Here is a 57671-nt window from a genome sequence, read left to right on the forward strand (position 1 = left end):
GACGGCGTGCCGGAGCCGCTGCCCGGACAGGTCGCCGAACTCGTCAAGGAGTACAAGGCACTTGCCACCAGCTGGCTGCGCAAGCGCGGAGCCTGGCAGGTCGTGGACCGGGTGCAGGCCATCGACGACGTCTCCGCGCTCGCCGACAACTCCGGCTACTCGCCCTTCCTCACCCTCGAACAGAAGATCCAGCTCCTGGAGACCACCGACGCGGTCGCCCGGCTGAAGCTCGCCACCCAGCTGCTCCGCGACCACCTCGCCGAGCAGGACGTCGCCGAGACCATCGCCAAGGACGTCCAGGAGGGCGTCGACAAGCAGCAGCGCGAGTTCCTGCTGCGGCGTCAGCTCGAGGCCGTCCGCAAGGAACTGCGTGAACTGAACGGCGAGAAGGACGGTGAGGAGTCCGACGACTACCGGGCCCGCGTCGAGGCCGCCGACCTGCCGGAGGCGGTACGGGAGGCCGCGCTCAAGGAGGTCGACAAGCTGGAGCGGTCCAGCGATCAGTCGCCCGAGGGCGGGTGGATCCGGACCTGGCTCGACACCGTCCTGGAACTCCCTTGGAACGAGCGGACCGAGGACGCCTACGACATCCAGGGCGCCAAGAGCGTCCTCGACGCCGAGCACGCCGGGCTGGAGGACGTCAAGGAGCGCATCACCGAGTACCTCGCGGTGCGCAAGCGGCGGGCCGAGCGGGGCCTCGGTGTCGTCGGCGGGCGGCGCGGCGGTGCCGTGCTCGCGCTCGTCGGGCCGCCCGGCGTCGGCAAGACCAGCCTCGGCGAGTCCGTCGCGCACGCCATGGGGCGGAAGTTCGTCCGGGTCGCGCTCGGTGGTGTGCGCGACGAGGCCGAGATCCGCGGACACCGGCGCACGTACGTCGGCGCGCTCCCCGGCCGTATCGTCCGCGCCATCAAGGAGGCCGGGTCCATGAACCCGGTCGTCCTGCTCGACGAGATCGACAAGATGGGCTCCGACTTCCGGGGCGACCCGGCGGCCGCGCTGCTCGAAGTCCTCGACCCCGCGCAGAACCACACCTTCCGGGACCACTACCTGGAGGTCGAGCTGGACCTGAGCGACGTCGTCTTCCTCGCCACCGCCAACGTGCTGGAGGCGATCCCCGAGGCCCTGCTCGACCGGATGGAACTCGTCCGGCTCGACGGGTACACGGAGGACGAGAAGGTCGTCATCGCCCGGGACCACCTGCTGCCCCGGCAGCTGGAGCGCGCCGGGCTCGACGCCGACGAGGTCGTGCTCGACGAGAGCGCGCTGCGCAAGCTCGCCGGTGAGTACACGCGCGAGGCGGGCGTACGGAACCTGGAGCGGTCCGTTGCGCGGCTGCTGCGCAAGGTCGCGGCCCAGCACGAACTGGGCCGGCGGGAGCTGCCGTTCACCGTCACCGACGCGGATCTGCGCGGACTCATCGGCCGACCGCACCATGTGCCCGAGTCGGCCCAGGACCCGGCGGAGCGGCGTACGGCGGTGCCGGGTGTCGCGACCGGGCTCGCGGTCACCGGCGCGGGCGGCGACGTGCTCTACGTCGAGGCGTCGCTGGCCGACCCGGAGACGGGCGCGGCGGGACTGACCCTCACCGGCCAGCTGGGCGACGTGATGAAGGAGTCCGCGCAGATCGCGCTCTCCTTCCTGCGCTCGCACGGCGCGGAGCTGGAGCTGCCCGTCGCCGACCTCAAGGACCGGGGCGTGCACATCCACTTCCCGGCGGGCGCGGTCCCCAAGGACGGCCCCAGCGCCGGTGTCACCATGACGACGGCGCTCGCCTCGCTGCTGTCGGGGCGGCTGGTCCGTACGGACGTGGCGATGACGGGTGAGGTGTCGCTGACCGGGCGGGTGCTGCCGATCGGCGGGGTGAAGCAGAAGCTGCTCGCCGCGCATCGGGCCGGTGTCACCACCGTCGTCATCCCCAAGCGGAACGAGGCGGACCTCGACGACGTGCCCGCCGAGGTGCTGGAGAAGCTCGATGTGCACGCGGTGACCGATGTGCGCCAGGTGCTGGAGCTGGCGCTGGCTCCGGCGGAGGTCGGGGTGCCTGTGGCTGCGTGACCCTCCGGGCAGGGGTCGGGGGCGGGCGGGCGTTGTTTGGACGCGTGCGGCCCGCCCCCACCGGGCCCGCGGGCGGCCTGGACGCAGTCCGCCCCCACCTGCGAAATACTGACCCGCAGGTATCCGGAACCGGAAAGCGGGAGCGCTGACGTGCAGGACGAGGGCGGAAACGGCGACGGCGGCGAAAGCGGCGGCGGGGCCGACAGCGGTGCCGGTACCGGCATGCCGGCGGCCGGTATGGACCAGGCGTTCCTCGCGCTGGAGCGCGAGTTGACGGTCCTGCTGCGGCGCGCCCGTGCCAAGTCCGGCGAGATGGCCCGGGCCGTCCACCCCGATCTGGAGTCCGCCGCCTACGGCCTCCTCGCCCGCCTCGACGAGACCGGCCGGCTGCGCGCCACCGAACTCGCCGCCTACATCGGCGTCGGCAAGGCCACCATGTCCCGGCAGCTCCGCGCCCTGGAACACCTCGGCCTCATCGCCCGAGAACCCGACCCCGCCGACGGCCGCGCCTGGCTCGTCCACCTCACGGACGAGGGCCGGGCCCGCTTCCGGGCGGTCCGGGACGCCCGCCGGGTCGCCTACGTACGACAGCTCGCGGGCTGGGACCGGGACGAGGTGGCCCAACTCGCTCAGCTGCTGCACCAGCTGAACCGAGGCGGGGAGAACTGAGGGCAGAACGAAGCCGAGGCGGGGAGAACCGAGCGCCCGTGGGGTTCACCACTCCACGAACACCACGCTCGCGTCGTCGTGTCTCTTGGCGCGGCCCAGGAACTCCCGCTCCACGTCGGTGGCTTCCAGCTCCCGTACCCGCTGCACCAGCCCCCGCGCCCCCGTCTTGCGGACGAGGGTGAGGCAGTCCGCCCAGTCGCCCTCACGGAACGTCTCCACCCAGCGGCCCGCCCCGTCCGTCAACGCGGCCAGCGCGCGGACCTCCTCGCGGGGGACGGACCCCGTCACCGCCCGCGCGGCCACGGCCGGATCGGCGGCCGCCGTCCAGAATCCGCCCTCCTTGTTCCGCACGGTCGAGTCCGCGATCGCGGCCGACGCCAACGAGGCCCGGGGCAGCCGGGCGAGGCGGTCGTCCAGGACGGCCGTCACCGTGCCGTCCGACCGCTCGAACAGCAGGGCCGAGTCCGACAACACCAGGTACTCCACGGCCGCCTCCGACCAGCGGGCGACAACCACTGTGGCCTGTGGGGTTCGTGGGTGAGAAAGGTCACAGGTTTGGACGTGGGCTCGGGCGGTACGAGAAATGGCCTGTGAGAGCACGTCGGGCAACGGTGAATCCCGCTCCGAAACGGACAGTTCGGTCAGGGTGCCGCCGAGGCGGGAAGTGAACCATGCGACCGAATGTCGACAGCCGAAGTCGTCGGGCGGCGGAGTCACCCCGTCGAGGACGACGAGGGTGCCGCCCTGTCCCCCCGCGGGCAGGGCCACCGACGCGAAGTCCTCGTTGGGGCGAAGGGGATCGCCGGGTTCCGAGACGAGTTCCGTGCGCATTCGGCCAGTCTGCACGAGCCCGCCACAAGATCCGTGAAAGGCCGACAATGGTCGCCGTACGACCCGGACCCTCCAAGCGGGCCGCCGGGTTTGGCATGGAATGATCGTGAGCGGTGAAGCGCGGCGGCGAATACTGTCAAAGCGCGTCGCCGACGTCCAACCGGCCTGCCGCAGGGGGCGTCAGCGCGAGCCGAAGGAACTTGCCCGCCAACTCCCGGGGATGTTCACTCCTTCGGGTGGCGGGACTGATGATGCGGGACCACTGCCCACCGGCACTGGGAGGGTCGGGAGCCGTACCGGGGGGACGGCCAGATTTGACGAGTTGACGGATCGTCACCCGGGCTAATGGGTACACGAGTCAGGAATGCGAGCACCGGTGCAGAAGACGCGGCCTCGGCGCGCAGACAAGCAGGCAGCTTCGAAGGCCTCCGCGGCCTCCCCGAACCAGCAGGGGACGGCACAGGCAGAGGCCCCCGCCGTCGGCACCGGGCGGAAGGCGCACGTACGCAACCGGCTCATCGTCGCCGTGGCCGTCGTGGCCGCCGCCATAGCCGGCGCCGGAGCCCCCTCGATCCTCGCCGCCTCGGAACAACTGCACGACACCCAGAGCCTGGTCACGCTCGCCGAGCAGACCCAGGAGGCGCTCACCCTCGCGCACGCGCTCGCCGACGAGCGGGACGAGGTCACCGCGTACATCGCCGCCGGGCGCCCCAAGTCGGCCGCGCCCAGCAAGCAGCGCAGCGACCGCGTCGACACCCAGGCCGAGGAGCTGAGCGCCGACACCGACACCTCCGCCGCTCTGCGGGAGGACATCGAGTCCATCGCCGGCGTACGGGAAGCGGCGCTCTCCGGCAAGAGCACCGCCCTGGAGGCCCACACGGCGTACACCGCCGTCGTGACCGAACTCCACGCCCTCGCCGAGGAACTGGCCGCCGAACTGCCGCCGCGTGCCGGTGGCGGTGCCTACGCCCTCGCCGAACTCGACACCGCCGTCCAGCAGGCCGCCGCCGCACGGGGGCTGCTCGTCGCGGCGCTCAGCGTCCCGACGACCACCCGGACGGTCATCGACCCCGTCACCGGGCTGCCCACCACCACGACCGGCGCCTCGGCCGCCGACGCCAAGCAGCGCGACGCCCTCACCGCCGTCGCCCAGCAGGCCCGCGTCCGCTCCGACGCCGCCCTCGCCCACTTCCGCGAGACCGCGCCCGCCGCCGGCCGCTCCTCCTACGACGCCACGGTCACCGGCCCCGAGACCGACACCGCCGACAAGTACCTGGCGGGCCTCACCGACCAGCCCACGCTCTCCGACAGCGAGGCCGGCACCAGCGCCGAGAAGGTCGGCGCGGCCCTGTCCGCCCGTGTGGACCTGATGCGCGGCGCCGAGTCCTCCCTCTACGACCGGCGCACCAAGGACCTCGCCCAGCTGCGCGACGAGGACGTCACCGCGCTGGAGATCCGCGTCGCCGTCCTCGGCGCCCTGATGCTGCTGGCCGTCGGTGTCGCCACCGGCATGGCCCGCTCCCTCACCCGCCCGCTCGCGGTGCTGCGCATCGGCTCCGCCCGGGTCGCCGGCGACCCGGCGAACCAGGAACCGGTGAAGTTCACCGGTCGCAACGACGAGTTCGCGCAGGTCGTGCGCTCGGTCAACGCGCTCCACGCGCACGCCCTCGCCCTGCACGAGCGGCTCGCTCCCCTGGAGGGCGACCGCAAGCACCTCATCGGGCAGCGCCAGACCATGGCCGACGACCGCGACCGGCTGCGCGCCGAACTCGCCGAGGCGACGGCCCATCTGACGAAGGTCCAGCACAGCGTCCACGCCACCTTCGTCAACCTCGCGCTGCGCACCCTCGGCCTCGTCGAGCGCCAGCTCGCCGTCATCGAGTCGATGGAGGAGCGCGAGCAGGACCCGGACCGGCTCGCCACCCTCTTCAAGCTCGACCACTTCGCGACCGTCATGCGCCGCCACAGCGAGAACCTTCTCGTCCTGGCGGGCCACGAGCACGTCCAGCACCACGCGGGACCCGTCCCGCTCGTCGACGTCGTCCGTGCCGCGGTCAGCGAGATCGAGCGCTACGAACGTGTCCGCATCGCCGCGCTGCCGCCCGGCGCGCACGTCGCCGGGTTCGCCGCCGACGACCTCAGCCACCTCCTGGCCGAACTCCTGGAGAACGGCACGTCGTTCTCGCCGCCGGAGATGTCCGTCGAGGTCACCGGCTGGCTGATGGAGAACGGCGAGATCACCCTCTCCGTCCAGGACGGCGGCATCGGCGTCGCCCCCGACCGGCTCGCCCGGCTCAACTCCCGCCTCACCGACTTCGACCCCGAGGCGCCCTACGAGCAGGAGGACGGCGAAGGCCTAGGCCTCGGCCTGTATGTCGTGGCCCGCCTCGCCCACCGGCTCGGCACCCCCGTCCGGCTCCAGCCGCACGGCTCGGGCGGCACCGCCGCGGTCGTCGTCCTGCCCAAGGCGCTGCTGGCTCCCACGCCCGCCGTGCCCGTGGGTACCCCGGCCTCCGTCACGCCCGAGTTCACGCTGCCGGGCGCCGACGCCGAGGCCAACTCGAACGTCCTGCCCGGCCGATCCGTCGCCGTACGCGAGCCCGAGGGCGACGGCGACCCTCTCATCGAGGCGGCCGAGCGGGCACTTCAGGCGAGGGAGGCCGTGGGGACGGCCGCCGACGCCGCAGAGGCCGTCGGGAGCGTCGTACCGGAAGACGACGCACCCGAGGCCGCACCCGACCCCGACCCCGCCCCCGGGGGCGAGACCGGGGCCGGGACCGGACCCGCGTCCGGGGCCGAGTCCGTGTCCGAGACGACGATGGAGCTCTTCGCTCCGGTGGCCCCGGGGAAGGGCGCCGACAAGGAGAGCGACGAGACCCTCGCCGACCAGGACACCGACGCCGACACCGAGACCGACGCCGGCGCGGACACCGAGACCGACGCCGGCGCCGGCGCCGAAGGGGACGACCCGTACACGGGCGAACCCGACACCCATGAGCGTGCCGCCGACGAAGGGAACACGGCGCGCGCGACCGAGGTGTCACGGGCCGGGACGGAGGGACCGCGGGGGGAACCGACCCCGCGCCTCACCGACAAGGGCCTGCCCAAGCGCACGCCCAGGATCACCGCGCCGGCGCCCACGACCCCCCGGCCGCGGGTCGGCGGCGTGAACGCCGAGGAGCTGCGCCGGCGGCTCGGCGGGTTCCACCAGGGGGCCAGGGAGGGGCGGCGCGACGTCGAGGCCGAGATCGCCGAGCAGTCGGGTGAGACACGGATGCCCGTGCCCCATGAGTACCGGACAGAGGCAGTTGACACCACGGGGGGCACTTCCGAGGAGGAAAGCAGTTGACCGCGCCCATTACCTTCGGACTGAGCAGTGAAGCCCGCAACCTGCACTGGCTCCTGACCAACCTGGTGGAGGAGGTGCCGGGGCTGCTGTCGGTCGCGGTGGTCTCCTCCGACGGCCTGCTGCTGCTCTCCTCCGACCCCGGCAGGAACGCCGCGGCCCGCGAGGCCCGGGAAGAGCGGCCGCAGGGCCCCCGGGGCTCCGCCGCCGACCTGGCCACCATCGTCTCCGGCATCGGCAGCCTCACCATCGGCGCCGCCAAGCTGATGGAGTTCGGCGGGGTCAAGCAGACGATGGTCGCGATGGACGAGGGCAGCCTCTTCGTGATGTCGATCAGCGACGGCTCGCTGCTCGGGGTGCACGGCTCCCCGGACTGCGACATGAGCGTGGTGGCGTACCACATGGCGCTCTTCGTCGGCCGCGCCGGCCACGTCCTCACCCCGGAACTCCGCAGCGAGCTGCGCAAGTCCCTGGAGGCCGAGTCCCACAGGGAGACCGAGGCGGCCGGGAGCCGTCGATGAACGGCCCCAGGCAGAACAGGGCGCGGGCCCACGAACCCGGCCGGGCGAAGCGGCCGCCCGCGACCAAGGGCGCGACGGGCACCCGGAGCACCAGGGGTGCCAAGAAGCTCCCCGTGCGCGGCGGCGACCGCAAGCCCGCCCGTGTACGCCCCTACTCGCTCACCGGCGGCCGCACCCGCTTCGGCCACGTGCTGCACGTGGAGACCTTCGTCGCCGTACTCGAAGCCCCGGCGGAGCGGCCGCAGTTGGCGAATGGTTCACTCAACACCAAGGTGATGCCCGAGATGCGGGCCATCGTCGAACTCTGCCGCCGCATGCGGACGGTGGCGGAGATCGCCGCGCTGTTGAAGATGCCGCTCGGCGTGGTCCGCGTCCTCCTCAGCGATCTCGCGGACCAGGGAAAGATCCGTGTGTACGGAACAGGTCACGGACCGGGACAGCCGGACCGCGCTCTGCTGGAAAGGGTGCTGAGTGGACTCCGCCGTCTCTGACGCCGCCTCGGCCGGCGTCAACCCCGACGCCTCGGCCGGCGTCACCCCGGGCGTCGGCGACGACGCCCACCGCGTCCGGACGGACGCGGACGCTCCTCGTGTCGAGATAGACGCGGACGCTCCTCGTGTCGACGTGGACGCCGTGCGTGCCGAGCCCGGTGCGCACGGCGTCGGCGTCGACACCGGCACGGCCCCGCCCGGGGGTTACGCCCGGGCGGCCTCCCGCGGTCTCGACCGGCTCACGGAGCCGGGGGCCGACGTCGGCGACGACGCGGCCGGGCCCGCCGCGGAGCCCGAGGAGGAGCTGAAACCCTGGCAGGCCGATCTGAGCCGGGCCCCCATCGCCACGAAGATCGTGGTGGCGGGCGGCTTCGGTGTCGGCAAGACCACCTTCGTCGGCGCGGTCTCCGAGATCACCCCGCTGCGCACCGAGGCGCTGATGACCGCGGCCAGCGTCGGCACGGACGACCTCTCCGCGACGCCGGACAAGCTCACCACCACCGTGGCCATGGACTACGGCCGCATCACACTCGACGACGACCTCGTCCTCTACCTGTTCGGCACGCCCGGACAGGAGCGGTTCTGGTTCATGTGGGACGACATGGTGCGCGGTGCGATCGGCGCGGTCGTCCTCGCCGACACCCGCCGCCTCGGCGACTGCTTCCCCGCGCTCGACTACTTCGAGAGCTGCGGACTGCCGTACATCGTCGCGGTCAACGCGTTCGACGGCAGTGTGCGCTACGAGCCCGAGGACGTCCGGGAGGCACTGACCGTGCCCGACCATGTACCCGTGATGATCATGGACGCGCGCAAGCGGGCCTCCGCGATGGAGACCCTGCTGGCGCTCTGCGCCCACGCGATATCCCTCAGCCCCGAGTAGTCCCCGAGCGGGACGCCACGGGACGCCACGGACCGAACCAGGAGACCTGTCCGGATGCGGAAGATTCTCGTCGTCGGAGCCGGCCAGTCCGGGCTGCTACTGGCCCTCGGACTCCAGTCGCACGGGTACGAGGTCACACTGATGTCCAATCGCACCCCGGACGAGATACGCGCCGGCCGCATCATGTCCACCCAGTGCATGTTCGACTCGGCCCTGCGCCACGAGCGTGAGCTGGACCTCGACTTCTGGGATTTCCAGGCGCCGAGGATCGAGGGTGTCGGAGTCTCCGTCGCCGGCCCGGACGGACGGCGCGACGTCGACTGGGTCGGCCGGCTGCGGGGGTACGCGCAGGCCGTCGACCAGCGGGTGAAGATGGCCGGCTGGCTGGAGACGTTCTCCCGGCGCGGCGGTCAACTGGTCGTCCACGGCGCGGCGGTCTCCGACCTGGACTACTTCTCCCGGATGTACGACCTCGTGCTCGTCACCGCGGGCAAGGGCGAACTGGTACGGATGTTCCGCCGCGACGCCGCCCGCTCGCCCTACACCGAACCCCAGCGCGCGCTCGCCGCGGTGTACGTGCACGGGCTGGGTCCGCGCCCCGAGCACCCGGAGTTCGACGCGGCCCGCTGCAACCTGGTGCCCGGCGTCGGTGAACTCATCGTCCAGCCGGTCCTCACCACCTCCGGGCGCGCCGACGCCCTCTTCTGGCTGGGGCTGCCCGGCGGGCCGGTCGACGCCTTCGAGAGCGTCCGGGACGCGGAGGGGCAGCTCACGCTGACCCTGGAGCTGATGAAGCGCTACACGCCCTGGGAGTACGCGCGGACCACGGGCGTCGAGGTGACGGACCCGGGGGCGGCGCTGACCGGCCGCTACACCCCGGTGGTACGGCACCCCGTGGGGCAGCTCCCGAGCGGCGGGCTGGTGCTGGGCGCCGGGGACGTCGTCGTGGCCAACGACCCGCTCACCGGGCAGGGGGCGAACTCGGCGACCAAGTGCGCGGCCGTGTACCTCTCGGCGATCCTCGACCACGGGGACGGCGAGTTCGACGAGGTCTGGATGCGGCGGACGTTCGAGCGGTTCTGGCAGATCGCGGGGCCGGTCACCAAGTGGACCAACACGATGCTGGCTCCGCCGGCCGAGCATGTGCGGGAGCTGGTCGAGGCGGCGGAGGGGCTGCCGGTGGTGGCGGATCGATTCGCCAACGGGTTCGACGATCCGGCGGATTTCGAGGGGTACTTCTACGAGGCGGAGAAGACGCGGGCGTATCTCTCCGAGGTGACCGGGGGCTAGGGAGCCGTGGGCGGATGGGCGCCGTGGGGGCTCTGCTCGGCTGCCGGGGGCGGGTGGTGCGTGGTTGCTCGCGCAGTTCCCCGCACCCCTACGGGGACGGGGGTTTCGGGAGGTCGGGGGCGGGGGTGTTCTCCGACTTCTTGAGGTCGGCGAGCTGGGCCGGGGTCAGGGAAGCGAGGAGTTCCGCGATCTCGGCCAGGCGGTCGGACGCGGTGTCGTGTTGCCTTCTGTGCTGTTCGGCGAGGGTGAGCTGGCGGTCCAGGGCCACGCGGGCCCTGCGGGCGAGGGCGTCGGTGTCCTGTTCGCTGCCGACCAGACGCTCGATCGTCTCCGCCCGCTCCTGCGCCACTTGTCCGATCACATGGCCCTGCTCCAGCGCCCGGTGCGGGTCCCGGCTCATCAGCAGCCGTACATAGGGGGAGAGCCCGGTACTGCTGCTCTGGTACTGCTGCCGGGCCAGCCGGCCCGCCGCACCCCGGCTGTCGTGCAGGGAGAGCCGGGCCACCGCGAGCCGGTGGTCGAGCCTCGCCACCTCGGCCCGCTGCTTCCTCAGCTCCTGACCGGTCCTGCCGTAAGCCTCGGCGGCCTTCTCGGCCTCGCGGTGGAGCCGTTGGAGGTCGGTGAGGAGCTCGGCGACCGAGCGGTCCTCGGCGGAGGGGGGCTCGGCGGCGGTGTCGGTGGAGGTGTCGGCGGGTGTGGCCAGGGCGGGTGCGGGGGCCGTGGTGAGGAGGGCGCCGGCCGTGAGGGCCGTGACCGTCGCCGCACGGACCAGGCGCAGCAGGCTTGCTGACACGTCATCACCTCCGGTGCTCAGGTGGGCCGTCCACCTCGCACCGGCAGGATCGAGGGAGGGGGAGGCGGGCGCGCGCCGGGTGGACCGTTCGGTGCCCGGGTGTCACTCGTCGGTGGGGCGCGGCCGCGCGGGCGGCGTGGCGGATTGCCCGTCCGGGGTGTCGGGGGCGCCGGCGCCCGCCCGGGTGTCCGGCTTGGACCAGGGCCACTTCAGGCGACGGCTGGGGTCCGCGTCCGGTGCGTACTCGTACCTCCACAGCTGGTGCAGGACGCCGCTGCGGCCGGCGTCGACCCGGCGGTAGACGTGGACCGTAGGCGGGCCGCCGGCGGTGTCGGGCACCGGGATCCGGTACGTCTTCGGGGGGTGTCCGGTGATGCCGAGCAGCACGGGCAGGACGCGCCCGTCGAGGGGGCCGCCCACGAAAGGGGTGTCTTGGCTCTTCACCGGACCAGTGTCACAGGACCGGTGTCACAGCAGGTGCGCGGCGTCGCCGACCACGGGCAGGACCCGGCGGGCCAGGGCTCCCACGGCGCCGTCGGGGGTCTCGACGGTGAGGGCGTGCCGCACGGCGGCGGCGGTCTGCGGGTCGCGGCCGGCGGTGGCGGTGAGACAGGCGACGAACTGCTCGACGAGCCAGTCCCGCAGCTCGCCGACGTCCGGCTGTTTGCCCTCGTCCAGCCAGATGAGGGAGGCGGCCTCCACGGAGGTGATCCACATCCGGACGGTCATCCGCAGCCGCAGGCCCGGCTCGGCCACCTCCAGGTGCCGCAGGATGTGCTCGGCGGCGGCCCGCCGGACCCCGTCCACGATGGCCGTGGCCCGGGAGGTCTCCACGACGCTGCCGCCCTGGAGGAGGGCGCTGAAGCCGGTGTCGTGCGTGTCGACGAAGGCCAGATACCGGTCGAGGGCGCGGGCCAGGCGGCTGGTGAGAGGGCCCTCGGCGGGCTCGTCGAAGCAGTGCTCCAGCTCCTCGGCGGCCGTGCGCAGGGCCGCCTCGTAGAGCTGCTGCTTGCCGCCGGGGAAGTAGCGGTAGACGAGGGGGCGCGAGACGCCGGCCGCCTCCGCGACGTCGTCGAGGGAGACGTCCTCGGGCGCGTGGTGCGCGAAGAGCTCCAGGGCCGCGTCCAGCAACTGGCTGCGCCGCTCCTCGACACTGAGCCGACGGTATGCGCGGGTGGGGGCCTCGGACGTCATACCCGCAGGGTAGTCGGGGGTGGGGTCATGACCGCCGGGATCGCGTCAGGGGGGTGGGGGTGCGGGTCTCTTGGGCGGCTGCGGGTGCGTGGCGGCTGGTCGCGCAGTTCCCCGCGCCCCTGAAAAGCCGGGGCTGCGCCCCGTGCTTTTCATCCGCGTCCCGCGGCCTCCGCCGTCTTCGAGGCCCGCAGAACCTGGTCCTTTCAGGGGCGTGGGGCCTGGTCCTTTCAGGGGCGCGAGAAGCCCCACCGGACCCGCACTCGCCGACGCACCCGAACCCCCGAGCTCCCAGGCGACCCAAATACCTACCCCAGCAGCCCCGACGACCTCCACATCCGCCGCCCCACCCCCCGCAGCACCCCGATGTCGTCCAGAAAGTCCGTCAACCGCTTCGCCCCGGTCTGCATGACCTCCCGCCGGTGCCCACTCGCCCGTACCTGGGCGACAGCCGCCCGCTGGTCGAGGCCGACGTTCGAGTAGACCTCGGGGTTCACGAACGCCACCGAGAAGACGCGGGCGAACTCACCGGACGTGACGCGCGTGAAGCTCCGGGACATCCGCGGGGCCGTCACCATCTGGCGGCGCAGCTCCTCACGGGCGTACCGCACGTGCCGCGCCTCCTCGACCACATGGATCCGCGTGACACCCCGGATCAGCGGCTGGACCCGCTCGTCGGGGAAGGTCAGCCGCTGCATCCAGTCGAGGATCTCCTCGCCGAGCAGGGTCGCCGTGAAGGACCCCGGCGTCGTCGAGATCGTCTTGAAGACGCGGCCCAGGTTCTGGTGCAGCCGGCTCACCGGGTAGTACGGGGTGCCGCCCTTGCTGATCAGCCGGGCGAACATCTTCGAGTGCCGGCACTCGTCCTCGATCTCGGTGAGCGCGTAGCGCACGTGCGCACTGGTCGCGGCCCGGTCGTAGATGTGCCGGACGAGCAGCTGCATGAGGATGATCTCGAACCAGATACCGAGGGAGGCCAGCGCCGCCGCCTCGTGCTGGGACAGCGCGATGCGCTGTTCCTCCGACATTCTCCGCCACATCGGTGTCCCGTACAGGGACACCAGCTCCGGCGGCCAGAACCACTTCCCCTCCTCGAAGGGGGCGTCCCAGTCCAGCTCCTTGTCCGGGTCGAAGGAGTGCTTCGCGGAGGAGACGAGCAGCCGCTCGGCCACCTGTTCCCGGTCCTTGAGGAGCCCGAGCGCGTCGCGCAGCACCGCTGCCTCCGACTCGGGGTTCGTCGAACTCAGCGAGGTCACCGTAGTCATGGCTGTCGCAGCTCCTCGTACGGAAGTTCAGGGAGTTACCAGCGGTCATCGCTTATGAGACTACTTGTCAGCAAGGCCGTCAATCCTTTGCGCGTGACTTGTGCAGTAACGTGCTGGCGTGTCCATGCCTCCATCGCCCCAGTCGCCCTACGGTCAGCAGCAGCCGCCCCAGGGGCCGTACGGTCAGCAGCCGTACTCGCCGCAGCAGCCGGCGCAGCCGTACGGTCAGCACCCGCACGTGCCGCAGCAGTACCCGCCGCAGCCCCAGCCGTACGGCGCGCCCCAGCCCGCCGGGTGGCAGCCCGTGCCGCCGCCGAAGAGCCGCACGGGACTTATCCTCGGGATCGTCGGCGGGGTCGTCGGCCTCGTGGTGCTCGGGACCGTGGGGCTGTGGGTCGTCGGGACGCAGACCACCAGCGGGTTTCCGGAGGCCGAGTACAAGCTGGCCCTGCCCGAGACCGTCCTCGACGGGGAGTACGAGCTGGTCCAGGACCTCTCCGACAGCGAGGGGCGGAAGGTGGAGGACGAGGCGGAGGGCGCCTGGGACGCCCGTGACGTCACGGCCGCCGTCGCGCAGTACGGGCCCCAGAAGGGCGGGGCCGAGGGCGCGCTGATCGTCTCGGGCATGTACGGCCGGTTCAAGAACACCGACGCCGCCCGCGACAACATGCTGAAGGGCGCGGCCGGGGTCAGCTCGATCAAGGTGGTCGTGCCGCCCAAGGACTACACCCCGGGCGACGACGGCCTCACCATCAGCTGCCAGGTCGTCACCCAGAACCAGGCCGGCAGCGAGATCACCTACCCGATGTGCGCCTGGGCCGACGGCAACACCGGGGCGTCCGTCGCCGAGCTGAGCGTCGAGAGCGTCGGACAGGACGCCTCGGAGGTCGACGTGGAGGCCTTCGCGGAGCGCACGCTTCAGGTTCGCTCCGAACTCCGGCAGCCGATCAGTTGAGCACCGCGTCCGGCTCCGTCGGCTCCGCCGGTGCTGCCGGTGCTGCCGGGAACGACGTGCGCAGGGTGAACGCGTACGCCGTCGGGCCGTGGGCGCGGAGGTGGAGGATCCGTTCCTCCGCCTCGGCCACGGTGGGGTGGTGACCGGCCGGGACCCACCACAGGGCGGTCGCCGCCTCGCTCAGCCGCTCGAACCACTCCCGCCTGCGGGCCAGCAGCTCCCGGTGCTGTCCCTGGTACATGAAGGCGGTCAGGGCGTCGGTGTCCCGCCACACCGACATGTTGATGATCAGCCACTCGTCGCCGAGGACGGGGATGTCGGTCGCGTTGCCGGAGTCGCTCTGCAGGCGCCAGACGAAGCCGGGGGAGCGGTCCGCGACCGCGTTCACCGGGTCGAGGGCGTCGACGAAGTCCTTCAACTGGGGCGAGTCCAGCGGGGCCTGGAGGCGGGCGATGTTCACCTGGGCGAGTTCGTACGGGGTGGGAGTCATGGCCGAACGGTAGGCCGGGCGGGTCCGGTGGGCACATCGCTTATCTCGGATGGTGGGCATCGGGCGTCATGCGTACGGCGCGCGCCGGTGGGGGCTGGTCGCGCACTTCCCAGCCCCCCGCGCCCCCTCACGGGGCGTCGGAAGCCTTGAGCACCGCCCGCATCACCTCCCTCGCGATCGGTGCCGCGTCACCGCCCCCGCTGATGTCGCCCCGTACCGCCTCCGCGTCCTCCACCACCACCGCCACGGCCACTTCGGGTTCGGCCGCGTCGTCGGACTGGGCCCAGCCGATGAACCAGGCGAAGGGGGTGCCGGAGTTGCCGAGGCCGTGCTGGGCGGTGCCGGTCTTGCCGCCGACGGTGGCGTGGCGGAGGGCGGCGTTGGCGCCGGTGCCGTCCTCGACGACGCCGCGCATGAGGTCACGCAGCCGACGTGCGGTGGTGGGGTTCATGGCCTGGCGGAGCGGGTGCGTGCCCGAGCCGGCGACCGTGCGGCCGCTCGCCGTGGTGGTGCGTTCGACGAGGTACGGCGCCCGCACCGAGCCCCCGCCCGCGACCGCCGCCGTGACGAGCGCCATCTGCAGGGGTGTGGCCCGGGTGTCGTACTGGCCGATGGAGGAGAGGGCGAGCTGGGCCCGGTCCATCTCCGTGTCGAAGTTGCTGGGGGTGACCGCGAAGGGGATCCGCATACCGGGGTCGTTGAAGCCGAAGGCGCGGGCCGTGTCCGTCATGGCGCCGAGGCCGACGTCCACGCCCAGCTTCGCGAAGACCGTGTTGCAGGACCACTCGAAGGCATAGCGCAGCGAGGCGTTCGCGCAGCCCTCGACCTCGTTGGCGAGGGAGGTCGTGGTCCCCGGCAGGGTGTACGGGTCGGGGGAGCGGGTCGGGGCGTCGAGGTCCGTGACCACCCCGGAGTCCAGCGCGGCGGCGGCCGTCACCACCTTGAAGGTCGAGCCCGGCGGATAGGTCTGCCGCACCGCCCGGTTGAGCATCGGTCTGCTCGCGTCCCCGTTCAGCCGTGCCCACGCCTCGGCCGCCGCGGGCCCGTTGCCGGAGAGCTGTCCGGGGTCGTAGGACGGCCGGGAGACCAGCGCCAGGACGCGCCCGGTGGCCGGTTCGAGCGCGGCGACCGCGCCCCGGCGGGTGCCGAGACCCACGTACGCCGCACGCTGGGCCGCCTCCTGGATCGTGGTGACGACGGTGCCGCCGGCGTTGCGGTCGCGGGTGATGTCGTTCCACAGCGGGAGGAAGGACAGCTGCGGGTCGCTGCCGTCGAGGAGGGAGTCCTCCGCGTGCTCCAGGAACGTCGTCCCGTACACCTGCGAGGCGAAGCCCGTGACCGGCGCGTACAACGGGCCGTCCCGGTACGTCCGTTCGTAGCGGAGCTGCTCCCCGGTGTCCGTCGAGCCGGTGACCGGGCGTCCCCCGACCACGATGTCCCCGCGCGGCTGGCCCCAACGGGCGATCTCCGGGCGCCGGTTGGCGGGATGGTCGTCGTAGGCCCGGGACTGCAGGACCTGCACGCGGGTGGCGTTGACGAGGAGGGCGAGCAGCAGCAGGGCGCACAGGGCGGCGGCCCGGCGGATGTACGTCGTCATGCGCTCCGGCCCTCCGGCAGGCCGTCCCGGCCCTCCGCGCTCCCGAGCGGGTCCCCCGACAGCGGCCCGGGGGCGTACTGCCGTCGGGAGGAGTCGCTGAGCCGGATCAGCAGGGCCACGATGACCCAGTTGGTGACGACCGAGGAGCCGCCCTGGGCGAGGAAGGGCATCGCCATGCCGGTGAGCGGGATGAGGCCGGTGACACCGCCGGCGATGACGAAGACCTGGAGGGCGATGATCGAGGCGAGGCCGGTGGCCAGGAGCCGGCCGAAGGCGTCGCGCAGCGCGAGACCGGCCCTGAAGCCGCGCTCCACCAGCAGGGCGTAGAGCAGGAAGATCGCGGAGAGTCCGGCGAGGCCCAGCTCCTCGCCCGCCGTGGCCAGGATGAAGTCGGACTTGACGGCGAAGCCGATCAGGATGGAGTGGCCGAGGCCGAGGCCGGTGCCGAGCAGCCCGCCGGCGGCGAACGCGAAGAGCGACTGGGCGAGTTGGCCCGCACCCTGGCCCGCCTCGATCGACGCGAACGGATGCAGCCAGTCCTCGACGCGGCTGTGGACGTGCGGTTCCAGCCAGCCGACGGCGACCGCGCCCACGCACGCCAGCAGCAGCCCCACCGCGATCCAGCCGGTGCGGCCCGTGGCGACGTACAGCATGATCACGAACAGGCCGAAGAACAGCAGCGAGGTGCCCAGGTCCCGTTCCAGGACCAGGACGCCGACGCTCAGCAGCCAGATGGTGACGATCGGGCCGAGGACCCGCCCGGTGGGCAGTTGCAGGCGCCTGAACCGCCAGATCTGACGTCCGGCGTACGCCAGCGCGTTGCGGTTCGCCGCGAGATAGCTGGCGAAGAACAGCGCGAGCAGCACCTTCGCGAACTCGCTCGGCTGCAGGGAGAACCCGGCGATCCGTACCCAGATCCGGGCCCCGTTGACCGGTGGGAAGAGGATCGGCAGCGCCAGCAGCGCGAGCGCGGCCACCACCGAGACGTACGCGTACCGCTGGAGCACCCGGTGGTCGCGCAGCAGCGCCACCACCGCGATGAACAGCGCGACGCCGAGCGTCGACCAGTTCAGCTGCGCGGGCGCCGCCTGGTCGGCCGGTGTCTCCAGGTCGAGCCGGTGGATCAGCACCAGTCCCAGGCCGTTGAGGAGCACCGCGATCGGCAGCAGCAGCGGATCGGCGTACGGCGCCCGCAGCCGGACCACCAGATGGGCCAGCAGCGCGAGCACGCCGAGCCCGGCGCCGTAGTCGGCGGCGCCGGGCGGGACGGTGCCGTATCTGGCCAGACCCACAGCGCAGTAGCCGTACACGGAGAGCAGGACGGCCACGACGGTGAGGGTGAACTCGACGCCTCGGCGCCGGAGCAGGCGTACGGCGGGCGGCGGGGACGGGTCCGAGGGATCCGCCGCCAGGGTCGTTCCGGCCTTGGTGGTCATGCCCGGAACTTACCCAAATGGAATGCCTTGTGCGTCTTGTTGTGACTCGTTGCGTCTTGTTGCTCAGGCGTCGCACCAGCGTGGCGCCTTGAACGGGGCGATGTAGCGGGCCGAGCCCCAGGCCCAGGTCCCGTCGACGAGCAGGTACCACTGCCGGTTGCCGTCCACGCTCTGGCCCTCGGTCCGGCAGTAGATCTTGACGATCTCGCCGTGGCGCGCGACCCGGATGACCGAACCTCCTCGGGTCGGCGCGCTGCGCAGGATCAGGCCGGACCGGGCGACGACCTCGCCGTCGACGATCTGCTTGCTGTTCCGGGGGTCCTCCTGTTCGGCACCGGCGGCGGGAGTCGTGGCGGCGAACGCGAGGAGAGCGCCACCGGCAGCGGCTATACCGAACCGCATGAGCAGAATCCGCAGGGACATCTGATGTTCCTCCAGGAAAAAAGGGCGAGGCTGACTATTCGCCACGTTAGGAGGAGGGCGGAGGGGGCGCCTTTCTCGATGGGCCATCAGGGCGGCGCCGCTTCATTCAGGGCGCGGGGAACTGCGCGATCAGTCCCCACCGGCCCGCAGTCGCAGAACGGCCAACGCGCCCCCGTCCGAGGCGTTCTCGAACCCCAACCGCGCTCCCAACACCTCCGCCTGCCCCACGGCGATGGTCAAACCCAGGCCGTGTCCCTTGGCGGAGCCCTCGGTACGAAACCTCTGCGGCCCCTCGGTCAGCAGATAGTCAGGGAACCCGTTCCCGTGATCCCGCACGGTCACCACCGGCCCCTGCACGGTCAACACCACCGGAGGCGCACCGTGTTTGTGGGCGTTGGCCACCAGGTTCCCCACGACCCGCTCCAGCCGCCGCCGGTCCGTCTCCACGCACGCGTCCTCGACGACCCGCACCTCGGTGTCGCCGCTCGCGTGCGCGGCCACCCGCTCGGCCAGCAGCCCGAGCCGGATCGCGTCCAGGTCCAGCCGCTCGCTCCCCGCGTCCAGCCGCGAGATCTCCAGCAGGTCCTCGGTCAGTGTCCGCAGCGCGGCGACCCGGTCCCGCACCATCTCCGTCGGTCGTCCCGCAGGCAGCAGCTCCGCCGCCGCGTGCAGTCCGGTCAACGGCGTACGCAGCTCGTGCGCGACGTCGGCCGTGAACCGCTGCTCGCCGAGCAGTTTCCGCTGCAGCGTGGAGGCCATGGTGTCGAGCGCGGCGGCCACCGCGGCCACCTCGTCGCGGTAGCGCGCCGGGTCCGCCGTACGGGGGTCGCCGACCCGGGCGTCCAGGTCGCCCGCGCTGATCCGCCGGGCCACCTGGGAGGTCGTGCGCAGCCGCCGGGTCACCCCGCCGACGCCCAGCGCGCCGACGGCCAGCGTCACCCCGATCGCCAGCGCCGAGGAGCCCAGGATGGCCCGGTCGAGGTTCTCGATGGTGGCCGCGCTCTGCGCGTAGTCGATCCGCACGGCGAGGGCACGGCCGTCGGCCGGGGCGGCGGCCCACATCGAGGGGACCCCGGAGACGACCCCGACCATCGTGCCGCGCCGCCCGCTCACCGCCAGCTCGCGCAGCTCCCCCGGCATGCCCCGCGGGTCGATCCCGGCATCGGGCGGGAGCCGGTTTCCGGCCTGGTACGCCTGTGCCGCCTCGTCGAGCCGGACCAGGGCCCGGGAACGGGCGTCGCTCACCGTCCGGTTGGTGACGGAGACATGGACGAGGGCGCCGAGCAGAGCGGCCAGCCCGCAGCACATGACCGTGATGAACGCCAGCGCCTTCCAGGTGAGCGAGGAGGCCCAACGGGGCAGGCCGAACCGTTTCCGCCCGGGTCTCGCGGACCTCGTGGACGTCGTGGACCCCGCGGCGCTCACCCCGGCCTCACCGAGGGCGAGACGGAGGGCGCGTCGGGCGAGGGTGAGGCGGAGGGGGCTGCCGACGGGGACCGGGAAGGCTTCGCCGCTCCGCCCACGCGCAGGATCTCGTCCCGGGTGAGCAGCATCGCCAGCTGGTCCTCGTCCCAGGTCCACTGCGTGCGGTACTCGTAGCCGACGATGCCGGCGGGGGAGCGGATGATCACGGTCCGGCCCGCCAGCTCGACCGCGAGCACCGCGTCGTCGTTGGCCAGCACCTGCACCAGTCGGTCCGCCTGGAAGGTGTACATCCGCACCGCCGTCAGGTTGCCGGGCAGCAGCCGGAAGCCGAGCACCATGTCGTCGCGCCCGTCGCCGGTGAGGTCCCGGTAGTAGGCCTGGAGGACGGGGCACTTGGCGCGGTCGGTCTTCCGGCCGGTGGTGGTGTCCGCGCCGGTGGTGGTGTCCGCGCCGGTGGTCGTGAGCGTGCCTGCGGTGGTGTCCGTGCCGGTGGTCGTGTCCGGGTCGGCCGAGGCGTCGGTGCCGCCCTTTCCGCAGTCGGCCATGCGTGCGGTCGTTCCCCCGTAGGGAGCCTCGGACCCGGCGTACACGTCGGGGTGCGCGGCGATCTCCGCGCGGACGACGGCCAACGGGTCCACCTTGTGGATGTCCTCGCCGGGAGCCCTGATGCCCTTGACCACCTCCGTCTCGGCCTCGCCGTAGTCGTAGGCGGGGGAGGACGCGGGCGGCTCCCCGGGCCACAACCGGGTCGGGCCGCTCGCGGTGGGCGTCGCGCCCGCGCTCATCAGGCCCCCGGAGTCGCCACAGCCGCCCACCAGCAGCACGGCGGCCGCGGCGACGGAGGCGCCGACGGCGACACGCGCGCCGACGGCAGCGCGCGCAGGGCGGCTGGGGGACACGGGACTCCTGGGTGTACGGGGACGGCAAAGGCGGTTGTGGGGGAGGACCGCTGTGGTCCCGTACACCCTAATTCGTGCGGAAGTACTTTTTCGTGACGGCTCGGTCGAGCCGGCCGCGCTGTCCGGCACGCAGGGCCCTCGGCTCGGAACGCCGCCCCGCCCGGCACACGCCGTTACTCGGCCGGCTCCTCCAGTTCCTCCAGCAGCCGGACCGTCGCCAGCCCCGTGTGCAGGTACTCCACGAACAGCTCGTTGTGCAGCGCCCACGGCGAACGGCGGGTGCGGATCAGCCGGATCGCCTCCTCGGCGGAGTGCCCGTCACGGATCAGCGCGTGCGCCACGACCAGACCGGAGCGGTTGTACCCGCTGTAGCAGCGGACCAGGACCCGCTTGCCGTCCTCCAACGCGTCGCACGCCGCCTGCGCCAGCCGCATCACACCCGCCAACTGCGTACCGTCCAGCGGCCCGTCCGGGATCGGCCACACATGGTGCTCGACACCCTCGTCGGGTCCGTGCCCCGGCAGCCGAAGCAGGGTCAGCACCAGATCGAACTCGTCGCGTACGACCGCGAACTCGACGCCCCCGGTACCGGTCGGCCCCGCGAACTCGTGCCCGCCCATCCACAGCCCCGGCACGATCTCGCTCCACGGTTCCCGCGGAGCCGGGACATCGGGTTGCTTGCGCGTCCGCAACGGCGCCTCCCCCAGGCCGTGGCCCTCGACGACGGGTCGTCACCCCAAAGGTAGCCGGGTTCTTGCCGATGGAGCACCCCGCCTGTTCCCATGGTCGTGGGGTGATGGTGCATGAGCGGACTGCGCGTCATACCGACCTGGCGTCATGGACAGCGACGCCTGTACGTGTGCCGGACCGACGGGAGGAACATCGCCTGGTACGACCGTGAGACGGGCCGGGTGAACCTCCTCAGCGAGGAGCTGAGAGAGGACGTGCTGGCCGTCCTCCGCCCCTTCGTCACCGGCCCCGTCACCGTGGGACCGCCGCCCGTGCCGACCCCCGCCGAACTGGCCCGGCTGAGCCTCCCCCCGGACGACGACCTCGCCCCCAACCGGCCCGGCGAGGCCCTGTTGATCGCCCTCGACCGCGCTCCCGGCCCGGCCCGTCGGCTGCGCCCCGACCCGCGCCGCCGCGCCCTGGCCGCCGAACAGGCCGTCGGCGACACGCTGGACCGGCTGGCGGGCGCCGGCTGGCACACCCTGCACTCCGTGCCACTGCCCGGCGGCGACCGCATCCACCACCTGGTCGTCGGCCCCGGGGGCCTGTTCTGCGTCCGCTCCGTCCACGCCCGCAGACAGCGCGTCGTCGTCACCGACCCCATGGTCGCCGTGGGCCGGCACGAACCCCGGGCGCTGCTGCGCGGGCTGCGGGCCGACGCCGACCGCGCGTCCTACGCCCTCACCGCCGAGGTCCGCCCGGTCCTCGCCCTCGTCGAACCCTCCTCGGTCGCGGTCACCGCACCCCTGCGAGAGGTGCGCGTCCTGCGCGACACGGACCTGTCGGAACTCGCCCGTGCCGGCGGGGTGCTGAAGCCGGCGGACGTGGAGGGCCTGCACGCGATGGCCCGCGACCGGCGGACGTGGACGCGCGTGTAGGGCCCGACCGGCCCTGGGCCACACCGGCGGTACCGCCGTCACGGCAGTGGTCGCGCGGCCTGCGGGTCCAGGAGCGGTGCCAGCAGGTCGCCGTAGTCCTGCAGCCGGGGGCCGATGTCCGGGGCGCGGAACGACAGCCGCTCGGGGGCGCCGCACTCCTCGACCTCGGTCCAGGTGACCGGCGCGGAGACGGTCGGCTCGGCGCGGGCCCGCAGGGTGTACGGGGCGGCCGTGGTCTTGCGGGCGGCGTTCTGGCTCCAGTCGACGAACACCTTGCCCGGGCGCAGACTGCGGGTCATCCGGTGGACGACCCGGCGGGGCATCGCCCGCTCCGCCTCGACGGCCAGTTCCCTGGCGTACTCCGAGACCCGCTCCGACGACGCCCCGCGCACCGCCGCCAGCAGATGCAGCCCCTTCGACCCGGACGTCTTCGCGTACACCTCGATCCCGTCCGCCCCGAGCCGCTCCCGCAGCCAGCAGGCCACCTCGCAGCACTCGACGACCGTCGCGGGCGACCCCGGGTCCAGGTCGAACACCAGCCGGTCGGCCTCGTCGGAGGTGCGGACGGTCCACTGCGGCGTGTGGTACTCGGCGACCAGGTTCGAGGCCCACATCAGGCTCGCCAGGTCCTGGACCAGCACCATCCGGGCGGGCCCCTCCATTCGCCGTACCTCGGCGGTGGTGACCCAGTCCGGCGTGCCCGGCGGCACGTTCTTGGTGAAGAAGACCTGGCCGCCCGGCCCGTCCGGGTAGCGCAGGAAGGAGACCGGGCGGTCGCGCAGATGCGGCAGCAGGGCGTCCGCCGTCGTGGCGTAGTAGTGCAGCAGCTCGCCCTTGGTGAAGCCCGTCGCCGGGTGGAGGACCTTCTCCAGATTGGAGAGGGCGACCCTGTGGCCCTCCACCTCGGTGATGGGTGTCATGGGACCCAGAATCCCATGATTGGGTGACGAAGAGGGTGAAGGGGGCCAATCATGCCCCCGCGGCCGTGTTCATGCCCCGCAGCCGTGCTCAGGCCCCCACCCGTTCGTGCTCAGGCCCCTTCGGCCGTGCTCATGCTCCCTGCGGCCGCGCTCAGGCTGTCCCCACGTACGCGGCCAAGTGCTCGCCCGTGAGCGTGGAGCGGGCCGCGACCAGGTCGGTCGGGGTGCCCTCGAAGACGATCCGGCCGCCGTCGTGGCCGGCGCCGGGTCCGAGGTCGATGATCCAGTCGGCGTGCGCCATGACCGCCTGGTGGTGCTCGATGACGATCACCGACTTGCCGGCGTCGACCAGGCGGTCGAGGAGCCCGAGCAACTGCTCCACGTCGGCGAGGTGGAGACCCGTCGTCGGCTCGTCGAGGACGTAGATGCCGCCCTTGTCACCCATGTGGGTGGCCAGCTTCAGCCGCTGCCGCTCGCCGCCGGAGAGCGTGGTGAGCGGCTGGCCGAGGGTGAGGTAGCCGAGCCCGACGTCCGCCATCCGCTCGACGATCCGGTGGGCGGCCGGGGTGCGCGCCTCGCCCTCGCCGAAGAACGCCTCGGCCTCGGTCACCGACATCGCGAGCACCTCGCTGATGTCCCGGCCGCCGAAGCGGTACTCCAGCACCGACGCCTCGAACCGCTTCCCCTCGCACTCCTCGCACGTCGTGGCGACGCTCTGCATGATCGCCAGGTCGGTGTAGAGGACACCGGCGCCGTTGCAGGTGGGGCAGGCGCCCTCGGAGTTGGCGCTGAACAGCGCCGGCTTGACGCCGTTGGCCTTGGCGAAGGCCTTGCGGATCGGGTCGGCCAGCCCGGTGTACGTCGCCGGGTTGCTGCGCCGGGAGCCGCGGATCGGGGTCTGGTCGACCGACACCACGCCCTCCTCGCTCGGGATCGAGCCGTGCACCAGCGAGCTCTTGCCGGAACCGGCGACCCCGGTGACGACGGTGAGCACGCCGAGCGGGATGTCGACGTCCACGTTCTGGAGGTTGTTGGCCGAGGCACCGCGGATCTCCAGCGCGCCCGTGGGCTTGCGCACCGTCTCCTTCAGCGCGGCCCGGTCGCCGAGGTGGCGTCCGGTGACGGTGTCGCTCGCCCGCAGCCCCTCCAGGCTGCCCTCGAAGCAGACCGTGCCGCCCGCCGTACCGGCGCCGGGCCCGAGGTCCACGACATGGTCGGCGATGGCGATCGTCTCCGGCTTGTGCTCCACCACCAGCACCGTGTTGCCCTTGTCGCGCAGCCGCAGCAGCAGGTTGTTCATCCGCTCGATGTCGTGCGGGTGCAGCCCGATGGTCGGCTCGTCGAACACGTAGGTGACGTCGGTGAGGGAGGAGCCGAGATGGCGGATCATCTTCGTCCGCTGCGCCTCGCCGCCGGAGAGCGTGCCGGAGGCCCGGTCCAGGGAGAGGTAGCCGAGGCCGATCTCCACGAACGAGTCGAGCGTGTAGTGCAGCTTGGCGAGCAGGGGCGCCACCGACGCGTCCTCGATGCCGCGCGCCCATGCGGCGAGGTCGCGGATCTCCATCGCGCAGGCTTCCGCGATGTTGAGCCCCTTGATCCGCGAGGAGCGGGCCAGCTCGCTCAGCCGGGTGCCGTCGCAGTCGGGACACACGGCGAAGGTGACCGCCCGGTCCACGAAGGCCCGGATGTGCGGCTGCATCGACTCCCGGTCCTTGGAGAGGAACGACTTCTGGATCTTCGGGATCAGGCCCTCGTAGGTGAGGTTGACACCGTTGATCTTCACCTTGGTCGGCTCGCGGTACAGGAAGTCGTGCCGCTCCTTCTTGGTGTACTCCCGGATCGGCTTCTCCTTGTCGAAGAACCCGGATTCGGCGATGACCCGCACGACCCACCCGCCCCCCGTGTAGGTGGGGATGGTGAACGGGTCCTCGGAGAGCGACTTGGAGTCGTCGAAGAGCTGGGTGAGGTCGATGTCGGAGACCGTGCCCCGGCCCTCGCAGTGCGTGCACATCCCGCCGGTGCGGCTGAACGTCACCTTCTCCGTCTTGGTCTTGTCCGCGCCCCGGTCGACCGTGAGGCCGCCGCTCGCCGAGACCGAGGCGACGTTGAAGGAGAACGCGCCGGGCGGACCGATGTGCGGGGTGCCGAGCCGGCTGAAGAGGATGCGCAGCATCGCGTTGGCGTCGGTGGCGGTGCCGACGGTGGAGCGCGGGTCGGACCCCATCCGCTGCTGGTCCACGGTGATCGCGGTGGTCAGCCCGTCGAGCACGTCCACCTCGGGCCGGGCGAGGTTCGGCATGAAGCCCTGGAGGAAGGCGCTGTACGTCTCGTTGATCAGCCGCTGCGACTCGGCGGCGATCGTGTCGAACACCAGCGAGCTCTTCCCCGAGCCGGAGACCCCCGTGAACACGGTCAGCCGGCGCTTCGGGATCTCGATGCTGACGTCCTTGAGATTGTTCTCCCGCGCCCCGTGCACACGGATCAGATCATGGCTGTCGGCGGCGTGGGGCCCGGGAGCCTGCGCCTGCGTCCGCGCGCTCGTGGCCTTGGTCATCGTTCCTCCATCTGTCGGGCGGGGCCGCGTCACGGTCCCCACCGGCGTCGCCCGTCCACCGCCCATCGTCGTACGACCGCGGTGGCCCCTCCACGCCCTCTTCTCGTCGCCCTCTTCCGGACGCCCTCTTCTCGACGGCTGCGGCGGTCCTCCGGATCTCAGACCTCGCGGACGGGGATCAGGTTGCCCGCCGGATTACGAACGGCGAAGCCACCGACGAGGACCTCGCGTCGATGGTGAGGTCCATGGCTCTCACGCTAGGCGCGTCCCACCCACCCGCGCTTCTCGAATCCTGACCGGTGCGGTGACGGGGCCGGAACTGACCGGTGGCGGGGCAGGACCGACCCGGCCGGTGGCGGGGCACGGCCCGGCCCGGTGGGGGAGCACCCGTCGGCCGTCGACGGGCAGGGGCGGCGGGTCGGCGTTACGGTGTGGACAAACCGGAAGCAGGGACCCGAAAGGTGCGTGCTGCCCGTGCGATCCATCTGGAACGGCGCCATCTCCTTCGGCCTGGTCAGCATCCCGATCAAGCTGGTGAACGCGACCGAGAGCCACTCCGTCTCCTTCCGCCAGGTCCATCTGGAGGACGGCGGCCGCATCCGTTACCGCAAGGTCTGCGAGCTGGAGGACCGTGAGGTGACGCAGGGGGAGATCGGCAAGGCGTACGAGGACGCCGACGGCACGATGATCCCCATCACCGACGAGGACCTCGCGTCGCTGCCCATCCCCACGGCCAAGACGATCGAGATCGAGGGCTTCGTACCGGCCGAGAGCGTGGACCCGCTCCAGGTGGACGCGGCGTACTACCTCGCGGCGAACGGGGTTCCGGCCGCCAAGCCGTACACCCTCCTCCGCGAGGCGCTCAAGCGCAGCGGCAAGGTGGCCATCTGCAAGTTCGCGCTGCGGGGGCGTGAGCGGCTCGGCATGCTCCGGGTGGTGGACGACGTCCTCGCCATGCACGGTCTGCTCTGGCCCGACGAGATCCGTACGACCGAGGGCGTCGCCCCCGACGCGGGTGTCACCGTCCGCGACAAGGAACTCGACCTGGCGGACGCCCTGATGGACACGCTCGGGGAGGTCGACCTGGAATCCCTGCACGACGACTACCGCGAGGCGGTCGAGGAGCTGATCGCGGCGAAGGCGTCCGGCGAGGAGCCGCCGAGCGCTCCGATGCCGGCGGCGGAGGGCAAGGTCCTCGATCTCATGGCCGCGCTGGAGAAGAGTGTGCGTGACGCGAAGGAGTCCCGGGGCGAGAGCGTCGAGGCCGAGGCTGACGTGACCCACCTCGCGTCCCGGCCCACCCCCAAGCAGTCCTCGGGCAAGAAGTCCACGGCGTCGACCAGGAAAACGGCCGCTTCCCCCAAGAAATCGACCGCGAAGACGACACAGCCGGCGAAGAAGACGGCCACGAAGCAGCAGACACCCAGAAAGACGACGACGGCGAAGTCGACGACCACGAAATCCACGGCGGCGAAAAAGACCGCGACGGCGAAAACACCCGCGAAGAAAACCCCGGCGAAGAAAACCACAGCACGCAAACGCTCGGCCTGAGGGGGGACGACTCGACTCGGTACGCCCCCTCGCCGAGGGCTCCTTCCGTGGTCTGACCAAGCTCTTTCCTGGCCGGCCGCGGCTTGCTTGCAACCGGTGCCCTCTTCACCGTCAGCGATCTCTTGCAGCTCTCCGGCGGCCCTCCCGCCGACTCTGCCCACCCCCGCGCCACTCAGCCACGACCGTCGCGGTCGGTTTGGCGGCGCCCGGACGCACCGGAGCGGGGGCTGTTGCGATCTACGGACGCCCCGGGGGCTACCTGGTACGGCGCAGAGCCAGGACCGCGTTGTGACCACCGAAGCCGAAGGAGTTCGTCAGGGCGAGGTCGCCGTCGCTGGGGAGCGGGCGTGGCGCGGCGGTGACGACGTCGAGGGTGATGGCCCGGTCCTGGTCGGCGCAGCCGATGGTCGGGGGGATGAGCCCGTGGTGGAGCGTGAGCGCGGTGGCGAGGGCCTCCACGGCCCCGGCCGCCCCCTGCAGGTGCCCGAGGTGCCCCTTGAGCGCCGTCACCGGCACCCGGCGCCCCGCCAGCACCGCCGTCAGCGCGTTGGCCTCCGCGAGGTCCCCGTCGACCGTGGCGGTGGCGTGCGCGTTGACGTGGACCACGTCCGAGGGCCCCGCCGCCGCGTCCTCCATCGCCCGCCGCAGCGCGAGCGCCACCCCCGAGCCCGACGGATCGGGCGCCGCCATGTGGTGCGCGTCGGCGGACAGCCCCCACCCCGCGGCCTCGCAGTAGACCCGCGCCCCACGGGCCCGGGCATGGTCCTCCGCCTCCAGCAGCAGAAATCCCGCCCCCTCGCCGTTCACGAACCCGTCCCGGTCCTGCGCGAACGGGCGGGACGGACTCTCCTCGCCCTCGTCCAGCCCGTGCCGCGACAGCGCCCGCATCGCCGCGAAGGACGCCATGATCGCCGGGGTCACCACGGCCTCGGCCCCACCCGCGAGTGCCACGTCCACCCGCCCGTACCGGATCCGGTCGACCGCCTGCCCGATCGCCTCGGTCCCGGAGGCGCACGCACTGGTGACCGTGCGCGCCTCCCCGGTGATCCCGAGGTCCAGCGAGACCTGCGACGCCGCCTGCGAGGGCACACACATCGGGGTCGTGAGCGGCGAGACACCGCGCGGCCCCCGGTCCCGTAACTGCCGGTCGCCGGCCACCAGCACCGACGCGTCACCGAGGATCGCCCCGGCGGACACCCCGACCCGCTCCGCGTCGAGCCCGCTCTCCGCCGCACCACCGGGCTCGAAGCCCCCGTCCCGCCACGCCTCCCGCGCCGCGAGTACGGCGAACCGGGCGGCCCGGTTCATACGCCGGGCCCGGGGCCGGGGGAGCAGCTCGGCGGGATCCACCGGCACCGTCCCCGCGACCCGCACCGGTAACTCCGCGAACTCCTCCCCGTCCAACTCCCGTATCCCGCAACGCCCTTCCAGCAGCCCCTGCCACAGCTCACCCACGCCCACCCCGAGCGGAGTGACGGCCCCCAGCCCCGTGACCACCACGCGGCGCCCCACCGAAAACGACATACGCCCTCCCCGAACTGCCCGGACTCGCCCGATCCTCCAGTTCCCGAGATGGTTCCCGCTTCAACTGCTTGCTGCACCCACCGCCGCACCCATGACCGACGAGGGCACTCGCACGGGGGCGCAGCGCGAAGGCGTCCGCGAACCCTTCCCGCGAGGCCCAGGCCCAGGCCGAGGTCGAGGCGGAGGGCCGACGGCGACCACGCCAGGCGCCGTGGGCCGCTGACGTCTCGCCCACGGCGGTGTACGGCGGCTTACCGGACCGTCGGCCGCTTACCGGGGCGCGGCCCGAAGGCCGCCGCCCGTCAGAGCACCTTCGCCCGCACCAGCGCCGAGAGGACGAGCGTGCCCGGCAGGAGGGGGAGCCAGACGGTGAGGACGCGGTAGCCGATGACCGTGGTGGTGGCGAGGGCCGCCGGCGCGCCGAAGGCGACGAGGGTGAAGACGAGCGCCGCGTCCATGGGGCCGAGGCCGCCCGGCGCGGGCACCGCACCGGCCGCCGTACTCGCGACGAGATAGGCGAAGAGCATCTGCGGCCAGGACACGGGCAGCCCGAGCGAGGAGCCGACCGAGGCGACCACGGCCCCCTGGCACAGGGGGAAGGCGGCGGCCCCGCCCCACAGGGCCAGCGCCCGGCCGGGGCGGCTGTGCACGATCCGGGTGTCGGTGAGGGCGGAACGCAGCCCTCCGATCAACGGCCGCCGCAACGGCTGTACGGTCGTGATCAGGGTGACCACGGCGGCGAGGCTGACGCCGGTGATCGCGCCGACCAGGGCGAGCGTCTCGCCCTTCGGAAGGAGTTCGGTCAGGCGCAGGGTGCCGGGGAAGGCGACGACGAAAGCGACGATCACCAGGGTCTTGGCCACGGGTTTGACCGCCGAGTACAGGGCGAGCGACGACGTGGCCCGGGCGAGGGGGATGCCCTGGCGCCGCAGGAACCGCAGGACGACGGCGTGGGCGCCGATGTTGCCCGGCAGTGCGTGCCCCGCCGCCCCTGCCGCGAACTGCGTCGCCAGCAACTGGCCCCGCGGCAGCCGTTCCGGCACCGCCCCCTGCCGTACGAACGCGGAGGCCACCGAGCACAGGCCGGTGAACAACACCCCGGCCAGGAGCCACCGCGGATCGGCCGAGGCCAGCCGCACCGCCCCGCCGTGCACGGTGCGCCAGTCGAACGCCGCCCAGGCACCGAGCAGCACCAACGGCAACAACGTCAGGGCCAGCCGCAGCCGTCGGCCATTGGCGGCCGACCGGGCGGGGAGCAGCGCCCGAACCCTGCCGGGCAGCAGCGCGACGAGCCGGGCCGGGCGGGGTACGGGGTGCTGGGCGGCGGTGGTGTCGCAGACGGGGGCCACCGCCGGGTTCGCGGCAGCCGCAGAGGCAGTCGGGACCGTGTGAACCGCGGGGTCGGCCGCTGCGGGATCCGCAGGAGCCGTGGGCTCGCACACCGCGGGCTCACCATCCGCGGGCGCGCAGCCCGTCAGCTCGGCAGCCAAGGGCTCAGAATCCGTGAGCCCGGCAGCCTTGGGCACGGCAGCCGTGGGTGCGGCGTGACGTGGGGCCCGGGTGAGGTCCACGGGACGGGCCGGGCTGGGTATCAGGGTGAGGGGATCGGGGACCGGGGACGGGGTGGGCCGCGAGGGGGGCGGCGCGTCGAGCGGGAGCGGGAACAAAGGGCACGTCGTCCTTCCGCGTCGCGTCGGTGCGGCGGGGGACCGCGTCGACGGAGGCAGGGCAAGTCAAGAACGAAGGGAACCCCACGACCGTTCCCACCCCAAATGACTCCCCGGTATGCACCGCCCGAACTCCTGCCACCGCCAGAACGACGACACCGCGCCCGAACAGCGGCTCCGCGCCCGACACCCACCCGAACCCCACGACCCCACATGAGACACAAGTCACTCCCGAGCCCCCCGACGCAAGGGGCGTCGGCTCCCGTGTTCTGCGTGTCCAGGTGCGCCCCCTGAGGGCGGTCGTCAGACCGCGCGATCCTTCAGCGAGCCGTGCCGCGATTCGTCGTGCCGCATTTCTACGAAACGGTCTCGATCCGGGCCACCGCTTGGGCGCTGAGGGCGGTGCGGCAATCATGGGGCCATGCATCGGCCGCCGCTCCGCCTCCACGCCCCCGAGTGGTTCACGGCCGACGAGTCGACCCTGAACGTGGCGTTCGTGTACCCGATGCAGGGGCCTGCCGGGATCTTCGGTCCCACCTGCGAGGCGTGCGCCCGGCTGGCGGCCGAGGAGATCAACAAGGCGGGCGGCGTGCTCGGCAAGGAGCTGCGGCTGCTGGAGGTCGACGGCGGCATGGATCCCCAGCGGGTCGCGGACGAGGTCGAGGCCCTGGTGGCGGCGGGTGCGGTGCAGGGCGTCACCGGCTGGCACATCTCCTCGGTGCGGCAGGCGGTGGCGCCACGGATCGCGCACCGGGTGCCGTACGTCTACACGGCCCTGTACGAGGGCGGCGAGCGCACCGAGGGCGTCTACATGACCAGCGAGACGCCTGCCTGGCAGCTGCTGCCGGCGATGCGGCTGCTCGCCGAGGCGCGGGGCGTGCGCCGCTGGTTCGTCGTCGGCAACAACTACATCTGGCCCCGGCGCACCGCCCAGGCCGCGCGCCGCTACGCGCGCGAAGGCCGGGGCCGGGTCTGCGGCGAGGCGTACCTGCCGCTGGGCACCGACGACTTCACCGACGTCCTGCGGCGCATCGAGCGGGCGGACGCCGACGGCGTGCTCATGCTCATGGTGGGCAGCGACGCCGTCCGCTTCAACCGGGCCTTCGCCGCCGCCGGACTCGACCAGCGCTGCGTGCGGCTGAGCACGCTCATGGACGAGAGCATGCTGCTGGCGAGCGGCGCCGAGGCGACGACCGACCTCTACAGCACGGCCGGGTTCTTCGCCTCACTGGCCGACCAGAACACGATGGACTTCCACGGCCGGTATGCGGGCCGCTTCGGGGTGGACGCACCGGTTCCGGGCAGTCTCGGCGAGTCCTGCTACGAGGGTGTGCTGCTGCTCGCGGCGCTGATCGAACGGGCCCGCACCCTGGACGTGTCCGCCATCGGAGCGGCCGCCGAGAACGTCGCGTACGAAGGTCCGCGCGGTCTGCTGAGCCTGGACGGACGGCATGTGCGCCAGCGCATCTACCTGGCGCAGGCGGACGGGCTCGACTTCAATGTGCTCGCCCAACTGCGCGCTCCGCACCAGCTGTCGTGACGCTCCCGCCGCCTTCCAGCGCCCCGGCCAGCTGATCGAGCAGCGTCTGCAACTGCTTCTCCTCGTCCTGCCCGAGCAGGGGTTCCAACGCACCCCAGTCGGCCCGGACCGCGCGGGACAGCTGCTGCCGGCGCTGCACTCCCCGTGGCGTGAGCTGGGCAAGGACACGGCGCCGGTCGACAGGGTCGACGCGGCGGAAGACCAGGTTCTGGTCGACGAGTTGATCGATCAGCTTCGTCAGGGTCGGCGCCGGCAGGAAGGCACGGTCGGCGAGGGCCGTCATGTTGTGCCCCTCGCCGTCGGAGAGCAGGTCGAGCACCCGCCACGCCTCGATGGAGCAGTCGAACTCCTCGAGCACGGACTGGACTCGGCGCACCGAGAGGCGCTCGGCCCGTGTCAGCAGGTGGAGCAGTTCCTGGGGCTGCCTCGCCATCGCACTCCTCAGCTCGCATGCGCACGACCCCGCGGCGGGGATGCCGTGAGCCTACCGTCGATCACCACACCCTTGACAGAGCATTCCCAGAATAAGATCCTTTCCAGCGGAAGCAATAAATGCCGCCACTGAGACGCCGTCAATCGTGCGTACCGGTGGCGGCTTTCCTCTTTATCGACCTGCATCGATACTTCCGATGGAAACTGTTCTTCAATTGCGCCGAAACGCCGTTGAAACAGTTTCACCCCAGGCTGTGGACGCACTTCAGCGACCAGCCCGGAGGTCACCCCGGAACGGCTGGGGACCTCGCGCGCCACGCCGCCGCCACTGAAGCGCGTCCGATCCATTCCTTCCCCAGAGTCTTCCGCTCCTTCCCAGAGCCTTCCGCTCGCTTCGCACCGCCCTTCGGGGCAAGGAGGTATTGAATGTCCGGGCTCCACATCAGCAGGCGCGGTCTCCTGGCAGGCGTATCCGCCCTCGGCGCATCGGCCGCCCTCAGCGCATGCGGCGCCAAGACCGGCAGTGACACGTCGTCAGGCTCCGGCGCCAAGGCGGACACCTCGGGTGACACCGTCAAGGTCGGTCTGCTGAACTCGCTCTCGGGCACCATGGCCATCAGCGAGGTGACCGTACACAACGCCCTGCTGCTCGCGGTCAAGGAGATCAACGCCGCCGGCGGCGTCCTCGGCAAGAAGCTCAAGCCGATCAGCCAGGACGGCGCCTCCGACTGGCCCACCTTCGCCGAGAAGGCGCAGACCCTGATCACGGACGACAAGGTCGTCGCCACCTTCGGCTGCTGGACCTCGGCCAGCCGCAAGGCCGTCAAGCCGGTCTTCGAGCGGAACAAGTCGCTGCTGTTCTACCCCGTGCAGTACGAGGGCCTGGAGCAGTCCCCGTACATCTTCTACATCGGTGCGACCACCAACCAGCAGATCGTGCCCGCGCTGGACTACCTCAAGAAGCAGGGCCTGACCAAGCTCTACCTCGTCGGCAGCGACTACGTCTTCCCGCGCACCGCCAACAAGGAGATCAGGGCGTACGCGAAGGCCAACGGCATGGAGGTGGTCGGCGAGGACTACGCGCCGCTGGGATCGACCGAGTTCAGCACCATCGTCAACAAGGTCAAGGACGCCGGCGCGGACGCCGTGTTCAACACCCTCAACGGCGACAGCAACGTGGCCTTCTTCAAGGAGTACAAGTCCGCGGGCCTGACCGCGAAGAGCCTGCCGGTGCTGTCGGTGTCCATCGCCGAGGAAGAGGTCAAGAGCATCGGCACCCAGTACCTGGAGGGCCAGCTGACGGCCTGGAACTACTACCAGACCACTCCGGGCGCGGCGAACGAGAAGTTCGTGAAGGCGTATCAGGCCGCCTACGGCAAGGACAAGCCGACGTCCGACCCGATGGAGGCCGCCTACATCTCGGTTTACCTGTGGAAGGAGATGGTCGAGAAGGCCGGTTCCTTCGACGTGGCGAAGGTGAAGGCCGCCTCCGACGGCATCACCTTCGACGCCCCGGAGGGCAAGGTCACCGTCGACGGCGCCACCCAGCACGTCTACAAGACGGCCCGGATCGGCAAGGTCGGCGCGGACGGCCTCATCGAGGAGGTCTGGAACTCGGGCAAGCCGATCGAGCCGGACCCCTACCTGAAGGGCTACTCCTGGGCCTCCGGCCTCTCCTGAGCCCCGCTCGGCCCCTCGCGGTGGGACCCGGCCTCCTCGTGCGGCCGGGTCACGCCCATGGAAAGCCCGCACCTTTCGTCCCCGACCCGGAGCCGCTTCATGACGGTCATCCTCAACCAGTCCTTCACCGGCATCAGTATCGGTGCCGTCCTGCTGCTCATCGCGCTCGGCCTGACCCTGACCTTCGGTCAGATGGGCGTGATCAACATGGCGCACGGCGAGTTCATCATGGCCGGCGCCTACACCACGTACGTGCTGCAGAAGTCCATCAGCGGCGCGGGCGTCTCCCTGCTCGTCGCCCTGCCCCTGGCCTTCCTGGTCGCCGGCGCCATGGGAGCGCTCCTGGAGTGGCTGCTCATCCGCCGCCTGTACACCCGGCCGCTGGACACCCTGCTGGTCACCTGGGGCGTGTCCCTGATGCTTCAGCAGCTCGCCCGGGACATCTTCGGCGCGCCCAACGTGCAGACCGCCGCCCCGGACCTGCTGACCGGCAACATCTCGGTCGCGGGCATCACCCTCGCCAACAACCGGCTGTTCATCCTCGGCCTCGCGCTGCTGTGCGTCCTCGGCCTCACCCTGATCCTGCGGCTCACCCCGCTCGGGCGCCGTATCCGGGCCGTCGTACAGAACCGGGCCCTCGCCGAGGTGTCCGGCATCGCCACCGAGCGGGTGGACCGCACGACGTTCTTCATCGGTTCGGGCCTGGCGGGTGTGGCGGGCGTCGCGCTCACCCTGGTCGGCCCGATCGGCCCGACCATGGGCACCAACTACATCGTCGACGCCTTCCTGGTCGTGGTCGTCGGTGGCATCGCCCAGCTCAAGGGCAGTGTCATCACGGCCTTCGCGCTCGGCGTGCTGCAGTCGGTGCTGGAGTACTCGACGACCGTGAGCGTGGCGAAGGTCGTCGTGCTCGTGGCGATCGTCGCCTTCCTGCAGTGGCGACCCCAGGGCCTGTACGCACTGCGCACCCGGAGCCTGGCATGACGACAACAACCACCTCCCCGACCAAGACGACGTCCGTGGTGCGGCCGTCGGCGCCCCTCCTGGAACGCTTCCGCGTGCCCGGCGGGTTTCTCCTCGCCGCCGTCCTGCTTCTCGGCATCGCCCCGCTCGCCCTGTCCGACTTCCGGCTCAACCTCCTGGCCAAGTACCTGTGCTACGCGATCGTGGCCGTCGGCGTGAGCCTCGCCTGGGGCCGCGGCGGACTGATGGTCCTCGGCCAGGGCGTCTTCTTCGGCCTCGGCGGCTACGCCATGGCCATGCACCTCAAGCTCGCCGACGCCGCCGCCACCGGCCAGACCCTGCCCGACTTCATGCAGCTGTACGGCACCGGTGACGCGCTGCCCTGGTGGTGGAAGCCGTTCGCCGACCCGGCCTTCGCGCTCGCCATGACCGTACTGCTGCCCATGGCGGTCGCCGCGCTGCTCGGCTTCTTCGTCTTCCGCCGCCGGGTCAAGGGCGCGTACTTCGCGATCCTCAGCCAGGCGCTCGCGGCGGCCCTGGCCATCTGGCTGGTCGGCCAGCAGGCCACCACGGGCGGCACCAACGGCCTGACCGACATCCAGGGCTTCTTCGGCTACGACCTCAACGACCCGCTCAACCAGCGGACGGTGTACTTCATCATCGCCGCCGCGCTTCTGCTGCTGATGGCTCTCGCTCGCCAGCTGTTCGTCTCCCGCTACGGCGAACTCCTCGTCGCCGTACGGGACTCCGAGGAGCGGGTGCGCTTCCTCGGCTACAACCCGGCCAACGTCAAGCTGGTGGCGTACGTCGTCGCGGCCGGCATGGCGGGCCTGGCCGGTGCCCTCTTCGTGCCCGCGGTCGGGATCATCTCCCCGGCGCTGATCGGGATCGTGCCGTCCATCGGCTTCGTCATCGGCGCGGCGGTCGGCGGCCGGGCCAGCCTGGTGGGCGCGGTGCTGGGCGCGATCGCGGTGGCCTGGACGCAGAGCACGCTCTCGGACGCCTACCCCGCCGCGTGGACGTACCTCCAGGGCCTGCTGTTCGTCGTGGCAGTCGGCTTCCTGCCCGGCGGCCTGGCGTCCTTGGTGACCGTCCTGCGCAGGCGCCGTACCGATGCGACCCCGACGGGAGAGACAGCATGAGCGGCGAGGGACTGACCGTCCGCGACCTGCGCGTGACCTTCGACGGCTTCAGGGCCGTGGACGGAGTGGACCTGGACATCCGTCCCGGCGACCTGCGCTTCCTCATCGGGCCGAACGGCGCCGGCAAGACCACACTCGTCGACGCGGTCACGGGTCTGGTGAAGGCGACCGGCTCGGTCCGTTTCGGAGACCAGGACCTGCTGGGCAAGCCGGTCCACAGAATCGCCCGTATGGGCATCGGCCGTACCTTCCAGACGGCCACCGTCTTCGAGGAGCTGACCGTCCTGCAGAACCTCGACATCGCGGCAGGCGCCGGACGCGGCCCGTGGACGATGCTGCGCCGCCGCAAGGGTGTACCGGAGTCGGTGACGAGGGCGCTGGAGACCACCGGCCTGACGGACCTGCGCGACCGCCCGGCGGGCGTGCTCGCCCACGGCCAGAAGCAGTGGCTGGAGATCGGCATGCTGCTCGTCCAGGACGTGAAACTGCTGCTGCTCGACGAGCCCGTCGCCGGCATGAGCCACGACGAACGCGAGGCCACCGGCGAACTGCTCCAACGGGTCAGCGGCGACCACACCGTCGTCGTCATCGAGCACGACATGGACTTCATGCGCTCCTTCGCCCGCAGCGTCTCCGTCCTGCACGCGGGCAAGGTGCTCAGCGAGGGCTCTGTCGCCGAGGTCCAGGCCGACGCCAAGGTCCAGGAGGTCTACCTCGGCCGCGCCTCCGAACCCGAGCCCGAACCCGCCGCCGTTCCCGTCGCCGAGGAGGCGTGACGCCCATGCTGCAGATCAACACCGTCCGGGCCGGATACGACCGCACCACCGTGCTGCACGGAGTGACGGTCGCGGTCCCGACGGACGGCGTCGCGGCCGTCCTCGGCCACAACGGCGCCGGCAAGAGCACGCTCCTGCGTGCGGCCATGGGACTGATCAAGCCGGCGGGCGGCACGATTCTGCTGGACGGCGAGGACATCACGCACCTCGCCCCGCACCAGCGGGTGGCCCGCGGCATGGCGTACGTCCCGCAGGGCCAGCAGTCCTTCCCCCACCTGACCACCGCCGAGAACCTCCAACTCGTCGCCGACGGCCGCCTGGACGGCAAGGAGGCCATCACCGAGGCCCTGGACCTCTTCCCGGCCCTGCGCGAACTGTCCGGCCGCCGGGCAGGCCTCCTCTCCGGCGGCCAGCGCCAGCAACTCGCCATCGCCCGCGCCCTGATCACGCGCCCCAGGCTCCTCCTCCTCGACGAGCCGACCGAGGGCATCCAGCCCTCCGTCGTCGCCGAGATCGAGGAGACGATCCTCGCCCTCACCCGACGCGGCGGCCTGTCCGTCCTCCTGGTCGAACAACACGTCGGCTTCGCCATGCGCGCCGCCCAGCGCTACTACGTCCTGGAGGCGGGACGCGTGACGTCCTCCGGCGACGGCGGGGCGGAGGCCGAACAGACCGTACGGACCGCGCTCAGTGTGTGAGGACGGAGGACTCCCCTGCTCATCGCGAAGGTGAGCGACCTCCACATCGAACGCAGCGAGGACGGCGTCGAGCGGGCCACGAGGGTCCGGGAGTACAGGTACCGCAACGAACTCCCGGGCCCGCTCGACGCCGTCATGGTCACCGGAGCCATCACCGACCAGGGCCGGCCACTCGCCGCTGGGCCGTGGGCTGCTTCGACCGCAGGGGCTCGGTCCGGTGCCGACCGTGGGACTCCGCATCCACTGTTTCGTCAGCCGAGCCCGGCCGGGCCCACCACGCGCCTGGACGTGGTCCGTGACCAGCCGACCAGCTCTGGCACTTCACGAGTTGGAGGTCAAACCCTCCGAATTCGTGGGCCCGCTCCCCTGGCAGCCCTAGGCTGGCGACGCATCAAGTGCACAGCCACAGCAGGGCGGAAGAGAATCATGCGCGGCCTCACCGAGGCGAACCTCAAGAAGCTGGCCGGCTCCCGTTCCTTCGACCGGGGGCGCGGCTATCTCGACGCGGTGTCCGGGGTCGAGGTGGGTGACGGCTGGGTCACCGCAAGCGTCCACGGCACGGAACGGTACGAGGTGGAGCTGGCCCTGGACGGGCCTGGCGGGCTATCCGGCGAGTGTGACTGCCCGTACGGCTTGGAGGGCAACTTCTGTAAGCACCTGGTCGCCCTCGGCCTGACCGTCCTCGCCCGGCGGGAGAGCCTGCCGCGTCAGCGGAAGGCGGCCCGGGACCGGGCACAGCACCTCGACGCGTGGCTGTCCACTCTCTCCCAGTCGGAGTTGCTCGCTCTGCTGCGGGAAGAGATCGACGAGAACAGGCAGCTGCGCCGCCGTCTGGAACTGCGAGCCGCGAGCACCCGCGGAGACCTCGCCGCGGTCCGGGCCCATATCCGCGACCTGCTCGACATCGGTCCCTTCGCGCAGTACGGACACGTCGAGTACGCCGATGCCCGCGCCTACGCCGATCAGGCCGGGCAGGCCGTGTCCGCGATCGGCGCGCTCACCGGCTCGGGCCGGGCCGCCGACGCGATCACCCTGGCGCGGGAGACGATGCGGCTGCTGGCCGAGGCTGTGGAGAGCGTCGACGACTCCGACGGCTGGCTCGGACAGATCGGTGCCGACCTTGCCGGCGCCCACCTCGACGCCTGCCGTGCGGCCCGCCCCGACCCCGAGGAGCTCGCGCGCTGGCTGGTCGGCCACGCCCTCGAAGACATGGACGACGGGCTCACCGACATCGATCCACTCGACTACCAAGACGTCCTCGGTGAAGAGGGAATGGGCGTTCTGCGAAAGCTGGCGGTCGAGGCATGGCGGGCCAATCGCCGCGGCTGGGCCGAAAAGCACCTGATGGAACGTCTGGCCAAGGCAGGAGGCGACGTCGACGCGGTGATCGCCGTGCACGCGGCCGACCTCGCCCCGAACGGACACACGCACCTGGTCATCGCCCGCGAGCTGGACACCGCGGGGCGCCCCGACGAGGCGCTGAGCTGGGCAGAACGCGGTATCCGAGAGGCCGAGGACCTCGCCACCGTCGATACAGCCCTCGTCGACCACCTCTGCGAGCGCTACGCGCAGGTGGCCCGGCACGCCGACGCGGTCACCCTGCGCCGCGACCACTTCGGCGCCCGCCTCTCCCTGCTCACCTACCAGCAGCTGCGGGCGGCCGCCCGCGCCGCCGAGTGCTGGCCGGCCGAACGTCAGGCGGCCCTGGCCCTGCTCCGGGCCGACGCCGCGGGACCCCGGCGAGGGGGCTGGTACGGCGGCCCCGTCCTGGTCGACGTCCTGCTCGACGACAAGGACGGGGCCGCCGCCTGGCAGGCCGCCACCGATACTGGTGCCGACGACCGGCAGTGGCTCTCCCTCGCCGCCCAGGCCCGCGCCGACCGCCCCGCCGACGCGCTCGGCGTCTACCTGCGCCTGACCGAACCATTGCTGAAGCAGACCGGCAGTGCTGTCTACGATCACCTCGTCGGCCTGCTGTTGAGCATCCGCGACTGCCACCGCAGTTTGGGCACGGAGGACGAGTTCGGGGTGTACCTCGCGAATCTGCGCACCACTCAGAGGCGCAAGCGTAATCTGATGCGCCTGATGGATGAACACGGCCTGTGACCCGGACGGCGCCTCGGAGGCTCACCCGGTTGGTGGGATGGTCAACCGTGGGAACTGTCAGTTGCCCCGGCCGTCCTACTCGCCCAGGCCCTCCCTCAGTCATCCTCGTGCAACCCGTGTTCTGTTCGGCCTCGGTCCGCGCGCCGCGTACTCGCAGGGACCTGGCCAGCACCACGACCGCGTTCCAGCTGGCGTCGTTCAAGGAGCCGTCGGGGCATCGGGGGTTTGTCAGGCGCAGTGCCGCGCGGACGGCTTCCTCTGCGACGCCGGGGCAACCGAGACGCAGCAGAACAGCCGAGGCGCAGCAGAACAGCCGAGACCGCGGTCAGAACCTCGCCAAGCAGCTCCGCGGATTCCACGGAATACGTGGCGGAAGGCCCCGCTGGGCACCCTGAGCACAACTGCCCCCGCACCGGCCGGTGCGCGGACGGCCACCGCATCCCCGAGCAGCGCGCCACCCGCGCCGCTGAGAACATCCGCGCGTGCTGGCAGCAAGCCCCCTACAACGTCGGCATCGCCACGGGCCCCGCCAACCTCGTGGTCATCGACCTCGACCTCCCCAAGGACGACAACGACACCGCGCCGCCCGAATGGGCGGGCCTGGCCGATGGCTTGGACGTGTTCGCCGCGCTCTGTGAGCGCGCTGGCGAGCCGCTTCCGACCGAGTCGTACACGGTGCGCACCCGCCGGGGCGGACAGCACCTGTACTTCACCGCACCTGCCGAAAAGCGGCTACGCAGCACGGCGGACGTGCTGGGGTGGAAGGTCGACACCCGGGCCTGGGGCGGGTACGTGGTTGCGGCCGGCAGTGTCGTGGGCGGAGCGCCGTACGAGATCATTCACGACGCGCCCCCGGCCCCCCTCCCTGCGTGGCTTGGTGACCTGCTCACCCCGCAGCCCGCACCGGCCCCGATGCCGCTTGCGGAGCTGTCGGCCCGGATGCGCAACGCCACCTCCTACAGCACCGCAGCACTGCGCGGGGAGCTGGAAAAGGTGCTGTCCGCCCGTCAGGGCGGTCGTAATCGTGCTGTGTATTTCGCCGCCTACGCCCTCGCCCGGATGGTCCGCAACGGTGATCTCACCGAGGCCGCCGTCACCGGCGAACTCATGAGTGCCGGGCAGTCCATCGGCCTGTCTGCCGGAGAGTGCCGCACCGCGATCCGCTCCGGACTCGTCCGTGGCGGCGCATTGGAGGCGAGTGCGGCATGAGCACACAGCCCGTGGACAGCTCGGAACTGTGGGCCGGATTCGAGGCCCTGGACGCGCAGCAGGCAGCCGCAGCGCCGTGGGATGAGCCGATCCCGCTCACTGCCCGCCGGGAACTGCCTGCCTTCCCCACCGAGGTCTTCCCGGCCTGGCTGGGGGACTTCGTGAGGGCGGTGGCGGAGGAGACGCAGACGCCGGTGGACATGGCCGCCTCCCTCGCGCTCGCGGTGCTGTCGACCGCTGCCGGGGGCCGCGCCGTGGTCCACGTCCGGGGCCGTTGGCGTGAGCCCACGAACGCGTTCGTGGTCGTCGCCCTGCCGCCGGGCAACCGGAAGTCGGCCGTGTTCTCCCTGATGACCAACCCGCTCTACAAGTCGGAAGCGCTGCTGTCCGCCGCATCGGCCAGCACCATCATCGAAGCGGAGATCACGGCGAAGCTCGCCAAGGAGGTCGCGGACAGTGCCGCTGCCAAGGCGGCCCGCGCGGACGCCGACAAGCGAGACCAGCTCGTGGCGGAGGCCATCAGCCTCGCGCAGACCGCCGAATCGCTCACCGTGCCCGCCAAGCCCCGTCTGCTGGCCGATGATGCGACGCCGGAGGTTATTGCCTCGTTGCTGGCCGAACAGGGCGGCAGGCTGGCCGTGATGAGCGCTGAGGGCGGCATCTTCGACATCATCGCGGGACGCTATTCCGGCACCCCCAACATGGAGGTCTTCCTCCGGGGCCAGGCAGGTGACCGGCTGCGCGTGGACCGCCGGGGGCGTGAGGAGTTCATCGAATCTCCGGCCCTGACCATGGGCCTAACGGTTCAGCCGTCCGTCCTGGAAGACATCGGCCGCATCAAAGGAGCAGGGGACCGAGGCCTGTTGGCACGGTTCCTGTACTCGCTGCCGACCTCCCTCGTGGGGCATCGCAAGATCCTGCCCGACACCATCCCCGACGAGGTGGCCGACACCTACGAGGAACGCGTCATCGCGCTGACCATGTCCCTCGCGGACTGGACAGACCCGGCGGTCCTTCAGCTCTCACCCGAGGCGAACGATGTGCTGGTCGCCTACGAGAAGCGGCAGGAACCGCGACTGCGCAAGCGGGGCGGGGACCTCGGGCACATCGGGAACTGGGCCGCGAAGTTGGGGGGCGCGACCTGCCGCCTCGCTGGGCTGCTCCACCTCGCCACGCACACCGAGAACGGGCACACCCAGCCCATCACCGCCCACACCATGCGCGACGCGGTGACGCTCTCGGACTACTTCACCGGCCACGCCCTGGCGGTCTTCGACCTCATGGGCGCCGACCACACCGCCAACCGCGCCCGCATCGTCTACGAGCTGCTGCGCGCCAACGACTGGACCGAGGTCAGCAAGCGCGAGGTCATGACGAAGCTCTCCCGCTCGGAGTTCCCCACCGTGGCGGACCTCGACCCCGCGCTGAACCTGCTGGAAGACCACGGATACATCCGGGCCCAGCCCGTTCACCGCTCCGGGGGACGCGGCCGGCCACCCTCCCCGCGCTACCTCATCCACCCGCAGCTCAGCGAACCCAGCGTCTGACCCCGCCACAGAAACCACAGAATCACAGAAATAACCCCGCACCGCCCCTGACCTGCGCCAACGCGGCCAGAGGCCGCAGGGAGGCGGCTGCCACAGAAACCCGCAGAAGAACCACACAAATACGAGCCCAACGAGGCCCGCTTATTTCTGTGGAACTTCCCGCGCTTTCTGTGGCAGCCCGGCCAACCGCACCGCGAACGGTGTTCTCCCAGCTCAGAGCACCCGCCCCGGCTTTCTGTGTATTTCGTGGTTTCTGTGGCGGCCCTCAGATGCTCCGCTCCCCACATGCCTTGCTCTCTCGCCTAAGGAGGAGTCGTGGCCAAGCCCCGCGACGAGAAGTTGACCATCCCCGAAGTCATCGAAGAGATCGGCGTACCACGCTCCACGTTCTACCGCTGGCGTCAGCTCAGGAAGGGTCCCAAGTCCATCAAGCTCCCGAACGGCTCGGTGCGCATTCGTCGCTCCGAACTGGACCGCTGGATGGAGACCTTGGAGGAATCCGCGTGAACCACCGCAAGGCCAGCGAAGCCCCGGGCGCCCGCAACAGCGGGCGCCCGTCCGGGCCTGAGACACTGACCCCCACCCTTTCCACCGACGTACGGGTGTGGAAGGTCAACAAGGTGAAGAGCAAGAAGGCGCCATACCAGCTCCGTTGGACGGTAGCGGGCAAGGTGAAGACGGCCAGCTTTACCACGGTCGCGCCCGCTGAAAGTCGCCGCTCGGAATTGTGGCAAGCCATGCGCAAGGGCGAGGCGTTCGACGTGGACACAGGCTTGCCAGAGTCCGAACTCCGGGCCGCAGCGGCGAAGGAGAACACCAGGCCGGACCCGTCATGGTGGGACTTCTCCCGCGAATACATGGCGGCACGGTGGCGTACCACAGCAGCGAAGACGCGTGAGGGCATTGCCGACAGCCTGGCCACGGTGGCGCTCGCCATGATGGGCGACGGAGTGAAGGCACCGACACCTGAGGAAGTTCGGCTGGCCGTGCGCTGGGCTGTCGTACCGGCTCACAAGGGCGAAGAGCCCCCGCCCGACCTGCTGGCCGCCTGTACGTGGCTCTCCAACCGCTCGCTCCCGCTGTCCTCGCTGACGGACCCGAGGATTCTCCGGGACGTCCAGTACCGGCTCTCCTGCAAGTTGGACGGCACCCCAGCAGCAGGGGAGACGTACAAGCGGCGCCGCCGCGGCTTCAACACCGCAATGGAGCACGCGATCGAGTCGGGCTACCTGGACGAAAATCCGCTCGCCAACGTGAAGCGGACTGGATCCACGGGCGGTGACGTGGTGGATCCACGGGTCCTGGTCAATGCGGCTCAGGGGACTTCCCTCATCACAGCCGTCTCGTACGTGGGGTCCGTGCACCGCAATCGCGGCCGTCGACTGGTCGCGTTCTTCGGCTGCCAGCTCTACGCCGCAATGAGGCCGGCGGAAGCGGTCGGGCTGCGAGAGAATGACTGCTATCTGCCCGAGACGGGCTGGGGGACCCTCACCCTTCGGGAAACCCGCCCAGTATCTGGCAAGAAGTGGACCGATTCGGGGCAGCGCCACGACAAGCGAGGGCTCAAGTCGCGGGAGGTCAAGGCCGACCGGCCTGTGCCCATACCGCCGCTGCTCGTCGCGATGCTCAGGGAGCACATCAAGGAGTTCGGCACAGCGAAGGACGGCAGGCTCTTCACCAACGAGCGCGGGAGCGTGCTCGGGACCTCTAGTTATTGGAGGGTGTGGCAGGAAGCAAGGCCCATTGCGCTCCCACCGGACAAGGCGGATTCCCCGCTCGCGCACCGGCCCTACGACCTTCGGCACACCTGCATCACGAACTGGCTGAACGCTGGGGTCCCTGTGGCCGAGGTCGCCCGTCGTGCGGGCAACTCCCCGGAGGTCATCCACCGCCGCTACGAGGGCTGCATCGACGGCCACGAGGAGCTGAACAACAAGAAGATTGAAAAGGCAATGGGATGGGCTGGAGAGAGTCCGCTGTAGCCATCTTGTAGGCGCACTTTCCTTGTACCCGTAGGGGAATTGGTCAGCCGACACCAAGCGCTCTCCCATGGGGTAGTCGTTTCCTGGAGCCTCGCCCTTTGACCTTCGCCCAGTCGATCAGCTCATTTGGGCGTTCCAGGGGGCGGCGGCGAAACTCAGAGAGCGGACCAAGATGCGGTCCCCGCTCGCCTGTTGCATTCTGGATGTAGACGGAACCGCTACCAAGCATGCAATGTCTGCACCTGTGGCGTACGAATTACCCCGGGGCGAGGGCGAATCAACCGCGAGGTCGAACCGAGGCTGATCCCCCATGACAGTCAGTCACGAGCGCATATTTGAAGGCATAATCGCCGGGTTGCTTCTTTCGGCAATTGTCGCTGGGATCAGCTGGGCTGTGCACTCTTGTGGCGGAGGCAACGGACCTGAGGGAGGCGGGACGTCAAGTGTGACGACTTCGCCTCCCAGCCCAACTTCGGAGTCACCGTCGGCTCCGTCGTCTACTCGGGAACCTGCAACGGGTGCCTCCACTGCCAGTCCTACCAGCGAGCTGTCAGTTCCTTCCGTACATGCATCATGGACGGTCACTGATTGTCGACTTAATCGAGATTATGGTCACCCCCAGGTGACTGCTACGGTATATGTAAAGAACAAAGATGCACTAAATGAACACACCTACACGCTGAATGTGGCATTCGGAGATTCCGATAACAGAATCGCGACTGACTATGTTTATGTCAGCTACGTAAAGCCACTGGAGACTGGAAAGAATCAAATTATCGACAATAATCCATCAGCTGGCGCCCAGAGCGTTCCCAACGGCCCTATCTCTTGTCGTGTCACAGAGATTACTGATTACGACACTGGAGCCGTGGTGGAGCCCTAGTGTCACGTGATACGGGTCGCGTCAGTTCGAGTTTCACGTGCCGGTGGGAGGCGGCGCCATTCGAGGAGGCGAGATCGATGGGCAGCTCATCGGGCGGTCCGGCTGCGACATCCGTGCAGGCGAATTGCAGAGCAAGGAATTGCGCGGGCAGCATGAGTAAAAGTGGTGTGTGTCCTGTATGCGGATGGCGGCGAGGTCGCGATACCACGCCGCGCGGCCAACTGCCGGACGGAAGGCCTGACTACCCTCCTGAGAACCCAAGTGGTTGGCTCAGGGCCTGCGAGTTCAGTGCTATAGGTTTGGGCCTCCTACTTCTAGTGATCGGCGCGGGTGGTGGCAGCGCTGGGCTGGCGGTATTTGGCTTGTTCGGTGCGCTTTTCGGCGTAACAAGCATCATCGTCACGAAGAACGGCCACATATGGAACGGGCTGTGGCCTGAGCAAAAGGTCGCTGCGTCCCCCGGCATTGTGTTCGGAGGCTCTGTCTTCGCCGTGGTGCTTGTCTATATTGGACTCATGGCTCTTGTGGGGAGCATCTTTGCCGGATCAGGAACCGGATCAGGAAAGGGAAAGTGAATTGTTTGCCGTTGCTCGGTGAACTCGGAGCTAGGTTGGCCGGGCGGATTTGGCTTGGAGCTGATTGATTTAAGAAGGCCAATAGTGCAGAACCACTATGTCTCGGTCACACTTCAGGCATACCCGCCGGCTGTACATCGGGGGAAGATCGCCCTTTGGATGGAATTCCTGGTGGCAGTACGGGCAAGCGAGTACAGGCTTACGGCATTTCCTGCATCGGGCAAGTACTCCAAATTCTTTGGTCGCCATCACTGTCCACGATCGCCCCCAAGCCGCCACCATCTTGGCCATGCCGCGTGTTGTTACAAGCGCCTGGAGCTTTGACTCCAAAGTGTTTGGCGCAATAAAGTTGATTGAATTGCACGTCGAAGACGGACATGAGGTGGGCTCTTCCATTATGGAGCCGGTGGCGCTCAGTGTTCTTTTTGTCTTAGTCATCGTCGTCATCCCCGTAGTCGTATTCCTCCTCTTCCTCCTCCGGCTCTGGCTCGCTAACTGGAGCAAGGGCATTCTTGCCATCCACGTAGTCAGACGTGCCGGTGTACCCCTCGCCCGCGGCGTCCACCGTCACCTCAGATTCAGAGTGCGTCTCGCCGTAGCTGGATGCAGGCTTACCTTGGGAGTCGGCCGGTGTATATTCAGTCCCCATTGCGGCACCTCTCGTATCGCTGATCCTTCAACAAAGGGCGACCGTGCGTTCAACACCAGGATAAGGCGAGTGACTCAATTCCTCATTTGCCAGTGTCTCGTGCTCCGAACGGATGGATGAGTTGCGGGAGTTGGCGAACTCGCGTCACGTGTCCGCTGGTGTGGCTCTGCGGGCCCGGATTGTGCTGTGGTCCGCCGAGGGGCGGCGCCGCAAGGACATTGCCGAACTCGCCGGGGTGGTGCCGGTGACGGTGGGCCGCTTCAAGGCTTGCTATGCCGCACGCGGGCTGGCCGGTCGGGAGGAGAAACGCAGTGGAGGGCCGCGCGATCAGGTGCCGCCGCGGACACGGGGACGGATGATCGCGCCCACGAAGATGTCACCGCCGGCCCGGCAAGGCGTCGCCTTAGCTATGCCCTCATGGCCGGGTCGCCGCTGCGCCACTCGATGGATAGGGGGTCGTTGAGTCGAAGCGAGTCCAGTTTGGCGGAGACGTCAAGCAGGGCACCGGGGCGAGGAGGTGGTAGTCGCCCTCACTCGCTACTCACTCGCGACCAGTGAGTAGCAACGACAAAGAGTCGGACCCAGTGGGACTGGGTCCGACTCTTGATGTCTGGCACTTTGGCAGGTCAGCAAGGTGATCGCGCTGTTCCGGCTTCTGTGCCCCCGGCAGGATTCGAACCTGCGCACACGGCTCCGGAGGCCGTTGCTCTATCCCCTGAGCTACGGGGGCGTGTCTGGCGCCTTGTTTGGCGGCGACGGGTAGAACCCTACCAGCTCTCCGAGGGAGATCATGAACGGTTTTCGTGGGGGTGAGAGTGGGGTTGAGTGGTCCGGCACCGCCCGCAGGGGGTGGAAGTGGGGAAAACCCGGACGCGGCGGTGGGTGTCGACCTACTCTCGAGTTGTGCCAGGCGCGTCCGGCCGGGTGCTTGTTGTGGACGACAACAAGGTCATCCGGCAGCTGATCAGGGTCAACCTCGAGCTGGAGGGCTTCGAGGTGGTGACCGCGGCCGATGGTGCCGAGTGCCTGGACGTCGTTCACCAGGTGCGGCCCGACCTCATCACCCTGGACGTCGTCATGCCTCGGCTCGACGGTCTCCGTACCGCCGCCCAGCTCCGCGGAGACCCGCGCACACGACGTCTACCACTCGCCATCGTCAGCGCCTGTACCCAGTACGAGGTCGAGGCCGGGCTCGACGTCGGCGTCGACGCGTTTCTCGCCAAGCCCTTCGAGCCGAGTGAACTCGTCGCCCTGGTGCGACAGTTGGTCGAGCATGCGCGGGCCGGGAGCGGTCTGGCCGCGTCTGAGGGGGGCGGCGTCGGGGGCGGCGTCGTGGCCGACGGTCCAGTCGCCTCCGCCTCCGCCTCCGCCACCGCCCTCGGCTCCGGCCCCACCGTCGGCCCGGGCACCGCCCCGTCCACCACCGCCCCCGGCGCTGCCATCGGTCCCTCCGCCTCCACTCCCTCCGCCGGGTCCACGGCCGGCGGCTTGGGCAACGGCAGCGCCCAACCCGAGCGTGCCCAGCGCGCAGGCCGTACCGGAAGTTGATTCGCGGGCGCGACACCTGACATCTGACACCGGCAGCTCACACCTCACGCGTCGCGCGTCACGACGTGTCTCACGGACTTCTTCTCCTTGTGCTTCGGCCTCGCCAGAAGCCCCGCCCGTCCACATCGCGGAACCCGAGGTAAACCGGCTCGCATACCCACCCCCCTCCTCCCATACGCTTGTCCCCGTGACTCCCGTCGAGCTCTCCCACACAGTGCTGCGCGCGGTGCGTCGTGCTGTCGACGACGGAGAGCTGAGCGTGGCCGTGCCCGCACGCGCCGTCGTCACCCCGCCGGGGCCCGGCGGGCGCGGGGACTACGCCACGAACATCGCCCTGCAGCTGGCCCGGGCCGCCGGTCGGCCTCCCCTGCAAGTCGCCGAGATCCTGCGACCCCACCTCAGCCGCACCGACGGAGTCGCCGCCGTCGAGATCACCGGACCCGGCTTCCTCAACATCCACCTCGACCGGGCCGCCGTCACCGCCCTCGTGCGCCGGATCCAGGGCAGCGAGGGTGTTCCGGGCGCGAGGGGTCCTCTGCCCTATGGCCACAGCGACACCCTCGCCGGGCACCTCGTCCGGCTGCGCATTCCTTACGACATCCGCGCCGAGGTCGTCGCCGACGCGCTCGTACGGATCATCGCCAGCCAGGGTGGTCGGGTCGAGGTCGATCACGTGTCCGGTCCACTTCTGAAGTCTGGTGCCGATGAGCGGAGCCGGGCCACGCCGCCCGGCGCTCCGGAAGCCGCCCTCACCAGCACCCCCACCTCCTCCACCCCCACCTCCTCCACCCCCACCCCCATCGACCTCCGCCCCGTCCCCGCCCCGGAGGACCCCACCCCCCTCGGCCCCGACGCCCTCCGCTGGGCCCTGCTGCACCCGGCCGCCCACGACCGGCCCCGGATCACGGCGGACCTCCTCGTACAGCGGGCCGCCAACCCCCTCTTCCGGGTCCGTTACGCCCACGCACGGGCCCGCGCGCTCACCCGCAACGCCGCGGGCCTCGGTTTCACCAGCACCCCGGGCGACCTCGCCACCTCCGGCACCCCGGGCGACCTCGCCACCTCCGGCGCCCAGGGCGAGCGCACTGCCCCCGACACCCGGCCCGCGCCCCCCACCACCGTCACCCCACGCGACGTCAACACCCCCGACGTCACCGCCCCAGACGTGGCCACCCCCCTCGTCAGCGCCCTCACGGAATATCCCTCCGTCCTCGCCCGAGCGGCCACGCACCGCGCTCCCGATCGTCTCGCCCGGCACCTCGTCGTCCTCGCCGACGCCCTGCTCGCCTTCCAGCACACGGTGCTGCCGCGCGGCGACGAGAAACCCTCGGCCGCCCACCGGGCCCGGCTGGCCCTCGCCGAAGCAGCCGGGACGGTGCTGGCCGGCGGCCTGTCCCTGCTCGGCATCGACGCACCCGAATATCTCTGAGCGAGGCAGCGAGCCAGCGAGCCGGCGAGAGAGCGAGGAGCGAGGAGCGAGCAAGCCGGAGGCCATAGCCCAAGCCCAGGTCCAACCAAGGCCCAAGCCCAAGCCCAGGTCCGAGCCCGAACCGCAAGCCGAGCCGCCGACCGCATCCCGCAAGCCGCAGCGAAGCGCGGTCGAGCCGACCGCCACCGTCGCGTCGTCCGCCCCCCGCCCCCCGCCCGCACCACACGGCCGGCCAAAGCCCCGCGCCGCCCGCCCAGAGAGCACACAGAAAGCCGTAAGAACATGAGCCGTTCCGCACACCCCGCCGGGCCCCGTCACGCCGACGTGCTTCCCGAGGGGCACTACTCCGGCCCGCCCGCCGACCTGAACACGCTGGACCCGAAGGTGTGGGCGCAGACCGTCACCCGTACCCCCGACGGAGTCGTCAGCGTCGGCGGGATCGATGTGAAGGCGCTCGCGGAGGAGTTCGGTACGCCCGCGTACTTCATCGACGAGGCCGACTTCCGGGCGCGGGCGCGCGCCTGGCGCACCGCGTTCGGGCAGGACGCCGACGTGTTCTACGCGGGCAAGGCGTTCCTGTCCCGGGCCATCGTGCGCTGGCTGCACGAGGAGGGGCTCAACCTCGACGTCTGCTCGGGCGGCGAGCTGACCACCGCCCTCTCGGCCGGTATGCCCGCCGACCGCATCGCCTTCCACGGCAACAACAAGTCCGAGGAGGAGATCCGCCGGGCCGTCGAGGCCGGCGTCGGGCGGATCGTGCTCGACTCCTTCCAGGAGATCGTGCGGGTCGCGCACATCGCCCAGTCGCTCGGCACGCGGCAGCGGGTGCAGATCCGTGTCACCGTCGGCGTCGAGGCGCACACCCACGAGTTCATCGCCACCGCCCACGAGGACCAGAAGTTCGGGATTCCGCTGGCGGGAGGGCAGGCCGCGGAGGCCGTTCGGCGGGCTCTGAAGCTCGATGGGCTCGAACTCATCGGGATCCACTCCCACATCGGGTCGCAGATCTTCGACACCTCCGGGTTCGAGGTCGCCGCCCACCGTGTCGTCGGGCTGCTCAAGGAGGTCCGTGACGAGCACGGCGTCGAGCTGCCCGAGATCGACCTCGGTGGCGGGCTCGGCATCGCCTACACCAGCGACGACGACCCTCGCGAGCCCCACGAGATCGCCAAGGCGCTGACCGAGATCGTCAACCGGGAGTGCGACGCCGCCCAGCTGCGCGCCCCGCGCATCTCCGTCGAGCCGGGGCGGGCCATCGTCGGGCCCACCGCCTTCACGCTCTACGAGGTCGGCACCATCAAGCCGCTGGACGGGCTGCGGACGTACGTCTCCGTCGACGGGGGCATGTCGGACAACATCAGGACCGCGCTCTACGACGCCGAGTACAGCGTCGCGCTGGTGTCCCGGACCTCCGACGCCGAGCCGATGCTCGCGCGTGTGGTCGGCAAGCACTGCGAGAGCGGTGACATCGTGGTGAGGGACGCGTTCCTGCCGGCGGACCTGGCACCGGGTGACCTGATCGCCGTACCGGCGACGGGTGCGTACTGCCGTTCCATGGCGAGCAATTACAACCACGTCCTGCGCCCGCCGGTCGTCGCCGTCAATGATGGAGAGGCCCGGGTCATCGTCCGTCGCGAGACGGAGGAGGATCTTCTCCGGCTCGACGTCGGCTGAGGCGCGGCGGCAGTAAAGCATGAAGACAGCTCGGGGCCGGAAGATCTCCGTCCTCCGGCCCTGAGAAAATGAAATAGATGTCTCACGATCCGGACCAGGGATAGAAACCCCCGTCCGGTGAGTGAGACTGGTCCCACCGTGTTCGGTATGTCGGTATGTGAGGAAACGAGGTCGGATGATGCGTACGCGTCCGCTGAAGGTGGCGCTGCTGGGCTGTGGGGTTGTCGGCTCAGAGGTGGCGCGCATCATGACGACGCACGCCGACGATCTCGCCGCGCGCATCGGTGCCCCGGTCGAGCTCGCGGGCGTGGCCGTCCGGCGGCCCTCGCGGGTGCGTGAGGGCATCGACCCGGCGCTCGTCACCACCGACGCGACTGCCCTGGTCAAACGGGGGGACATCGACGTCGTCGTCGAGGTCATCGGCGGTATCGAGCCCGCCCGCTCCCTCATCACCACCGCGTTCGAGTACGGCGCCTCCGTCGTCTCCGCCAACAAGGCCCTCCTCGCCCAGGACGGCGCCGCCCTGCACGCCGCCGCGGGGGACCACGACGCGGACCTCTACTACGAGGCCGCCGTCGCCGGTGCCATCCCGCTGATCCGGCCGCTGCGCGAGTCCCTCGCCGGCGACAAGATCAACCGGGTGATGGGCATCGTCAACGGAACGACCAACTTCATCCTCGACAAGATGGACACCACCGGGGCCGGATACCAGGAGGCCCTCGACGAGGCCACCGCCCTGGGGTACGCGGAGGCCGACCCGACCGCCGACGTGGAGGGCTTCGACGCCGCCGCCAAGGCCGCGATCCTCGCCGGCATCGCCTTCCACTCGCGCGTGCGCCTCGACGACGTGTACCGCGAGGGCATGACCGAGGTGACGGCGGCCGACTTCGCCTCCGCCAAGAACATGGGCTGCACCATCAAACTGCTCGCCATCTGCGAGCGGGCCGCGGACGGCGGGTCCGTCACCGCGCGCGTGCACCCCGCGATGATCCCGCTGACCCACCCGCTGGCCTCCGTGCGCGGCGCCTACAACGCCGTGTTCGTGGAGTCGGACGCCGCCGGTCAGCTGATGTTCTACGGCCCGGGCGCGGGCGGTGCCCCCACCGCCTCCGCCGTGCTCGGTGACCTCGTGGCCGTGTGCCGCAACCGCCTCGCCGGTTCCACCGGACCCGGCGAGTCCGCCTACGCCGCCCTGCCGGTCTCGCCGATGGGCGAGGTCGTCACGCGCTACCACATCAGCCTCGACGTCGCCGACAAACCGGGAGTTCTCGCCCAGGTGGCGACCGTGTTCGCGGAGCACGGCGTGTCGATCGATACGGTTCGGCAGCAGGGCAAGGACGGCGAGGCCTCTCTCGTCGTCGTCACCCACCGCGCCTCCGACGCCTCCCTCACCGGGACCGTCGAGGCGCTGCGCAACCTCGACACCGTGCGGGGTGTCGCCAGCATCATGCGGGTTGAAGGAGAGTAACCAGCAATGACCCACCAGTGGCGCGGAATCATCGAGGAGTACCGGGACCGCCTGCCCGTCTCCGACAGCACGCCGGTCGTGACGCTCCGGGAGGGCGGCACGCCTCTCGTCCCCGCGCAGGTGCTCTCCGAGCGCACGGGCTGCGAGGTCCACCTGAAGGTGGAGGGCGCGAACCCGACCGGGTCCTTCAAGGACCGGGGCATGACCATGGCCATCACGCGCGCGAAGGAGGAGGGCGCGAAGGCGGTCATCTGTGCCTCCACGGGCAACACCTCTGCCTCCGCGGCCGCCTACGCCGTCCGCGCGGGCATGGTCTCCGCGGTGCTCGTCCCGCAGGGCAAGATCGCGCTGGGCAAGATGGGCCAGGCCCTGGTGCACGGCGCGAAGATCCTCCAGGTCGACGGCAACTTCGACGACTGCCTCACCCTCGCGCGTGAACTGAGCGACAACTACCCGGTGGCGCTGGTCAATTCGGTGAACCCGGTGCGCATCGAGGGCCAGAAGACCGCCGCGTTCGAGATCGTGGACATGCTCGGCGACGCGCCCGACATCCATGTCCTGCCGGTGGGCAACGCGGGCAACATCACGGCCTACTGGAAGGGCTACAAGGAGTACGCCGCCGACGGCATCGCCGCCAAGACGCCCCGGATGTGGGGCTTCCAGGCCTCCGGTTCCGCGCCGATCGTGCGCGGCGAGGTCGTCAAGGACCCGTCGACGATCGCCACCGCTATCCGGATCGGCAACCCCGCGTCCTGGAGTTACGCCCTGGCCGCGCGGGACGAGTCGGGCGGTGCCATCGACGAGGTGACGGACCGTGAGATCCTGCGCGCCTACCGGCTGTTGGCCGCGCAGGAGGGTGTGTTCGTGGAGCCCGCCTCCGCCGCCTCCGTGGCCGGTCTGCTGAAGGCCGCCGAGGCCGGCAAGGTCGACCCGGGCCAGACCATCGTCTGCACGGTCACCGGCAACGGCCTGAAGGACCCGGACTGGGCCGTCGCGGGCGCCCCGCAGCCCGTCACGGTCCCGGTGGACGCGGCGACGGCGGCCGAGCGCCTCGGTCTCGCGTAACGACACGGACGGCGCTCGCGTATCCTCTCGTCCAGCCGTTCGAAAAGACCTGGGAGTCGCGCGTAGACGTCGATTCTCGGGGGATAACCCTGACAGGACCCGACAGGGGGTGCACAGGGGGCTTACGACACGCATCGTGCGCCTCCTGTGCGCCCTATGTCGCCACAGAACCTTCCTTCGATAGGCTGTGGTGAACCCGCCCGCTGCATATGCCCCGCAAGGGCGCGGCGCCGCGCCGTCTTGAGCGGCCGCAGGGTTCCAGGTACCTGTCGAACGCCAATCGAATGTCATTCGACATCGTCAATCTCGCAGCTCAAGGAGAGTCATCGAGCGATGGCCGGTCCAGCGTTCCGCGCCGCCGCCGTACGGGTGCGCGTCCCCGCCACCAGCGCCAACCTCGGTCCGGGCTTCGACGCCCTGGGCCTGTCGCTGGGGCTCTACGACGACGTGGTCGTCCGGGTGGCCGACTCCGGCCTGCATGTCGACATCGCGGGGGAGGGCAGCGAGACGCTCCCGCGCGACGAGCGGCATCTGCTCGTCCGCTCCCTGCGCACCGCCTTCGACCTGCTCGGTGGACAGCCCCGGGGCCTGGAGATCGTCTGCGCCAACCGCATCCCGCACGGCCGCGGCCTCGGCTCCTCCTCCGCCGCCATCTGCGCCGGTATCGTCGCCGCCCGTGCCGTGACCATAGGCGGGGACAACCGGCTCGACGACGCCGCGCTGCTCGAACTGGCCACGGAGATCGAGGGCCACCCCGACAACGTCGCGGCCTGCCTCCTCGGTGGTTTCACCCTCTCCTGGATGGAGGGCGGCGCCGCGCGGGCGATCAGGATGGACCCCGCGGATTCCATCGTTCCGGTGGTTTTCGTCCCCGGGAAGCCGGTTCTGACGGAGACGGCGCGCGGACTGCTCCCGCGCAACGTCCCGCACGTCGACGCTGCCACCAACGCGGGCCGGGCGGCCCTCCTCGTGGAGGCCCTGACCAGGCGCCCCGAGCTGCTGCTGCCCGCGACCGAGGACCGACTGCACCAGGAGTACCGGGCGCCCGCCATGCCGGAGAGCGCGGCCCTGGTCGAGCGACTGCGGGCCGACGGCGTCCCGGCGGTCATCTCCGGCGCCGGACCCACCGTCCTGGCCCTGGCCGACGATGCCAGTGCCGACAAGGTGGCCGATCTCGCGGGTGCGGGATGGGCCGCGAACCGGCTGGACCTCGACGCCCGAGGGGCGTGCGTCCTGCCGCTCACCACCACCGTCGCCGAACACGGCGTCGACACCGGCGACGCGTAGGGGCGCGGTTGCCGGATTTCGAGAGGGGGAATGTTTGTTGGATCCGGTAGTGTTAACCTCAAGTCTGCACCTGCCCCAGCCATGGCGAGGTGCTTATCGTCCCCGTCCGGGACAACCATTCTTCCGGGAGTCTCCCAAGCCGCACTGTGCTTCGTACGTCAAGCTGTACGCCGTACGCAGGCACTGAGCGGTCTGCCGAGCAGGCTCCGGAACCGGCGTTGCCGAGCCGCGTGACACAGACACTCAGTGCCACGGCCCGGAAAGCGCCGAATCACCAGAAATTCCCCTCCGCCGCCTTTGGCGGACCACCGCCCCGGCACGGTCCACCCGAACAGGACCGAAGCCGGACAGCACAAACGGTCGCCGAGCCAGAAGGCCGACGTCCGCTCCAGGGAAGGACCCTTCGTGAGCGACACCACCGATCTGATGGGCGCACGTGTCGAGGACACCGCTGCCGCGCCCGCCACGGACGCCGCGCCTGCCAGCGGTGCCGGCTCCCGGCGGCGCCGTGGCACCGGCCTCGAGGGCATGGTGCTGGCCGAGCTGCAGCAGGTCGCATCCGGCCTCGGCATCAGGGGCACCGCGCGGATGCGCAAGAGCCAGCTGATCGAGGTCATCAAGGAGGCGCAGGCGGGCGGGGGCGCCCCGGCGAAGGCCGAGGCCGCCGCCGAGACCAAGCCGAAGCGCCGCGCCACCTCGAAGGCGCGCACGGGCGACGACGCCGCCCCGGCCGAGAAGGCCACCGCCACCGCCAAGAAGGCCGCGGCGCCCGCCGAGAAGGCCGAGAAGGCCGTGGCCCAGCAGCAGATCGAGATCCCCGGCCAGCCGGCCGGTGGCGACGAGGCGCCCACCGAGCGCCGTCGGCGCCGGGCCACCGCCGACGCGGGCAGCCCCGAGACGGTCGCCGCCGAGGCGAAGAGCGAGCCCAAGGCCGAGACCCCGGCCGCGCCCGCCGAGACCAAGGCAGACGCCGGTGACCAGGGCGGCGAGGGCCGTCAGGGCCGCCGCGAGCGTGGCCGTGACCGGGGCGAGCGTGGGGACCGCGGTGAGCGCGGCGACCGCGGCCGCCGCGGCAAGGGCGACGAGCAGCAGGGCGGCGGACAGCAGCAGCGTGACCGCGGCCAGCAGGGCCAGCAGCAGGGCGGCGGCCGTCAGGACCGTCAGCGTGACAACGGCCCGCAGGACGACGACGACTTCGACGGCGGACGCCGTGGCCGTCGCGGGCGCTACCGGGACCGTCGTGGCCGTCGTGGCCGTGACGAGATGGGCGCCCCCGAGCCGCAGCTCGCCGAGGACGACGTCCTGATCCCCGTCGCGGGCATCCTGGACATCCTCGACAACTACGCCTTCATCCGCACCTCGGGCTACCTGCCCGGCCCGAACGACGTGTACGTCTCCCTCGCCCAGGTCCGCAAGAACGGCCTGCGCAAGGGCGACCACGTCACCGGTGCCGTGCGTCAGCCCAAGGAGGGCGAGCGCCGCGAGAAGTTCAACGCGCTGGTCCGCCTGGACTCCCAGAACGGCATGGCGCCCGACTCCGGGCGCGGCCGCCCCGAGTTCAACAAGCTGACGCCGCTGTACCCGCAGGACCGCCTCCGCCTGGAGACGGACCCGGGCGTGCTCACCACCCGCATCATCGACCTGGTCTCGCCCATCGGTAAGGGCCAGCGCGGTCTGATCGTGGCCCCGCCGAAGACCGGTAAGACCATGATCATGCAGGCGATCGCCAACGCGATCACGCACAACAACCCCGAGTGCCACCTGATGGTCGTCCTCGTCGACGAGCGTCCGGAAGAGGTCACCGACATGCAGCGGTCGGTGAAGGGCGAGGTCATCTCCTCGACCTTCGACCGCCCGGCCGAGGACCACACGACGGTCGCCGAGCTCGCCATCGAGCGTGCCAAGCGCCTCGTCGAGCTGGGCCACGACGTGGTCGTGCTCCTCGACTCGATCACGCGTCTGGGCCGTGCCTACAACCTGGCGGCGCCGGCCTCCGGCCGCATCCTGTCCGGTGGTGTCGACTCGACCGCCCTGTACCCGCCGAAGCGCTTCTTCGGCGCGGCCCGGAACATCGAGGACGGCGGCTCGCTGACCATCCTCGCCACCGCCCTGGTGGACACCGGGTCCCGCATGGACGAGGTGATCTTCGAGGAGTTCAAGGGCACCGGCAACATGGAGCTCAAGCTCGACCGCAAGCTCGCCGACAAGCGCATCTTCCCGGCGGTGGACGTGGACGCGTCCGGTACCCGTAAGGAAGAGATCCTGCTCGGCAACGAGGAGCTGGCGGTCGTCTGGAAGCTGCGCCGGGTGCTGCACGCGCTCGACCAGCAGCAGGCCATCGAGCTGCTCCTCGACAAGATGAAGCAGACCAAGTCGAACATCGAGTTCCTGATGCAGATCCAGAAGACGACGCCCACGCCCGGTAACGGCGACTAGGTCTCGTACCTCTGCGGACACTGGGGCCACCCTCTTTGCGAGGGTGGCCCCAGTTTTCTGTATGCGACACGTGTACGATCACGGTCTTCCACGATCAGCTTCTGCACGATCTGAAGCAATCTGATCAATCTGATCGATCCATGCACTCCCAGGGGGGAATTGAGTGGCCAGACCTTTGTCCGGAGCCATAGCCGCCGCGATA

At 70.7% G+C, this 57671-nt stretch carries 45 protein-coding genes, 1 tRNA gene and 1 pseudogene (1 of these 47 running past the window's edge); 28 read left to right on the top strand and 19 right to left on the bottom strand.

The window, feature by feature from the left end; genetic code table 11:
- Together lon and GWK25_RS07060 are read left to right on the top strand one after the other, a co-directional pair.
- On the top strand, window positions 1-2055 hold the 3' portion of the coding sequence (gene lon / locus GWK25_RS07055) for an endopeptidase La (RefSeq protein WP_215448980.1). Its footprint begins 348 nt before the window's first position; only the last 2055 of its 2403 coding nucleotides appear in the window; its start codon lies off the left edge, out of view; its stop codon occupies window positions 2053-2055.
- Between the two features lie 150 nt (window positions 2056-2205).
- On the top strand, window positions 2206-2724 hold the full coding sequence (locus GWK25_RS07060; RefSeq protein ID WP_215448981.1) for a MarR family transcriptional regulator: 519 nt from the start codon (window positions 2206-2208) through the stop codon (window positions 2722-2724).
- A gap of 45 nt (window positions 2725-2769) precedes the next feature.
- On the opposite strand, the gene GWK25_RS07065 is transcribed toward GWK25_RS07060, so the two are convergent.
- Window positions 2770-3555, bottom strand: a complete 786-nt coding sequence (locus GWK25_RS07065) for a protein phosphatase 2C domain-containing protein (RefSeq protein ID WP_215448982.1) — start codon at window positions 3553-3555, stop codon at window positions 2770-2772.
- Window positions 3556-3931: 376 nt separating this feature from the next.
- Between GWK25_RS07065 and GWK25_RS07070 the strand changes: the two genes are divergently transcribed.
- From GWK25_RS07070 to GWK25_RS07090, 5 genes are all read left to right on the top strand, one after another.
- Complete coding sequence (locus GWK25_RS07070) at window positions 3932-6904, top strand: nitrate- and nitrite sensing domain-containing protein (protein WP_215448983.1); 2973 nt, start codon at window positions 3932-3934, stop codon at window positions 6902-6904.
- Window positions 6901-7422, top strand: coding sequence for a roadblock/LC7 domain-containing protein (locus tag GWK25_RS07075; protein ID WP_215448984.1), 522 nt, complete (start codon window positions 6901-6903; stop codon window positions 7420-7422). The genes GWK25_RS07070 and GWK25_RS07075 overlap by 4 nt, the downstream gene beginning before the upstream one ends.
- The gene (locus GWK25_RS07080) at window positions 7419-7913 is read left to right on the top strand and encodes a DUF742 domain-containing protein (RefSeq protein WP_251828757.1); all 495 of its coding nucleotides are present in this window, start codon (window positions 7419-7421) and stop codon (window positions 7911-7913) included. The genes GWK25_RS07075 and GWK25_RS07080 overlap by 4 nt, the downstream gene beginning before the upstream one ends.
- Window positions 7914-8217: 304 nt before the next feature.
- Window positions 8218-8793, top strand: a complete 576-nt coding sequence (locus GWK25_RS07085) for an ATP/GTP-binding protein (RefSeq protein WP_251829520.1) — start codon at window positions 8218-8220, stop codon at window positions 8791-8793.
- Window positions 8794-8847: 54 nt separating this feature from the next.
- Window positions 8848-10083 (top strand): styrene monooxygenase/indole monooxygenase family protein, encoded by a 1236-nt coding sequence (locus GWK25_RS07090; protein ID WP_215448985.1) that lies wholly within the window; start codon window positions 8848-8850, stop codon window positions 10081-10083.
- Between the two features lie 88 nt (window positions 10084-10171).
- On the opposite strand, the gene GWK25_RS07095 is transcribed toward GWK25_RS07090, so the two are convergent.
- The 4 genes from GWK25_RS07095 to GWK25_RS07110 form a co-directional block, all read right to left on the bottom strand.
- Window positions 10172-10876, bottom strand: coding sequence for a hypothetical protein (locus tag GWK25_RS07095; protein ID WP_215448986.1), 705 nt, complete (start codon window positions 10874-10876; stop codon window positions 10172-10174).
- 102 nt (window positions 10877-10978) lie between these two features.
- Complete coding sequence (locus tag GWK25_RS07100; RefSeq protein ID WP_215448987.1) at window positions 10979-11320, bottom strand: hypothetical protein; 342 nt, start codon at window positions 11318-11320, stop codon at window positions 10979-10981.
- Window positions 11321-11344: 24 nt separating this feature from the next.
- A complete protein-coding gene (locus tag GWK25_RS07105) occupies window positions 11345-12070 on the bottom strand; it encodes a TetR/AcrR family transcriptional regulator (RefSeq protein ID WP_215448988.1) in 726 nt (241 codons plus the stop codon).
- A gap of 305 nt (window positions 12071-12375) precedes the next feature.
- Window positions 12376-13332, bottom strand: a complete 957-nt coding sequence (locus tag GWK25_RS07110; RefSeq protein ID WP_215448989.1) for a diiron oxygenase — start codon at window positions 13330-13332, stop codon at window positions 12376-12378.
- A 124-nt stretch (window positions 13333-13456) separates the two neighbouring features.
- On the opposite strand from GWK25_RS07110, the gene GWK25_RS07115 reads away from it, so the two are divergent.
- Complete coding sequence (locus GWK25_RS07115) at window positions 13457-14287, top strand: hypothetical protein (protein WP_251829522.1); 831 nt, start codon at window positions 13457-13459, stop codon at window positions 14285-14287.
- Here the strand turns inward: GWK25_RS07115 and GWK25_RS07120 are convergent.
- The 7 genes from GWK25_RS07120 to GWK25_RS07150 form a co-directional block, all read right to left on the bottom strand.
- Window positions 14280-14777, bottom strand: coding sequence for a DUF3291 domain-containing protein (locus GWK25_RS07120; protein WP_215448991.1), 498 nt, complete (start codon window positions 14775-14777; stop codon window positions 14280-14282). The two genes, GWK25_RS07115 and GWK25_RS07120, sit on opposite strands and share 8 nt — an antisense overlap.
- A 127-nt stretch (window positions 14778-14904) precedes the next feature.
- On the bottom strand, window positions 14905-16374 hold the full coding sequence (locus GWK25_RS07125) for a penicillin-binding transpeptidase domain-containing protein (protein WP_215448992.1): 1470 nt from the start codon (window positions 16372-16374) through the stop codon (window positions 14905-14907).
- A complete protein-coding gene (locus tag GWK25_RS07130) occupies window positions 16371-17810 on the bottom strand; it encodes an FtsW/RodA/SpoVE family cell cycle protein (RefSeq protein ID WP_251828758.1) in 1440 nt (479 codons plus the stop codon). The genes GWK25_RS07125 and GWK25_RS07130 overlap by 4 nt, the downstream gene beginning before the upstream one ends.
- 63 nt (window positions 17811-17873) lie before the next feature.
- Entirely contained in the window at window positions 17874-18233 is a 360-nt protein-coding gene (locus tag GWK25_RS07135; RefSeq protein WP_215448993.1) for an SH3 domain-containing protein, read from the bottom strand.
- 129 nt (window positions 18234-18362) lie between these two features.
- Window positions 18363-19658, bottom strand: coding sequence for a HAMP domain-containing sensor histidine kinase (locus GWK25_RS07140; protein WP_215448994.1), 1296 nt, complete (start codon window positions 19656-19658; stop codon window positions 18363-18365).
- Window positions 19655-20557 carry a hypothetical protein gene (locus tag GWK25_RS07145; protein ID WP_215448995.1) on the bottom strand — a complete coding sequence of 301 codons (903 nt, stop codon included), beginning with the start codon at window positions 20555-20557 and terminating at the stop codon, window positions 19655-19657. Before GWK25_RS07145 ends, GWK25_RS07140 begins: the two co-directional genes overlap by 4 nt.
- A gap of 173 nt (window positions 20558-20730) precedes the next feature.
- Window positions 20731-21249, bottom strand: coding sequence for a dual specificity protein phosphatase family protein (locus tag GWK25_RS07150; protein WP_215448996.1), 519 nt, complete (start codon window positions 21247-21249; stop codon window positions 20731-20733).
- 111 nt (window positions 21250-21360) lie between these two features.
- Between GWK25_RS07150 and GWK25_RS07155 the strand changes: the two genes are divergently transcribed.
- Window positions 21361-22164, top strand: a complete 804-nt coding sequence (locus tag GWK25_RS07155; RefSeq protein ID WP_215448997.1) for a nuclease-related domain-containing protein — start codon at window positions 21361-21363, stop codon at window positions 22162-22164.
- A gap of 38 nt (window positions 22165-22202) precedes the next feature.
- Here GWK25_RS07155 and ligD read toward each other — a convergent pair whose 3' ends face one another.
- Both ligD and GWK25_RS07165 read right to left on the bottom strand, forming a co-directional pair.
- Window positions 22203-23084, bottom strand: coding sequence for a non-homologous end-joining DNA ligase (gene ligD / locus GWK25_RS07160; protein ID WP_215448998.1), 882 nt, complete (start codon window positions 23082-23084; stop codon window positions 22203-22205).
- A 151-nt stretch (window positions 23085-23235) separates the two neighbouring features.
- Window positions 23236-25638 carry an excinuclease ABC subunit UvrA gene (locus GWK25_RS07165; RefSeq protein WP_215448999.1) on the bottom strand — a complete coding sequence of 801 codons (2403 nt, stop codon included), beginning with the start codon at window positions 25636-25638 and terminating at the stop codon, window positions 23236-23238.
- A gap of 465 nt (window positions 25639-26103) precedes the next feature.
- Here GWK25_RS07165 and GWK25_RS07170 point away from each other — a divergent pair, with 465 nt between their 5' ends.
- Entirely contained in the window at window positions 26104-27189 is a 1086-nt protein-coding gene (locus GWK25_RS07170; RefSeq protein WP_215449000.1) for a Ku protein, read from the top strand.
- Window positions 27190-27444: 255 nt separating this feature from the next.
- On the opposite strand, the gene GWK25_RS07175 is transcribed toward GWK25_RS07170, so the two are convergent.
- The gene (locus tag GWK25_RS07175; RefSeq protein ID WP_215449001.1) at window positions 27445-28713 is read right to left on the bottom strand and encodes a beta-ketoacyl synthase; all 1269 of its coding nucleotides are present in this window, start codon (window positions 28711-28713) and stop codon (window positions 27445-27447) included.
- A gap of 302 nt (window positions 28714-29015) precedes the next feature.
- Window positions 29016-29996, bottom strand: a complete 981-nt coding sequence (locus GWK25_RS07180; RefSeq protein ID WP_215457245.1) for a lysylphosphatidylglycerol synthase transmembrane domain-containing protein — start codon at window positions 29994-29996, stop codon at window positions 29016-29018.
- An 805-nt stretch (window positions 29997-30801) separates the two neighbouring features.
- On the opposite strand from GWK25_RS07180, the gene GWK25_RS07185 reads away from it, so the two are divergent.
- Window positions 30802-31920 (top strand): substrate-binding domain-containing protein, encoded by a 1119-nt coding sequence (locus GWK25_RS07185; RefSeq protein ID WP_215449002.1) that lies wholly within the window; start codon window positions 30802-30804, stop codon window positions 31918-31920.
- Here the strand turns inward: GWK25_RS07185 and GWK25_RS07190 are convergent.
- Window positions 31877-32353: a MarR family winged helix-turn-helix transcriptional regulator gene (locus GWK25_RS07190; protein WP_215449003.1), complete on the bottom strand. Its 477-nt coding sequence runs from the start codon at window positions 32351-32353 to the stop codon at window positions 31877-31879. The genes GWK25_RS07185 and GWK25_RS07190 overlap by 44 nt on opposite strands.
- A 425-nt stretch (window positions 32354-32778) precedes the next feature.
- On the opposite strand from GWK25_RS07190, the gene urtA reads away from it, so the two are divergent.
- The 10 genes from urtA (at window position 32779) to GWK25_RS07240 (ending at window position 44455) form a co-directional block, all read left to right on the top strand.
- Window positions 32779-34032, top strand: coding sequence for an urea ABC transporter substrate-binding protein (gene urtA, locus GWK25_RS07195; protein WP_215449004.1), 1254 nt, complete (start codon window positions 32779-32781; stop codon window positions 34030-34032).
- Window positions 34033-34131: 99 nt separating this feature from the next.
- Window positions 34132-35016: an urea ABC transporter permease subunit UrtB gene (urtB, locus tag GWK25_RS07200; protein WP_215449005.1), complete on the top strand. Its 885-nt coding sequence runs from the start codon at window positions 34132-34134 to the stop codon at window positions 35014-35016.
- Window positions 35013-36137 carry an urea ABC transporter permease subunit UrtC gene (gene urtC, locus GWK25_RS07205; protein ID WP_215449006.1) on the top strand — a complete coding sequence of 375 codons (1125 nt, stop codon included), beginning with the start codon at window positions 35013-35015 and terminating at the stop codon, window positions 36135-36137. Before urtB ends, urtC begins: the two co-directional genes overlap by 4 nt.
- The gene (urtD, locus tag GWK25_RS07210) at window positions 36134-36913 is read left to right on the top strand and encodes an urea ABC transporter ATP-binding protein UrtD (protein ID WP_215449007.1); all 780 of its coding nucleotides are present in this window, start codon (window positions 36134-36136) and stop codon (window positions 36911-36913) included. The genes urtC and urtD overlap by 4 nt, the downstream gene beginning before the upstream one ends.
- Before the next feature lie 5 nt (window positions 36914-36918).
- Window positions 36919-37611, top strand: coding sequence for an urea ABC transporter ATP-binding subunit UrtE (gene urtE, locus GWK25_RS07215; protein ID WP_215449008.1), 693 nt, complete (start codon window positions 36919-36921; stop codon window positions 37609-37611).
- A gap of 426 nt (window positions 37612-38037) precedes the next feature.
- Entirely contained in the window at window positions 38038-39717 is a 1680-nt protein-coding gene (locus GWK25_RS07220) for an SWIM zinc finger domain-containing protein (protein ID WP_215449009.1), read from the top strand.
- A 366-nt stretch (window positions 39718-40083) separates the two neighbouring features.
- Window positions 40084-40926: a bifunctional DNA primase/polymerase gene (locus GWK25_RS07225; protein ID WP_215449010.1), complete on the top strand. Its 843-nt coding sequence runs from the start codon at window positions 40084-40086 to the stop codon at window positions 40924-40926.
- Window positions 40923-42473, top strand: a complete 1551-nt coding sequence (locus tag GWK25_RS07230) for a YfjI family protein (protein WP_215449011.1) — start codon at window positions 40923-40925, stop codon at window positions 42471-42473. Before GWK25_RS07225 ends, GWK25_RS07230 begins: the two co-directional genes overlap by 4 nt.
- 315 nt (window positions 42474-42788) lie before the next feature.
- Window positions 42789-42980, top strand: coding sequence for an AlpA family transcriptional regulator (locus GWK25_RS07235; RefSeq protein ID WP_215449012.1), 192 nt, complete (start codon window positions 42789-42791; stop codon window positions 42978-42980).
- On the top strand, window positions 42977-44455 hold the full coding sequence (locus tag GWK25_RS07240) for a tyrosine-type recombinase/integrase (RefSeq protein ID WP_374200596.1): 1479 nt from the start codon (window positions 42977-42979) through the stop codon (window positions 44453-44455). Before GWK25_RS07235 ends, GWK25_RS07240 begins: the two co-directional genes overlap by 4 nt.
- A 1888-nt stretch (window positions 44456-46343) precedes the next feature.
- Here the strand turns inward: GWK25_RS07240 and GWK25_RS07245 are convergent.
- On the bottom strand, window positions 46344-46562 hold the full coding sequence (locus tag GWK25_RS07245) for a hypothetical protein (protein WP_215449013.1): 219 nt from the start codon (window positions 46560-46562) through the stop codon (window positions 46344-46346).
- Between the two features lie 658 nt (window positions 46563-47220).
- Window positions 47221-47292, bottom strand: a tRNA-Arg gene (locus GWK25_RS07255).
- 152 nt (window positions 47293-47444) lie between these two features.
- Here GWK25_RS07255 and GWK25_RS07260 point away from each other — a divergent pair.
- From GWK25_RS07260 to rho, 7 genes and pseudogenes are all read left to right on the top strand, one after another.
- Window positions 47445-47906, top strand: a pseudogene (locus GWK25_RS07260) (response regulator); the annotation flags it as partial.
- 391 nt (window positions 47907-48297) lie between these two features.
- The gene (gene nrtL, locus GWK25_RS07265; RefSeq protein ID WP_215449015.1) at window positions 48298-49539 is read left to right on the top strand and encodes an ArgS-related anticodon-binding protein NrtL; all 1242 of its coding nucleotides are present in this window, start codon (window positions 48298-48300) and stop codon (window positions 49537-49539) included.
- Between the two features lie 282 nt (window positions 49540-49821).
- Complete coding sequence (gene lysA, locus GWK25_RS07270; protein WP_215449016.1) at window positions 49822-51213, top strand: diaminopimelate decarboxylase; 1392 nt, start codon at window positions 49822-49824, stop codon at window positions 51211-51213.
- 175 nt (window positions 51214-51388) lie between these two features.
- The gene (locus GWK25_RS07275; RefSeq protein WP_033526526.1) at window positions 51389-52681 is read left to right on the top strand and encodes a homoserine dehydrogenase; all 1293 of its coding nucleotides are present in this window, start codon (window positions 51389-51391) and stop codon (window positions 52679-52681) included.
- Window positions 52682-52687: 6 nt separating this feature from the next.
- Window positions 52688-53746 carry a threonine synthase gene (thrC, locus tag GWK25_RS07280; protein ID WP_215449017.1) on the top strand — a complete coding sequence of 353 codons (1059 nt, stop codon included), beginning with the start codon at window positions 52688-52690 and terminating at the stop codon, window positions 53744-53746.
- Window positions 53747-54079: 333 nt separating this feature from the next.
- Window positions 54080-55033, top strand: coding sequence for a homoserine kinase (thrB, locus tag GWK25_RS07285; protein WP_215449018.1), 954 nt, complete (start codon window positions 54080-54082; stop codon window positions 55031-55033).
- A gap of 405 nt (window positions 55034-55438) precedes the next feature.
- Complete coding sequence (rho, locus tag GWK25_RS07290) at window positions 55439-57469, top strand: transcription termination factor Rho (RefSeq protein ID WP_215449019.1); 2031 nt, start codon at window positions 55439-55441, stop codon at window positions 57467-57469.
- The last annotated feature ends 202 nt before the right edge of the window (window positions 57470-57671 follow it).

Source organism: Streptomyces sp. ATCC 21386 (assembly GCF_018728545.1).
In the GTDB taxonomy this organism is placed as follows: domain Bacteria; phylum Actinomycetota; class Actinomycetes; order Streptomycetales; family Streptomycetaceae; genus Streptomyces.

Bases quoted from the DNA above. Each gene is read 5' to 3' on its own strand.
- GWK25_RS07165 (WP_215448999.1), bottom strand. From the start codon at position 25,638: ATGACCAAGGCCACGAGCGCGCGGACGCAGGCGCAGGCTCCCGGGCCC.
- GWK25_RS07230 (WP_215449011.1), top strand. From the start codon at position 40,923: ATGAGCACACAGCCCGTGGACAGCTCGGAACTGTGGGCCGGATTCGAG.
- urtE (WP_215449008.1), top strand. From the start codon at position 36,919: ATGCTGCAGATCAACACCGTCCGGGCCGGATACGACCGCACCACCGTG.
- thrB (WP_215449018.1), top strand. From the start codon at position 54,080: ATGGCCGGTCCAGCGTTCCGCGCCGCCGCCGTACGGGTGCGCGTCCCC.
- GWK25_RS07105 (WP_215448988.1), bottom strand. From the start codon at position 12,070: ATGACGTCCGAGGCCCCCACCCGCGCATACCGTCGGCTCAGTGTCGAG.
- GWK25_RS07115 (WP_251829522.1), top strand. From the start codon at position 13,457: ATGCCTCCATCGCCCCAGTCGCCCTACGGTCAGCAGCAGCCGCCCCAG.
- GWK25_RS07090 (WP_215448985.1), top strand. From the start codon at position 8,848: ATGCGGAAGATTCTCGTCGTCGGAGCCGGCCAGTCCGGGCTGCTACTG.
- urtB (WP_215449005.1), top strand. From the start codon at position 34,132: ATGACGGTCATCCTCAACCAGTCCTTCACCGGCATCAGTATCGGTGCC.
- GWK25_RS07065 (WP_215448982.1), bottom strand. From the start codon at position 3,555: ATGCGCACGGAACTCGTCTCGGAACCCGGCGATCCCCTTCGCCCCAAC.
- GWK25_RS07130 (WP_251828758.1), bottom strand. From the start codon at position 17,810: ATGACCACCAAGGCCGGAACGACCCTGGCGGCGGATCCCTCGGACCCG.
- lysA (WP_215449016.1), top strand. From the start codon at position 49,822: ATGAGCCGTTCCGCACACCCCGCCGGGCCCCGTCACGCCGACGTGCTT.
- urtD (WP_215449007.1), top strand. From the start codon at position 36,134: ATGAGCGGCGAGGGACTGACCGTCCGCGACCTGCGCGTGACCTTCGAC.
- GWK25_RS07190 (WP_215449003.1), bottom strand. From the start codon at position 32,353: ATGGCGAGGCAGCCCCAGGAACTGCTCCACCTGCTGACACGGGCCGAG.
- urtC (WP_215449006.1), top strand. From the start codon at position 35,013: ATGACGACAACAACCACCTCCCCGACCAAGACGACGTCCGTGGTGCGG.
- GWK25_RS07120 (WP_215448991.1), bottom strand. From the start codon at position 14,777: ATGACTCCCACCCCGTACGAACTCGCCCAGGTGAACATCGCCCGCCTC.
- GWK25_RS07220 (WP_215449009.1), top strand. From the start codon at position 38,038: ATGCGCGGCCTCACCGAGGCGAACCTCAAGAAGCTGGCCGGCTCCCGT.
- GWK25_RS07245 (WP_215449013.1), bottom strand. From the start codon at position 46,562: ATGGGGACTGAATATACACCGGCCGACTCCCAAGGTAAGCCTGCATCC.
- ligD (WP_215448998.1), bottom strand. From the start codon at position 23,084: ATGACACCCATCACCGAGGTGGAGGGCCACAGGGTCGCCCTCTCCAAT.
- GWK25_RS07175 (WP_215449001.1), bottom strand. From the start codon at position 28,713: ATGTCGTTTTCGGTGGGGCGCCGCGTGGTGGTCACGGGGCTGGGGGCC.
- GWK25_RS07110 (WP_215448989.1), bottom strand. From the start codon at position 13,332: ATGACTACGGTGACCTCGCTGAGTTCGACGAACCCCGAGTCGGAGGCA.
- GWK25_RS07125 (WP_215448992.1), bottom strand. From the start codon at position 16,374: ATGACGACGTACATCCGCCGGGCCGCCGCCCTGTGCGCCCTGCTGCTG.
- GWK25_RS07080 (WP_251828757.1), top strand. From the start codon at position 7,419: ATGAACGGCCCCAGGCAGAACAGGGCGCGGGCCCACGAACCCGGCCGG.
- urtA (WP_215449004.1), top strand. From the start codon at position 32,779: ATGTCCGGGCTCCACATCAGCAGGCGCGGTCTCCTGGCAGGCGTATCC.
- GWK25_RS07155 (WP_215448997.1), top strand. From the start codon at position 21,361: ATGAGCGGACTGCGCGTCATACCGACCTGGCGTCATGGACAGCGACGC.
- thrC (WP_215449017.1), top strand. From the start codon at position 52,688: ATGACCCACCAGTGGCGCGGAATCATCGAGGAGTACCGGGACCGCCTG.
- GWK25_RS07185 (WP_215449002.1), top strand. From the start codon at position 30,802: ATGCATCGGCCGCCGCTCCGCCTCCACGCCCCCGAGTGGTTCACGGCC.
- GWK25_RS07135 (WP_215448993.1), bottom strand. From the start codon at position 18,233: ATGTCCCTGCGGATTCTGCTCATGCGGTTCGGTATAGCCGCTGCCGGT.
- GWK25_RS07275 (WP_033526526.1), top strand. From the start codon at position 51,389: ATGATGCGTACGCGTCCGCTGAAGGTGGCGCTGCTGGGCTGTGGGGTT.